The organism is Paeniglutamicibacter sp. ZC-3 (assembly GCF_025847175.2).
Taxonomy (GTDB): domain Bacteria; phylum Actinomycetota; class Actinomycetes; order Actinomycetales; family Micrococcaceae; genus Paeniglutamicibacter; species Paeniglutamicibacter sulfureus.
Genome location: NZ_JAOYTG010000009.1, coordinates 1 through 56632 on the forward strand (window position 1 = coordinate 1; position 56632 = coordinate 56632).

The following is a 56632-nucleotide window of genomic DNA, read 5'->3' on the forward strand; positions in this document are numbered from 1 at the left end:
CGACACCGTCCCCGATCGCCAAGTCCTCCGCCGCCACCTCCAAGACCGCCCCTGCAGCATAGCGGCCGCCGCCTTTTGGTCTCTGGCGACTATGCGGTCGGCTGGGCCGTCGGCCAGGCCCGCGCCTTGTCGAAGCGTGCGCCTGCCGGGTTGGACGGCAGCAGCATCAGAACGATGATGGCCAGCGCGCCGAGGATCGGGATGAGGATGAGCAGGTACAGCCACCCGCTGAAGTTGCCGTCGTGGAGTCGGCGGACCGAGACGGCGATGCTCGGAACCAGGGTGGCAAGGCCGTAGAGGATCACGACAATCAGTCCTGGCAGTATGCCCGCGCCCGGTTCGCCGGTGATTGGATCCATGGTGGCGGTGCCGCCTGCGGTCATGGCGACCTGTCCGACCGTCGAGACCAGGAAGCTCAGCAGGGCGACCCACCAGTATTCGCTGCGGCTGGCGCGGCCGCTGAAGGTCGCGTACTTCTTGAAGAACCGCTTGATGGACTCGCCAAAGCTTGCACCATAGACGGGCATCTCCAGGCTGTTCTCGGTTGGGGTGGCGTAGGGGTTCTCGGTGGGGTAACCAGGGTATGACATGATTCGTTTTCCTCCATTGAAGTGATCAGTTCGAGCTTACGTGACACGCGGTACGTTGCCCAGCTGGACGCGCCCCTGTTGCAGGGCCCGCCGCGCCGGCGCCGATGGCCTGCACCGAGCACCAGCCGTCGTATTCGGTGGCGGCTCGAGCGGCCGAGCCGCTCGCGAAATCGGTGCGCGGCCGGCCGTGCTTGCGCGGCCGGGGTGCAAGTCCCCGGAGGGCTGGGCTCGGAGAATCCAAGGTCCGCTCGTGGACCTCGCGTGCCGCCCCCGCCTCTCACTCGCAGCCGGGCACATGCCCGGCCGACGAGGGTATGGCAAAAGTCGATACAAACGAAACGCCGTCGAATTGAGGGGTGTTCAAGAATTGGGTGTACGGTATTCCGGAAATCACTGAACAGTGTTCAGGGCTCGTCTCGGGGCGCCGTGCACCGAGTTCGAGTGCCCGGTGCACGCCGCCAAGTTCTGCCTCATGTCCGGCGCGGCGCTGTGCCTGCCGGCGACCGTGGGCGCCCACACCCACAAGATGAGGTCAAGGACGGGGAGCTGCTGCTGTACCCAGAAACCCGAGCCGTCTGACCAACGCCCGGACGAGAATAGACGGCGGCCGCGGCGGCGACGCAGGTGATGTTCGCCGATGGGCGATCAGGTGGTCCTAGCCAGGTGGTTGGCCTAATGCTGTCGCCCATGCGGCGATCTGGGAGCGGGTGCTGAAGCCGAGCTTGGCCAGGATGCGTTCGACGTGGCCGTCAACGGTGCGCGGGGAAATGACCAGCTGCTGTGCAATAAGGCGGTTGGTCAGCCCCTGGGCGACAAAACCCGCGACCTGCATTTCCTTCTTGGTCAGGGGGTTTCGCATGGTTCCATTCTTCGCCGGCCCGGCGGTCACGCCGAGCGCACAATCGATGGCCTGGGTCTTCGACATCCGGGGAGCTTCGCTGGCCGGGGAAGCGCCGCGCCGGCCAAGGGCCCGGCGCATGCGCGCGTTGCTTGACTCGGATGCCTCGTGCATGTGCGGACCGAACGATGCGACGGTGATTCCAAGCTCGGACCAAACCGATGCAACGGCATGGGCCAGTTCGGCGGCCCGCACATGGTTGCCCGTGGACACGGTGATCCAGTGCAGCGCCTCGAGGCTCAGCGCCACGCACACCCCGTCCTGGAAGTTGTCGCGCTGGATGCGCAGTGCTTCGGTGACAGCATCGGTGGCCAAGGCAAACTCGCCCAGCCTCCAGTAACTGATCCCGCGGATCCAGTAGGCGTAGGCCCGGTTCCAGAGTTCGCCGTGGGAGGAGGCGATTTCGATGACCTGTTGGCAGGTTTCCAGCGCCGCTTCGAGGCGATTGTCCAGGGCCTGGGCCATGCCCAGTTGAAAGAGCGCCGTCAACCTGGCCGCGGAGTCGCCACGGGCTGAATGTGCTGCACTGACCTTTTGGTACAGTTCGATGGCACCGGCCAGGTCCCCGCTGAACAGGCGGTGCAGTGCGAGCCAGTGTTCGGCGTGCGCCTCGAGCGACGGATCGTCCAGCTCCCGGGCCATCCGAAGGCATTGGCGCGCGTAGCCTGCCCCCGTGTCGTGGTCGCCCTGGATCAGGCTGACCCAGGCGGCAACCCACATGGCCGACGCGTAGTCGAGATGGTTCGCATCCGGGCGCTCGGCCAGGACCCGATCCAGCAGCGCACGACCTTCCGGGATGAAATTCCCCGAGACCCACTGGTAGCGCAGCAGGGATGCCATCCGGGCGGCGGTTGCGTGTTCGCCCGGGGCCTCCAGCGCCCATTCCATGGCGGCGGTCAGGTTGGCCCTGTCCACTCGCGCGTCTTGCAGAAAGCGGCTCTGGTGCGGACCGCACCAGTTTCGGACCATCGTGTCGCAGCGTTCCTCATAGTGCCGGAGGTGTCGCGTGCGCAAGACCTTCACATCCTCCGGGTTGGACAGCAGCTCCTGCCCGTACTCGCGGATGGTGACCAGCTGGTGGTACCGCAGCACCTCTCCGTCGCGGCGGACCGAGAGGATTGACTTGGCGACCAGCGCGTCCAGCAGGTCGAGCACGTCGCCGGCGGGAAGTTCACCGAATCCGCACACCGCTTCGGCCGCCTCCATGTCGAAGCTGCCGGGGAACACCGAGAGCCTGCGCCAAAAAAGCTGCTCGGATTCGGAGCACAACTCGTAGCTCCAGTCGACGAGCGCCCGCAGCGTCTGCTGCCGCGGTAGGGCGGCACGGTCGCCGCGGTTGAGCAGCTGGAAACGCCGGTCAACGCGCTCCAGCAGTTGGGTCGCCGACAGGGAACGCAGGCGGGTGGTGGCCAGCTCGATGGCCAGCGGCATGCCATCGAGCTGGGTGCACAGCTGGGCCACGACGGGCGCGTTGTCCGCATCCAGGGCAAAGCCCGGCACAACGTTGCGTGCCCGGGCCACGAACAATGCGACGGCCTCGAAGCTTTCCAGCTGCTCGACCCGCACCGGTTCATCGGCTGCCGGGGTCGACATGGGGGGAATGGCATACAGGGTTTCTCCCGTGATGCCCACCGGTTCGCGGCTGGTGGCAAGGATGCGCACGCCGGGCGCCTGTCCCAGGATCCTGTTGACCAGCACGCTGACTTCATCGAGCAGGTGTTCGCAGTTGTCCAGCACCAGCAGCATTTCCTTGTCCCGCAGATGATCGGCCAGCCGGTCCAGGGCGGGACGCTGCGACTGGTTCGAAACGTCCAGTGCCGCCGCCACCACGGGGGCGATGGATGCCGTCTTGGTCAGCGAGGCCAGCTCGACGACCCCGACCCCGTCCCGGTAGGCCCGGCGGGCTTGCTGGGTAATTTCCCCCGCCATCCGCGACTTGCCCACGCCTCCCGCGCCCGTCAGGGTGACCAGGCGGGACGTGGACATCAATGCCTTGACCTGTGCCATTTCGTGCCGACGGCCGATGAAGGAAGTCACCGAAAGTCTGCCCGTGGTGAATCGGGAATCGATGGGTTGCCTAGTCATCAGCTGTTTTTCTCCAGTCTGCTGCCACGGGTTTCCACCGTGCGCGGTGGGCTTCGGGAAGGTTCCAAGCATGCCGAAGCCGTTTCGTTCGGCTCCAAGTCTCTCACCACGGGCCCGATGTTCTATGACGCAGGACACAATACGGGTATCGGAGGGGGTGGTTCTACCCATGTGCCGGTCAACGATCCGGTCCAAGCTGGTGTGCATCGACCAAACCGAAACCACGGAACCAAGGAGCGAGCCATGAGCCAGCAACCAGCCCCGACCGGCCAGCTGCCGGACATCGATCCGCGCCAGCTGCGCAATGCCTTCGGCAAGTTCGCCACCGGCGTCACCGTGGTCACCTGCCGCACCCCGGACGGCGTCCCGCACGGGGCCACGGTCAACGCGTTCACCGCCGTGTCACTGGATCCGCCGCTGGCCCAGGTCACCTTGATTCGCGGGAACAAGATCTCCGGGCTCCTCGAGGACTCCCCGTTCGCCATCAACATCATGTCCTCGGGCCAATTGGACACCTGCTTGAACTTCGCCGGCAAACCGATGAAGGGAGAGGTGGCCTGGCGGCCGGATGCCGAGGGCATCCCGGTGCTCGAGGGCAACAGCGCGACCCTGGAATGCGAGCCCTGGGCCATCTACGACGGCGGGGACCACCTGATCGTCATCGGCAGGGTGATCGCCCTGCGCAGCGACGATGAACTGGAACCGTTGTGTTTCTTCTCGGGCAAGTTCCGGGAGATCGGCGAGCACGTGGGCGGTGCTCCCTGGGCCCTGTGCGGAGACAGCATGGCCTCCGGATGGTTCGAGGGCAGCACCGACTTCAACGCCTTCTGAGAATTCCTTCCTCCTACCCACACCCAGCAAAGGAGCTGAGCAGCATGACCCAGGCACCAGACACCGAAAAGGCCGTTGCGGACATGTCCGAGCGGACCACCCCCGCCAACCCCAAGTTGCCGATGACCGGCGACGAATACATCGAGTCGTTGCGCGACGGCCGCGAGGTCTACATTCACGGCGAGCGCGTCGATGACGTGACCACCCATCCGGCCTTCCGCAACTCGGTCCGCATGGCTGCCCGCCTGTACGACGGGTTCCACGACCCGGCCACCTCCGGCAAGCTCCTTTCCCCGACCGACACTGGTTCCGGCGGCATGACCCACCCGTTCTTCAAGGTGCCGAAGTCCGTGGAGGACCTTAAGGAATCGCGCACCGCCATCGAAACCTGGGCCCGGATGAGCTACGGCTGGCTCGGGCGCTCGCCGGACTACAAGGCTGCCTTCCTGGGGACCCTGGGTTCCATGCCGGAGTTCTACTCGCCGTACCAGGAGAATGCGCTGCGCTGGTACAAGGAATCGCAGGAGAAGGTCCTGTACTGGAACCACGCGATCATCAACCCGCCGGTGGACCGACACCTGCCGCCGGACGAAGTGGCCGACGTCTTCATGAAGGTGGAGAAGGAGACCGACAATGGCGTGATCGTTTCCGGCGCAAAGGTCGTGGCCACCGGTTCAGCCATCACCAACTTCAACTTCATCTCGCACTACGGGCTGCCGATCAAGAAGAAGGAATACGCGCTGATCTGCACCGTGCCAATGGATGCCCCGGGCGTGAAGCTGATTTCGCGCACCTCCTATGCGCAAAACGCCGCGGTGACCGGCACCCCGTTCGACTACCCGCTGTCCTCGCGAATGGACGAGAACGACGCGGTGTTCGTGTTCGACAAGGTGTTGGTGCCGTGGGAGAATATCTTCGCCTATGGGGACCCGGAGCAGATCAACGGCTTCATGCCGCAGACCGGCTTTATTCAGCGCTTTACTTTCCAGGGCTGCATCCGCCTGGCTGTGAAGCTGGACTTCATTGCCGGACTGTTGCTCAAGGCCCTGGAGATCACCGGCACCCAGGATTTCCGCGGCGTGCAGGCGCGGGCCGGCGAGGTCATCGGCTGGCGCAACCTGTTCTGGGGACTGGTCGACGGGATGATGCTCAATCCGGACAAGGGGCCGAACGGCTCGGTGCTGCCGAAGATGGAATACGGCATGGCCTACCGCATGTTCATGGCCCAGGGTTATGCGCGCATCAAGGAGATCATCGAGCAGGACGTGGCCTCGGGCCTGATTTACCTGCCCAGCGGCGCGCTGGACTTCCAGAACCTGGAAATCCGCCCGTACCTGGACAAGTACGTGCGCGGGTCCAACGGGGTGCAGGCGGTGGACCGCGTGAAGCTGATGAAGCTGCTCTGGGACGCGATCGGCTCCGAGTTCGGCGGCCGCCACGAGCTGTACGAACGCAACTACTCGGGCAACCATGAGAACGTGCGCGTCGAGATGCTCATGCACGCCAAGCAGACGGGCACCGCAGGCATGATGAACGGCATGGTCGAACAGTGCATGGGCGAGTACAACTTGGATGGCTGGACAGTTCCGGACCTGTTCAACAGCGACGATGTGAACGCCTACATGAAGCGCGGTCGCTAACACGGTAACCGGCTGGGCCCGATTCTCGGGGACTTGGGGCGGGGCTGGACCGTGCGGTCTGGCCCCGCCCGGTCCCGCGGAAGGAACGGAGTCCTTGGTGGGACCTCGCCGAACGATTTTCTCCAGGAGACTTCCATGAACCACACATCGGCCAACAGCGCGTCTGGGGATCCGACCGGCGAGCAGTAGCAACGCGTGGAGGAGGACCTCAGCGCGCGGGTGCTGGCCTCCTTCGACGGATGCACTGACGAGCGACTCAAACACCTGATGCAATCGCTGACCCGCCTCCTGCACACCTTCATCCGCGACGTGCGGCTCACCGAGGCCGAATGGGAAGCCGCCATCGCGTTCCTCACCGCCGCCGGGCACCTCACCGACGACAAGCGCCAGGAATTCGTGCTGCTCTCCGACGTGCTCGGCGCCTCGATGCAGACCATCGCGGTGAATAACGAGGCCGGCGGCAACGCGACGGAGGCCACGGTTTTCGGGCCCTTCTTCGTCGAAGACGCCCCCCGAAATCCCTATCGGCGGGGACATCGCAGGCGGAGCGGCCGGCCAGCCCTGCTGGATCGAGGGCACCGACACCGTCGGCACCCCCGTCGCCAACGCGCGGATCGAGATCTGGGATGCGGACGAGGACGGGTTCTACGACGTCCAATACGCCGACGCCCGAATCGCCGGGCGCGCGCACCTCCATTCCGACGCCGACGGCAAATACGCCTTCTGGGGCCTCACCCCCACCCCCCCTACTCGATCCCGCACGACGGGCCGGTCGCCCAGATGCTCGCATCCGTCGGCCGCTCTCCGGTCCGCGCGGCGCACCTGCACTTCATGGTCACCGCCCCGGGCCTGCGCACCCTGGTCACCCACATCTTCGTGGACGGGGACCCGCAGCTGGGGATCGGGGACTCCGTCTTCGGCGTCAAGGATTCGCTCATCAAGGAGTTCACCGAACAGCCCGCCGGAACCCCCGCGCCCGACGGCCGCGACCTCGGCACCGCGGCCTAGGCGCGCACCCGCTTCGACATCGTCCTCGCGCCCGGAGAGGCGTAGGGGCGCAGGCGTCCACCGCGCCCCGTGTCTCGGCCGGCTCCGGCCTGCCAGCCGCCGGGTCCCGGCCCAACCGCGCTTGGCCAAGTCGGCCAGGCGCAGGCATCCCAGAACCAGGCCGCGAGAAGCCCCCAAGGTGCCACTCGCGGCGACATCGAAAGGAAGGATCTCCATGTGCGAAATCATGGGCAAGGCCGCAGCCGCCGGCGTTGCACGACGAACAATGTTGGCCAGTTTCGGGCTCGGGGCCGCGGCCCTGGGCATCGGCGCCGTGTCGGGCCAAGCGCAGGCCGCCGAACCCGGACCCGGCGGGGCCCGGAAATTCGGGCCTGCGCCGGTCGGCAACCACCGGACCCGGTTGGTATTGCTGGGAACCTCCGGCGGGCCTCCATACTGGCCCGGTGGAACCCGCGAGGGTATTTCCTCGGCACTCGTCGTGGGTGATCGGTACTACATCATTGACGCGGGCCACGGCGTCATGGGCCAGTTGCGGAAAGCAAAGCTCGGCCCTAACTTCGATTCCGACATGGACGGGCCGCTGGACGTGCTGGGCGGGATCTTCCTGACCCACTTGCACTCCGACCACGTGGTGGACCTGAACAACATCCTCAGCGAAGGAATCTTCAACGGGCTGCAGAATGTGGGCAGCAAGGTGCCGATCTGGGGTCCGGGCAACCGCGGCGAAGTGCCCGAGCTATTCGGCGAAGGAAAGGCGCCCCAGCCGATCAATCCCAAGAACCCCACCCCGGGCACGAAGGAGATGACCGATCTGCTGGTCCAGGCCTTCGCCACCGACTTCAATGACCGGCTTTTCGACAACCGCAAGCCGCGTCCGGAGGAACTCTGGGAAGCCTTCGATGTGCCGGTTCCGAAGAAGTACCTGAAGAACCCGAACACTGAACCGTGTCCAGTCATGGAGCCATTCGTGTTCTTCCAGGACGAGTACGTCACGGTGTCGGCGATTCTGGTCAATCATGCGCCGGTTTTCCCCGCGTTGGCCTATCGCTTCGATACGGCCGACGGCTCGGTGGTCTTCTCCGGAGACACCGGGCTGACACCGAACATCATTACCCTTGCCCGGGGTGCCGATGTGCTGGTGCACGAGGTCATCGACAAGTCCTGGCCCGAATCGCTCTTCCCACAGCCGCGCAACGACGCGCAGGAAGGCCTATACCAGCATCTGATCCGGTCGCACACGCTGATCGAGGACGTGGGCGCGGTTGCCCAGGATGCCGGAGTCGGAACTCTGGTGCTCTCGCACTTGGTTCCCGGAAATCGTCCGGACGAGGTCTGGGCGCGGTGCGGGGAAGGCTTTGACGGGGGCCTGGTCATTGGCCACGACCTTGACGTCATCGGAGTGGGCCAGCCGACATAACCTGCGGCCGGCGCTGCACAGCGGCGGGGCGGAACCGATGACCGGTTCCGCCCCGCTTCCGTGTTTCCGGATTCACGCAAGAAGCGGTGTGCACGCCTGGCAGAAATTGAACACTGTTCAAGATATGGGTTACGGTATGTTCCGAAGCTATTGAACAGTGTTCAGTTGATCGTTGCGGGGTGCCTTTCATCCGCGCACCGGCAATGGAACCGCGCACAGCGCCATACCGGAAGGCCCCCCGCCATGACCGTGACCCAGACAATCGGCAACTCCCACCAGCCCGGCAACGAAGCCGCAGGGTTCGCAGGCCTCGCGGCTCGCGTGGCCACCGGCCACCGGCTCACCGCAGCCGAGGCCCTGGAGATCCTCGGAACCCCGGATGCCCAGACCCTGGAGCTGGTGGCTGCCGCAGGCACCCTGCGCCGGGCGCACTTCGCCAACACCGTCAAGGTCAACTACCTGGTGAACCTCAAGTCGGGACTCTGCCCCGAGGACTGCACCTACTGCTCCCAGCGTCTGGGTTCCAAGGCCGAAATCCTCAAATACACCTGGCTCAAGCCCGACGAAGCGGTGCGACAGGCAGGGCACGGAATCGCCGGCGGCGCATCCCGCGTCTGCATGGTCGCCTCCGGCAAGGGCCCCAGCAACAGGGACGTGGACCGGGTGGCAACCATGATCGAACAGATCAAGGAGGAGCATCCGCAGGTGGAGGTCTGTGCCTGCCTGGGCATTCTCAAGGAGGGACAAGCCCAAAGGCTGCGCGAGGCCGGCACCGATGCCTACAACCACAACCTGAACACCGCCGAGTCCCTCTACCCGGAGATTTGCTCGACCCACACCTACCAGGAGCGAGTGGATACCGTCGGGGCTGCCAAGGGCGCCGGACTCTCGCCGTGCTCGGGACTCATCGTGGGGATGGGGGAGAGCCCGGAACAGGTTGTCGAGGCCGTCTTCGCCCTGCGCGAGCTGGATGCCGACTCGATCCCTGTCAACTTCCTGATGCCCTTCGGCGGCACACCGCTGGCAGGCACCTGGCACCTGACCCCGATGACCTGCCTGCGCATCCTGGCGCTGGTCCGCATGGCCTGCCCCGCGACCGAGCTGCGAATGGCCGGCGGGCGCGAAATGCACCTGCGCTCCCTGCAGTCCACCGCGCTGGCCGTCGCCAACTCACTTTTCCTCGGCGACTACCTCACCTCCGAGGGCCAGGACGCGCGGCGCGATTTGGAAATGATCTCCGACGCCGGATACGTGGTGCTGGGCCAGGAAGACATCGATCCGGCCGAACTGGCGGCCAGCTTGCGCCACCGCTCCGATGCCGCACCGGCACCCGTTGAAGCCACGGCCTGCGGCACCGGGTGCGGCAGTGGCTGTGGCAGCGCCGCTCAGGGTTGCGGCCCGATGGGTGGTCCGGGCGAACCGGTGCTGCGCCGCCGCGGCGCCGGCACGCCGGAAAGCCCGAACGCATGAGTGCCGCAGCTCCCCGGCTCACCCGGGAGGACGGATTGCTCGCACGGGATTCCGGGCTGCTCTGGCACCCCTATGCCTCCCTGGACGCCGGGGCGCACTACGCGGTCACCGGTGCCGATGGCGTGCGGCTGACGCTGGCCGACAAATCGGGCACCCACGAGGTCATCGACGGCATGGCCTCCTGGTGGTCAATGGTGCACGGCTACCGGAACCCCGCGCTCGATGCCGCAGCCCACGCGCAGATCGACCGGTTCAGCCACGTCATGTTCGGCGGGCTCACCCACGCCCCTGCCGTCGAGCTGGCCGAACGACTCGTGGCCATGGCGCCGGGCGAACTGGCCCACGTGTTCCTGGCCGACTCCGGGTCCATCTCCGTGGAAGTGGCGCTCAAGCTCGCCCTGCAATACCAGCACGCACGTGGGCACGACACCCGCCGGCGCTTCGCGGCCCTGCGCGGCGGCTACCACGGCGACACCTTCGCGGCGATGGGCGTGTGCGACCCCGTGGACGGGATGCACGCGGCATTCGCCCAGCCGGGACGCGAACAGGTGTTCCTGCCGCGCCCGCCGGCTGCCCGGCTCATCGCCGAGGGGCAGTGGGAAACCGACGCCGCGGAGCTGGCCGAGTGGGAAGTCGCGGCACGGAAGATCGCCGCCGCCCACGCGGATGAACTTGCAGGCATCATTTGCGAGCCCATCCTCCAGGGCGCAGGGGGCATGTTCACCTACGCCCCGAAGGCGCTGCGGATCCTGCGCGAGATCGCCGACGAACACGATCTGCTGCTGATTCTCGACGAGATCGCCACCGGGTTCGGGCGCACCGGTGCGCTCTTCGCCTCCGAATGGGCGCAGGTCGCTCCGGACGTGATGTGCGTGGGCAAGGCCCTGACCGGCGGCTACCTTTCGCTGGCCGCGATGCTGTGCACCCCCAAGGTGGCCCGGGCACTGGGCGGCCCCGGCCCCGGGTCCGCGCTGCTGCACGGACCCACGTTCATGGGCAACCCGCTGGCCTGCGCCGTGGCCAATGCCTCGCTGGAACTGCTCACCGGCTCCGCGGATCCGCGCTCGGCCTCCGCCCCCTGGCGTGGGCAGGTCTCCGCGCTGGAGGCCGCACTGCGCGAAGCGCTGGCCCCGGCACGCGTGCTGTCCTGTGTGAAAGAGGTGCGCGTGCTCGGCGGCGTCGGAGTGATCCAGCTGCACGATCCGGTGCGCGTGGCCGAGGTGACCAAGGCAGCGGTGCGCCGCGGGGCCTGGGTGCGTCCCTTCCGCGACCTGCTCTACGTCATGCCGCCCTATGTCTGCACCCCCGGGGACCTGCAGGTCCTGGGCGACGCGCTGGTCCTGGCGGTGGCCGAAGTCCATGGAAACTAGCCTCGAATCCGCCCGTGAACCGGCACCGGCGGCACCCGCCCAACCGTGGGGACGGTGGCTGGGGGACCGGGCCCGGGTGCGCGCGGCCCGCGGACTGCACCGCACCGAGAGCTCCCGCGAGACGCTCATGGACCTTGCCTCCAACGACTACCTGGGGCTCAGCGGGCACCCCGAGGTGCGCCGGGCCGCCGCGGACGCCGTGCACAGATACGGGGCCGGGGCTTCCGCCAGCCGCGTGGCCACCGGCACCCTGGGGGTGCACCGGGAGCTGGAGGCTGCCCTGTGCCGCTACACGCGCCGTGCCGAGGCGCTGGTGTATTCCAGCGGGTACACCGCGAACCTCGGGTTGCTCCAAGCCCTCGGCGGACCGGGCAGCCTCTTCATCCTCGATGCGCACGCCCACGCCAGCCTGATCGACGGCGCCCGGCTCTCCGGTGCCCGCGTGGAGACGAGCGCGCACAACGACCTCGCGGATGTCGCGCGGCTGCTGGAGGCGAACCGCGACTGCACCACGCCGGCGACGCGCGTGGCGCTCATCGTCGAATCGGTCTATTCGGTGCTCGGGGATGCCTCCGACCTGGCTGCGGCAGCGGAGCTCTGCGAGACCCACCAGGCATTGTTGGTGGTCGATGAGGCCCATTCGCTGGCGGCCACGCACCAGGGGTCGGCGTTGCGCGCGGCCGGGCTGGCCGACTCTTCCCACGTGCTGGCCACGTGCACGCTTTCCAAGGCCCTGGGTGCCCAGGGCGGCGCGGTGCTGCTCGGCGGCGGGCAGGCCGAAGCGCTGCGCGAGCACCTGGTCAACACCTCGCGCACCTTCCTCTTCGACACGGCCCTGGCCCCGGCCTCCGCCGGCGCCGCGGTTCGCGCCCTGGGACTGGCCGACGCCGGGACCCTGGCCAGGCTGGGGCGCAACGCCAAGCTGGTCCACGACACCCTGGCGGCCGATCCGCGTCTGGCCTTGCGCATCGAAAAGGGGGCCGGAGCGGTGCATTCGGTCACGATGCCCGATTCCGCCTCGGCCGTGGGGGCCGCCGCCTCCCTGCGCGGCCGCGGCATAGCCGTGGCCTGCTTCCGGCCGCCGAGTGTTCCCGACGGGGTGTCGCGGCTGCGGATCACCGCGCACGCCGACCACGATCCCGATGCCCTGCTCGAGACCCTGCACGCCATTGCCCGGACCATCCTGGAGGAAGAATCATGAGTTGCCCCTTTGCCTCCCCAGCCGCCACGCTCGGGGAGCTGGCGCCCCTGGCCGGACCGCTGCCCGATGCCTACCCCGTGGAAGTCAACCGCCGCTACCGCAGCATCGAGGACCCCGCCCTGGTGCGCCGGATCCTGCTGCGCCCCGAGGTGTTCACCCCGGACAACGCGCTGGACACCGCCATCGACCTGGAGCCGGCGGCGCTGCGCATCCTGGCATCGGCGAGGTTCTCCCTGCCGCCGGTGCTGGCCAGTGCAAGCGGGTCCGACCACCTGGCGGTGCGCCGGGTGGTGGCCAGGTTCTTCAGCCCCGCGAAGGCCGCCGCGCAGGTAGGTCCCATCAAGGAACGCGTGGCGGCGATCTGCGCCGGGCTTGCCCAGGAGTACCGCGGCGGTGCCAGCATCGACCTGGCACAGCGACTGGCGGCCGTGATTCCGCCCGAGGTCATGCACCGGCTCACCGGGGTGCCTATACCGCCGGCCGAGGACCTCAAGGCCTGGAGCCAGGACTCGCTGGAACTCTTCTGGGGTTGGCCCGATGCCAAGCGCCAGCTGGAGCTGGCTGCCAGCGCCGCCGGGTTTCATGCCTGGCTCGAGACCTCCGTGGCCGAGGCCGTGACCCGCAATGACGGAAACCTCTACGCGGCGCTGCACCATTCAGGGGTCGACTCGGCACGGATCCGCTCGCTGGGCTACTTCCTGACCATTGCCGGGCAGGAAACCACCGCCATGCTCATCGCCACCGCGTTGCGCACCGCCCTGCACGAGGACCGCTGGGATCAGTGCGCCCAATCGGAGCAAGTCACATCGGATCTGGTGAGCCACGTTTTGGCGCAGGCCTCCTCCGTGCCGACCTGGCGCCGCCGCGTCGCGGCGGACATCGAACTTGACGGGCAACGCTTTGCCGCCGGGGAGCAGGTGGTGCTCAGGCTCTCCGGCGGGGCCCTGGGCGAAGCCAACGACGACTCGCTGGCGTTCGGATTCGGGATCCACCGCTGCCTAGGCGCCGGGCTGGCACGGATGGAAACCGAGGTGGTGCTGGCCGCCGCGGCACGGGCGTTGCCGGACCTGACACCGGCCGGCGAGGAACCGAACTGGATGCACCTGCTCTCCTTCCAGGCACCGCGGACGGTATGGACTGCGCTGGGCCCGAGGGAGGCGATGGCATGATTTTCGTGGTCACCGGGACCGACACCGATGTCGGAAAGACGGTCGTCACCGCCGCCCTGGCCGCCTGCGCCCTGGATGCGGGGCAGCGGGTAGCCATTTACAAGCCGACACAAACCGGTGTGGCTCCCGGGCAGGGAGGCGACGTCCAGTCGATCGGCGACTGGCTCGGGAACCCGCCGTCGCTGGGACTCGAAGAAGGCGTCAGGTTGGCGGACCCCATGGCACCGGTGGACGCGGCCCGGCACGCCGGGGGCGCCCTGGCGGCCGAAGCGCTTCCCGTTCTTGCCGACCACCTTCGGCGCGTGCATGAACTGGCCGAGGAGAACGACGTCGTCATCGTCGAGGGGGCCGGCGGACTTCTGGTGTCCCTGACCCTGGCCGGGGACACCATCGCCGATGTTGCCGGCGCGCTCGGGGCACGGTTGGTGGTGGTCACCCGGCCGGACCTCGGGACGCTGAACCACACGGCGCTGACCCTGGAAGCGGCTCTCGCCCGCGGCTTTGCCGACGGTGTGTTGGTGCTCGGCAGCTTCCCCGACGAGCCCACAGCCCTGCAGGAAATCAACCGAAGGAATCTGCGCGCGCTGGCCGAAGGCCATGGGTGGACATGGGTACCCGGTCCACCCGCGGGGGTTGTGGGCTCGGAAGACCCGGGGGAGCGGACCCGGATCCTGCACGGGGCAGGCCGTCCGCTGGCCATGGTCCTTGAACCCTGAAAGCCGCCGCTGCCCCACGCCGCAGGTGTAGCTGCACGGTAGGAAACCAGACTGATACCGTCCCCCCACCCGGTCAACGGGAGCAGAGACGGTACCTGTCGTTGTTCGTTGTCGCTTGCCGGGCCGGCTCCCCCCTATGCCGCCAGGGCGGAGGCCGGCGGCTTGGCAGGGGCATGATCGGCTGCACTTCCCATGGAATCAAGGATGGCCTGCAACGTGGCGGGCCCGTGCTGGTGCAGGCAGGCTCCGGCGACGAAGCGGTCCGGGCGAAGGAAGATCATCGGGGTCGGGCGCTCGTCGAACCACTTTTTCAGCGCGCCGGTGTGGTCTCCCAGCACCAACACGTCCTCGCTCATGTGTTCCTGGGCCCATTCACGCTGGGTTTCGGGAACCAGGGCCACGAGCTTGGCACCGAGGGCCTTGAGAGCCTTGATGGAGTGGGCGGGGAGCACGTCCTTGGGGTCGTTGCCCCACACCAGCACGGTCCACCAGTTGCCGATGACGTCATCGAGCAGCAGGTTCTGACCGAGCTGCGAGTTCACGCGCGGCTGCGGGAACTGGACGCCGACCGGCGAAACCTTGTTGTTGGCGGTGAGCACCGGGATCAGCTTGCTGGTGAGCTTCGCGGCGGCCGTGCCGGAGGCCTGTGTGGTGGGGTCCGCCAGCACGCCGGAGGTGTAGCGGGGCATCGGCTTGAAGCGCATGTCGGAGAAGTAGCTCTTGGCCGAGGGGAAGAGGTTGAGCACCGAGGAAGCGGCGTCGCGGGCGGCGACGGCCAGCGGGTTGGTGATCTTGATGACCGAGCCCAGGGTCATGGACAAATCGACCATGGCCTTGGCGTGGTCCTTGCGTTCGGAGGTGTAGGTGTCCAGGATGTCCTCGCCGGCGGTTCCGGTCAGCACGCTGGTGAGCTTCCAGCCCAGGTTGGTGGCATCGCGCATTCCCGAGTTCCAACCCTGGCCCATCCACACGGGCATCAGGTGCGCCGCATCCCCGGCAATCAGCTGGCGGCCCTTGCGGAAGGAACCGGCAACGCGGCCGTGGTGGGTGAAGACGCGGCGGCGGATGTAGGAAAGGTTGTGCGGGTCAGGGACGTGGTCCTTGAGCATCTCGGCGACCCATTCCTTGGAGGTGACCACCGATTCGTCCTCGTGGTCGTGGAGCATGAACTCCCAGCGGCGGACCGCATGGGGCAGGCCGATCGAAACGTAGGGGCGCTTGGGGTCGGCGCCCAGGAACACGTTCGGGGTCCCCAGCGGGTCGTTGTCGACATCGACAACCAGCCAGCGGGTGGAGGGGGAGTCGCCCTCGAAGCTCACTCCCATGCGCTTGCGGGTCGGGGACTTGCCGCCCTCGCAGCCCACCAGATACTGCGCGGAAAAGCGGCGTTCTGTTTCGGTGCCGTCGGCGCCGGTGACGCGGGCAATGGCAGTGACGCCGGCGGCGTCCTCGATGACGTCCTCGACCAGGTGGCCGAAGTGCACGCTGACGTTGGCGTGACGCGATAGCCCGGCATGCAGTGCCTTGTCGACTTCCGGCTGGATAAAGGCGTGCTTGCGGTCCCAGCCGAATTCCCGGGTCTGCGGGTTGTTGATCATGATGGTCTTGCCCGAGCCGTTGACCAGTCGCATGATGTGCTGCGGGGCGGTGTGCGGGAGCACCGTGTCCACCAGACCCACGGTCTGGATGGTGCGCAGCGACTCGTCGTCCAGCCCCACGCCGCGCGGGTAGTCGATGAGTTCGTCGCGGGCCTCGAGCACCGTGACGCTGCGGCCGTACATCCCCAGGATGTTGGCGAGCATGAGGCCGGCGGGACCGGCTCCGATGATCAGGACGTCGCTGGAGGGGATGCTGTTCATGGCCACATCAACTTTCCGTGTGTAAATAGTGCACAACCGATTCGGTATCTGCACAACTAGTGAGAACCAGTTCACCAGCCCTTGTGATGCACGTCAAACACAGCGTGCCATCTGTTGGCACGGTTTTGGCGCGATCGGCGCGGCGCCAAGCGCGCGGGGGAACGGACCTAGGCCAATGAGCCCTCGAGCGCACGGGCGGCCCGCTGCAGCACCGCGATGGCGGTGGTGGCTTGCTCCTCGCGCACGGTGATCAGGTTCAGGCAGGCAGGGACGCCGCTGATGCTGCGGTCAAGCGGCACGGCCAGGCCGTGCATGCCCGGCTCCACCTCGCCGAAGGTCTGTGCATATCCCTTGGAACGGGCGGCGGTGACGCGTGGATCCTCTCCGGGGCTCGCCGGCTCACTGGCCAGTATCGCGTGCCCCGCGGCGCCGAGGTCCAGCGGATGCCGCGAGGCCTCGGCGAAGGACACATGGTAGGTGCCGGAGGTCGGGGCGGTGACCCGCAGCGCGATGGCCTCGTCACCTTCGCGCACGATCAGGGCCAGGGTGGCTCCGAGCTCATCGGCATAGCGGCGTAGCACCGGCTCGGCGGCCGCCAGCAGCGAGTGGTAGGCCGAGGCCGAGAGGGAAAGCAGTCCCGCGGCACCGCGGTAGCGCCCGTCCGCACCGCGGTGAAGCAGCTGGGCGTCGCAGAGCGTGTTGAGCAGTCGGTAGGCACCGGTGCGGTGGATGCCGGCGTGCTCGGCGACCTCGTTGATACCCAGCCCCGCCGGGGTGCCCGCCACCAGGCGCAACACCTCGAGCCCTCGGGCCAGGGTCTGGGATCCGGCGGTTCGGGACGCGGAGGGGGAGGGCGCGGTTGTTGGCTCGTTCACGTTCTTGATCATGGCACAGTGCCCGGGACTCAGGCGACGGTGATGACGATCTTGCCGTTGGTTTCCCCGGCCATCATGGCCGCGAAGCCTTCGTGGATGCGCTCCAGGGGCAACACCCTGTCGATGCGCGGACGCAGGCCCGTGGTGGCCAGCATGCGGAGCATCGCGACCATTTCGTGGCGGGTGGATCCGGTGGAACCGAGCACGCGCAGTTGCTGGTAGAAGATGCGGCCCAAGTCCGCCTCCGGGCTGGTGCCGGAAGTCGTTCCTGCGATCACGATGGCCCCGCCCGGGCGCAGGCAGCGCAGCGAATGTCCCCAGGTGGCCTCCCCGACCGTCTCGATGACCAGGTCCACGCGCTCGTGCAGCCGGGCCCCCGATTCGAAAGCCGCGTGAGCGCCGAGCTCCAAGGCCAGCGCGCGCTTCTCGGCGGTGCGGCTGGTGGCATACACCGTGGCACCCGCGGCCGCGGCCAACGCGATGGCAGCGGAGGCGACGCCGCCGCCGGCCCCTTGGACCAACACCCGGTCCCCTGCCTTGAGCCGGCCCTGGGTGAAGAGCATCCGGTAGGCGGTCGACCAGGCTACGGGCAGGCAGGCGGCCTCCTCAAAGGAGAGCTGTTCGGGCATGGGGATCACGCAGCGATCGGGCACCACGATGTACTCGGCGAAGCCGCCGTCGTGGCTTTCGGAGAGCAGTGCCCGGTTCGGGTCCAGGGTCTCGTCACCGTTCCCGGCATCCGGGTCGGCAATCACCGGGTAGATGACCACCTCGCGCCCGTCGTCGGTGACACCGGCGACGTCGCAACCAAGGATGATGGGGATGTTCTTGGGATCGTGCCCCACCCCGCGCAAGGTCCAAACGTCGTGCATGTTCAGTGACGAGGCCTTGACCTTCACTCGGGTCCAGCCTGCCGGGGGAACCGGTGTGGGGACCTCGCGCAGTTCGAGGCAGGAAAGCGGGTCGTTCGGGTTCTGGGCGTGGGCGACGGCTGCAAGCATGGCGGTTGGATCTCCGGGAACGATAGGGGGGTGTTCGGGCTGGTGGGGGGACTTAGCGCATGCCCAGGCGCAGTGCACCGTCGAGGCGGACGACCTCGCCGTTGAGCATGGGGTTGGATATCAGCGAATGCATCAGTTGGGCGAACTCGCCGGCGTGCCCGAGACGTTGCGGGAAGGGCACGGCGGCACCGATGCCCGACTTGGCCTCGTCGCTGAGGACATCCATGAACGGGGTGTCGAAGACGCCCGGGGCCACGCCGAGGACACGGATTCCGTGACGCGCCAAATCGCGGGCGGCGGGAAGGACCATGGCGTTGACTCCGCCCTTGGAGGCGGCGTAGGCCAGCTGGCCCATTTGTCCCTCGTAGGCGGCGACCGAACTGGTCAGCGCAATGACCCCGCGGGATCCGTCAGCTTCGGGTGCGTTGCCGGACATGGCTTCTGCCGCCATGGTCAACAGGGTGAAGGATCCGACCAGGTTGGTCTCGAGCTGGTCGGTGAAGGACGCACGCGAGTGCGCGCCGCTGCGGCCCAGGGTCTTTTCGATGATGGCCGAGCCCGCTGCGGACACGGCGACCCGAAGCCCGCGGGGTGCCCGGGCACCAAGATCCAAGGCTGTCCCCATCGAGTCTTCGTCGCGCACATCGACGTGCACAAACACTCCGCCGATTTCTTCGGCCAGTGCAGTGCCCTTGACTTCGTTGCGGCCGCACACCACAACCTGCGCTCTGTGGGAGGCAAAGAGACGTGCAGTCGCGGCACCGAGTCCGGAGGTCGCGCCGGTGACCACGACGCCGGCACCGGTGAAATCGATGACTGACAAGGAAGATGGGGAAGCCATGCATCCATGATTGCCGACGTTCGGTGGCAGGAGACAGGATGCGTGCCGGGTGGCGGCACGGTGCCCGCGGGGATCGGTCGGTTGATAGGGGAATCGACGAAATTGCTCCAAAAAAACGTCGAAGTAAGCGGTTGGCCCACTTCGTCCACCGTGAATTTTCCCATGGATGGCGCTCGCCCCTGCGCGCCTAAAGTATGCTGAACTTCTCGCGTCCGAACGCCATCAGTTCGTCGATTTTTCGGGTGGGGCCGAGTCCCGCTGGGTAGGCCAGGCCGAAGGCGTTCTCCGGCACGGGCTCGAAAATGTCCTTGAGCACTGCCCCGGTCATGCGTGTTGCGGATCGCGCCGGATTATTTACTGTGAAGGTCTTGGATGAAGTCTTCGGCCCGGCGAAGGTTCAGCGCCAACTTCGCGCGCTTCTGTTCGGCCTGCGCGATGAACTCCGACAGCCTGGCCCGGGCGGCGGCATTGTTCTTGTCGAGGCCCAAGGCATCAACGGTGTCCAGCAGTTCCCCCATTTCTTCCAGGGTGAATCCCAGCGGCTTCATGGAACGAATCACCAGCATGCGCTGGAGGTCGGAGTCTGTGTAGATCCGAAAGCCGCCCTCACTGCGCGTTGTTGCCGGGAGTAGGCCCACCTCGTCGTAGTGGCGGATGGTTCGCTGGGACAGGCCCGTGGCCTCGGCCAGGTCCCCGATGTGCATGGTCCGCTCATCGGCGGCTGGGGTTGGGGTGTCAGTCATGGGTTCTCCTGTTTCCTCGACTTCCAACTCTACCCTCACGTTAGGGTAGAGTTGGTTTCGTTCGGTGCGTCGCCGCGGCCATTCCTCGCCGCAGCCAACCAGCGCAAAACAAGGACGCGCCGATCCCACATCATTTCATGTACCCGAGCACGCAAGAGCGCCAATTTCCCCTGAACGGAGCCATCAATGGCCACGAAAACCACGGCAGGACACCCGATCCTGACCCCGGAAGAACGGCAATCCGTTCTCCGCACCCTTAAATCCCCGCGCCTGCTCAAGACCGAGGTCCTGGCCGGGTTGGTCGTGGCGCTGGCACTGATCCCCGAGGCCATCGCCTTCTCCATCATCGCCGGGGTCGACCCGCGCCTGGGGCTCTTCGCCTCCTTCACGATGGCCGTCTCCATCGCCTTCCTCGGCGGGCGTCCGGCCATGATCTCCGCGGCAACGGGAGCCATCGCCTTGGTCATCGCCCCGCTGGTGAAAAGCCACGGCGTTGACTACTTCATCGCCGCCGTCATCCTGGCCGGCATTTTCCAGGTCATCCTGGCCCTGCTGGGCGTGGCCAAGTTGATGAGGTTCATTCCCCGCCAAGTCATGGTCGGATTCGTCAATGCCCTGGCTATCCTGATCTTCATGTCCCAGGTCCCCGAGCTCCTTGGCGTCCCCTGGATGGTCTACCCACTCACCGCCCTGGGCCTGATGATTGTCTTCGGCCTGCCCAAACTCACCACCGTGGTCCCCGCGCCCCTGGTTGCCATCGTCGTTCTGACCCTTATTGCCGTTGTCGCATCCCTGGCGGTCCCCACCGTCGGGGACAAGGGTGAGATGCCCGAGAGCCTGCCGGCCCTGTTCCTGCCGAACGTTCCACTGAATTTCGAAACCCTGCAGATCCTGTTCCCCTACGCGCTGGCCATGGCCTTCGTGGGCCTGCTTGAATCCCTGATGACCGCCAAGCTTGTCGATGACGTTACCGACACCCGTTCCAACAAGACCCGAGAATCCTGGGGCCAGGGGGCGGCGAACATCATCACCGGATTCTTCGGCGGCATGGGCGGTTGCGCGATGATCGGGCAGACCATGATCAACGTCAAGGCCTCCGGCGCCAGGACCCGCATCTCCACCTTCCTGGCCGGAGTTTTCCTGCTCATCCTGGTCGTCGCGCTCGGCGGCATCGTGGCGCTGATCCCGATGGCCGCGCTGGTGGCCGTGATGATCTTCGTGTCCGTGGCCACCTTCGACTGGCACAGCATCAAGCCCTCCACCCTGCGCATGATGCCCAAGAGTGAAACTACCGTCATGGTCATCACCGTCATCTTCACCGTAGCCACGCACAACCTGGCCATTGGCGTCGGCGTCGGGGTGCTCACTGCCATGGTCCTGTTCGCCAACCGGGTGGCCCACCTGGTCACCGTGGAAAGGCGCATCGAGGAACACTTCGGGGTAAAGATCGCCAAGTACGAAGTCAACGGCGAGCTCTTTTTCGCCTCGTCCAACGACCTCTACACCCAGTTCGACTATGTCGAAGACCCCGACCGCGTCGTCATCGACATGTACAACTCGCACTTGTGGGACGCCTCCACCATCGCCTCCCTGGATGCCATCACTGCAAAATACGAGAAGTACGGCAAAACAGTCGAAATCGAGGGCCTGAACGCGGCCAGCCTCATGATGCGCGAGCGCATGGCGGGCAAGCTGGGGCCCGGGCACTGACCCTATGCCGTAGGGTTGTAGTCAGGTGCGCCGGGAAGTCTGGTCGGCAATGTCAATTGTCGAACCCACTTTAAGGACTCAACCCCATGGGCATGAACCCACCGTCCAAACGCCCCCTGATCGGGTACGGAAGCTACCCCGAAGCCTTGCGCATCGGTGCAATCCTCCGCAAGGAGACCGTCGGCGGAGCCCTGTTGGTCGTCGCCGCGGTCGTGGCGCTGATCTGGGCCAACTCCCCGGCCTCCGAAAGCTACTTCGCCCTGCGCGACCTGAAGATCGGCTACGAGCCCTGGCACCTGGAACTGAGCCTGGGCGCCTGGGCCGCGGACGGCCTGCTGGCGGTCTTCTTCTTCCTGGTCGGCCTTGAACTCAAACGGGAAATCGTTGCGGGGGACCTGCGCCAGATCAGCAAGGCGATCGTCCCGGTCGCCGCGGCGGTGGGCGGCGTCGTCGTCCCCGCCCTGATCTACGCGGCCATCAACTGGGGAAACCCCGAGACCATCTCCGGCTGGGCCATTCCCACGGCCACCGACATCGCCTTCGCCGTTGCAGTCTTGGCGGTCATCGGTTCACACCTGCCCACCCCGCTGCGCATCTTCCTGCTGACCCTGGCCGTGGTCGACGACCTCATGGCGATCACCATCATCGCGATCTTCTACACCAGCGAAATCAACACCGGCGCCCTGCTGCTCACCCTCGTCCCGTTGGCGCTCTACGGTTTTCTTGCCCAGAAGTACCGGCGTTTCTTCGGATTGAATCCCTCGGCGGCTTGGTTCATCCTGCTGCCGATCGGCTTTGCCGCCTGGGCGCTGCTCCATGCCTCCGGCATCCACGCCACGGTCGCCGGTGTTGCCCTGGCCTTCACGATTCCGGTCCTGCACAGTACCAAGCACGGCAAGCACGCCGAGGGACCGGGGCTGGCCGAGGTCTTCGAGCACCGTTTCCGCCCGCTCTCGGCCGGTTTCGCCGTTCCCGTCTTCGCCTTCTTCTCCGCCGGCGTCGCCGTGGGCGGATTCCAGGGCCTGGCCTCGGCCTTGAGCGACCCAGTCGCCATCGGCATCATCGTGGCACTCGTGGCCGGAAAACCGATCGGGATCCTGGCGGCAACCTGGCTGACAGCCAGGTTCACCAAGGCGACGCTGGACCCGGCGCTCAAATGGGTGGACCTTGCGGGCGTCAGCCTCCTGGCAGGCATCGGCTTCACCGTCTCGTTGCTCGTCGGCGAACTCAGCTTCGGGCTGGGCAGCCCCGCCAACGACCATGCGAAGGTCGCCATCCTGGGCGCCTCCATCCTGGCCGCAGTCCTCGCTTCCATCCTGCTCGGCAGCAGGAACCGGCAATACCGGAAACTGCAGGCCCAAGAGAACATCGACGCGGACGACGACGGAATCCCCGACGTCTACCAGTCGGAGCAGTAACACCACCCCGATTGAATGGCACCTGGGGCATTTGGGCGCCTCGCTTGCGGGGACCCGATCCGGAAGCGGGCCTTCACCCTTTGCCGTGAGCCGTGGCGTCCGCGGACCGGGCCGAGCCACAGCGACGGCCGGGCAGCAGAAAGGTCCGCCCCGCGGAATTCCACCAATGGTGGCATCCCGCGGGGCGGACCCGTGCGTTTAGGTAGCGCTTAGCGGGCGGCTGCCAGCTGCACCGCGACGTCGACGATCATGTCTTCCTGGCCGCCGACGTAGCCGGCCTTGCCGATCTCCTCGAGGATGCGGTAGGCCGGGACGCCGTAGCGTTCGGCCGCGCGCTCCGCGTGGATCAGGAAGGAGGAGTAGACCCCGGCGTAGCCCTGCATGATGGAGGCGCGGTCCATGACCGGCATGCGGGTGATGAACGGCTTGACGACGTCCTCGGCCGCGGCCATGACGCCCTGGATGTCGACGCCGGTCTTGATGTCCAGGCGGTCGAAGGCGGCGGCGAGGACCTCGGTGGGCGAGTTGCCCGCACCGGCGCCCAACGCCATCAGGGTGCCATCGATTTGCTTGGCCCCGGCGCGCACGGCGAACACCGAGTTGGCGACGCCGAAGCTCATGTTCTGGTGGCCGTGGAAGCCGACCTGGGCGTCGTCGCCGAGCTCGGCTACCAGGGCCGAAACGCGATCCGAGACATCGTCCAGGATCAGGGCGCCGGCCGAGTCGACCACGTAGACGCACTGACATCCGGCGTCGGCCATGATGCGGGCCTGCTTGGCCAGCTCCGCCGGGGAGACACGGTGGGAAAGCATCAGGAAGCCAACGGTTTCCATGCCGAGCTTGCGGGCGTGCTGGAAGTGCTGGATGGAGACATCGGCCTCGGTGCAGTGGGTGGCGATGCGGGCGACGGAGGCCCCGGCGTCGTACGCCTGGTTCAGGTCGTGGATGGTGCCCAGGCCCGGGAGCATCAGCACGGCGATCTTCGCGGCCTTGGCCTCGTCGACCGCTGCCTTGATCAGGTCAAGTTCCGGGGTCTTGGAGAAGCCGTAGTTGAAGGAGGATCCGCCCAGGCCGTCGCCGTGGGTGACCTCGATGACCTCGACGCGGGAGTCATCCAGCGCGCGGACCACGGAGCGCACATGTTCCTCGGTGAACTGGTGGCTCATGGCGTGGGAGCCGTCGCGCAGCGTGGTGTCGGACAGACGGATGTCAAAGGTGGTGTTCATGGGTGCAGTCATGGTGTGCTTCCCCGTCCTTGCTAGTTGGCCAGCGCGGCGGTGCGCGCGGCGTCGATTTTGTCGGAGAGCAGATCCGCGGTGCGGGTGGCTGCCGCGGTGATGATGTCCAGGTTCCCGGCGTACTCGGGCAGGTAGTCGGCGGCGCCGGCGACCTGGACCCAGATGCCCACGCGACCAAAGCCGCCCCAGTCCTCGCGGGCTTCCTCGAACTGCGGTTCCAGGCGCAGTGCGTAGCCCGGGACGTAGTCGCGGATGGAGGCTGCTGCCTCATCGATGGCCGTGCGGATCGCATCCTGGGTGGCGCCGGGGGCTGCGGCCTCGGCCGGGATCATGCAGTAGATGGTGTTGCGCATCATCATCGGCGGTTCCACCGGGTTGATGATGATGATCGCCTTGCCGCGCTTGGCGCCTCCCACGACCTCCAGGGCCTTGGCGGTGGTCTCGGTGAACTCGTCCACATTGGCGCGGGTGCCCGGGCCGGCGGACTTCGAGGCAATCGAGGCGACGATCTCGGCGTATTCGACCGGGACCACGGAGGAGACCGCTGCGACGATCGGGGTGGTGGCCTGCCCGGCGCAGGTGATCATGTTGACGTTCATGGTGTCGGTGAGCGAATCAAGGTTCACCACCGGGGCGAGGTACGGACCCACGGCGGCGGGGGTCAGGTCGATCGCGTGGATGCCGGCGGCCTTGTACTTCGGGGCGTTGGCCTCGTGGGCCTTGGCGGAGGTGCACTCGAAAACGAAGTCGGGGAGCTCGTCCTGGGCCAGGAGCCAGTCCACGCCCTCGGCGGAGGTGGTGATGCCGAGCCGGGCTGCGCGGGCCAGCCCGTCGGAGTTGGGATCGACGCCGATCATGTACTTGACCTCGACGTTGGTGGAACGGCGCATGATCTTGAACATCAGATCCGATCCGATGTTGCCGGAGCCGACGATGGCGGCTGTTTTCTTGGCCATGGGTTTGCTACTTCCTGAGAAAAGGTAACGAAGAATAAGGAGAGGGGGTTAGACGAAGTTGATGCTCAGCGAGCCCAGCGAACCGAAGTCGGCGGTGGCCGACTGCCCGGCGATGACCGGCAGGGCGCCGGTGAAGGAACCGGGCAGGATGAGCTGGCCGGCCTCCAGGGACACGCCCTGTTCTCCCAGCACGTTGGCCAGCCAGGCCAGTGGAGCGACGGGATCGCCCATGACGTCGGCGCCGGTGCCCGTGGCCTGCTTTTCGCCGTCGATGAGCAGCGAGCACTGAACCGAGTTGAGGTCCTCGACCGCAACGTTCAGCGGTGTGGTTCCCACGGCGATGGCGCCGCAGGAGGCGTTGTCGGCCACGGTGTCAACCAGGCAGATGTCCCAGTTGGCGACGCGCGAGTCGATGATCTCGATGGCTGCGTAGACCTCGCCGATGGCAGCGGCGGCCTGTTCGCGGGTGATGCCGGGGCCGGTGAGGGTTTCCTTCAGCACGAAGCCGAATTCGGGTTCGACCTTGGGGGAGATGAAGGAACCGGCGGCGATCTGCGCGTCCTCGTGATGCACCATGTCGGTGAAGAAGAAGCCGAAGTCGGGGGAGTCCACGCCGAGCTGCTTCTGCATGGCCAGCGAGGTCAGTCCGACCTTGCGCCCGGCCAGCACGCGGCCTGCGGCAACGTGGGCGCGCAATTGCGTGTCCTGGATGCGGTAGGCGTCGTTGACGTCCATGCCTTCCACGCGGTCGCGCAACGGGGCGATCGGTTCGAGGGTCTCGGTGGCGGCCAGCAGGTCCGCGGCCAGGGAATCCAGGAGTTGCGTGCGTTCGGTGCTCATAATGGTTTCGCTCATTTCTTCAGTACCGCGGTGGTGACGCCAAAGCCGGCAATGTATTCCTTGATCGGCTTGTAGAACTCGTAGTTGACCTCGTATTCGCCGCAGGCGCGCAGCGCAGAGTAGGCGGCTACCCAGGTACGGACCTCGTGCGAGGAGTGCCCTGCGACCGCATCCATCTCATCCGCGGTGTAGGCGTCGAAGCCCTCGACGTTCCCGGACCTGCAGACATCCAGGAAAGCCCGGTCCCATTCGGGGTTCAAGTCCATGATGTCGGCCTCGCCCGCAGCGAACTTGATGGCCGTGTTGATGGTGTTGGCCTGTCGGGCCGCGCGGGCCTCCGGGGTGGGGTTGCGGCCGTTGGTCAGCATGGCGCGCTGTGCTTCAGTGGCCGTGGCGATCTGCGGGACCGGCGGGTCGTGGGACAGTCCGCCGGAACCGATGAACAGGACCTTCTTGTCCGAGTCCTTGAAATATTCGCCCACTGCCTGGCCGAACTTGCGCACGCGCGAGACCTTGGTGAAGGGACGGGCCACGGAATTGACGAAAATCGGGATTACCGGAACGGTGTCCAGGCCGCCGAAGATGATTTCCATCGGCTGCACGGCTCCGTGGTCGACCTCCATCTTGCGGGAGATCGCGGTGTCGATGTCCTGGTCGATGATGTACTGGGCCAGTTTTTCGGCTTCGGTGGTCGGGACGTTGATCGGTCCGGCCCAGGAATCGTAGTCGCCCGTGCCATGGGCTTCGTAGCCCACGCAGAACGGAGGCATCAGGTCGTAGAAGAACCCGTTGTAGTGGTCGGGTCCGAAGTTGACGACCAGATCCGGGTTGAATTCCTTGGCAAACGCACGAACCTGCTCGAAGGCGGCGTCGACAGCTGCCTTGACGTCCTCCGGCGGGTTGGTGTGCTCCAGCAGGGGAGAGTGCGACATGGCGATCAGTGCTTGTTGCATTCCTGGCGCTCCATTCGATTGGCGACTTGAAGATTTTGCTTGCTTTCATTCCATCCCACGCGCCGAACGAAGACACGCTGTTGTTCCATACAGCGGCACGAATCATTCAACGTTTTTAGGGGCAGCCCCGTGGTTGCCGGGTAAACAGCGAACCGACTGATGGTAGCTAAACGTGCACTAGTGCATAATTTAGGCATGGACGAGACAAACGAGGGCGCACGCACGGCCCGTCGGAACCGCCATTGGACGCAAATCCACGAGGCGGCGGTGGCATTGGTGCTTGAAAAGGGCTTGGCGGCGACCACCGTCGATGCCGTTGCCTCGGCTGCGGGGGTCTCGCGGCGCAGCTTCTTCAACTACTTCCCCACCAAGGAGGACGCGGTGCTGGGCACCCGCGAGCCCTGGTTGCCGGAGGCCGACTGGGAGGATTTTGTTTCCTCGAGGCTGGAGGTGCTGCCGCGCACCGCCAAGCTCCTTGCCGCGGTGCTGAACACGAGCACCCACGCCGGAGAGGGATTCCGGAGGCGGCGTGAAATGGTGCGGGCTTTCCCCGAGCTCCGCCGACGCACCCACGTCCACGTGCAGGCGGCCGAGCAGCTGGTGGCCACCGCACTGATCGAACGACTCAAGCCGCACCAGGCGGCGCTGCTCGCCCACGAATTGCCGAGGGATCCCGGCGCCCAGCACGCCCTGGTGCTACTGGCCGGGACCATCACCCGTTACGCGTTCACCGAGGACCCGGAGGAATTCGCGCGCGACTGGCCATCCGCGGTGGCGCGGGCCAGCGCGATATTCGGCTCGCTGCTGCACCCGGTTTCCCGCTGACGGCTTCGGTGGAGGCTACTTGCCCAGGCGGCGTTCCTTGAGCACGTACGTGAAGGTGGTGTGCACCAGCACCTTGGCGTCCGCATCGGCGACCTGCACCTCGGCCACGACCACCGAGGACCCGCCACGCAGGATGCGTGCGGTGGCAACCGCCGGTCCGGACTTGGAGTTGGACATGAAGTTCACGTTCGACTGCACGGCCAAGGGGAACTGTCCGGCGTTCGCGTAGGCGTTCATGGCCAAGTAGGTCCCGGCGATGTCGGCGGCGCCAAAGAGCGATGCGGCGGCAAACATGCCATTGGCCTGGGCCAGCTCGTCGCACAACGGCATCGAGAAACTCATCGAGTCCTCGGTGACGGCATGCGGGGACAGGCGCAGCGTGAAGGTGATGTCCTCGAAACCAAGTGATTCGCGGAACTTGTCCCAGCGTGCGGTGAACTCGGACAGGGTTGCAGGTAGTGCCATGATCTTTGTGTCTCCAGTAGTCAGGGGGAAATGGGGAGTTGGCTCCCACCTTAACGGCGATGGCACCCGATCGGGACAACCGGGTGCCATCTGGCAGCACAACCGCCGGATGGCGGGATGCCGTGTGGTGGATTACTTGCGCTTCAGGGTTTCCTTGGACATCAGCACACACGCGGCGCCGACGGCAATCAGGAAGATGAAGTACCAGGCGATGTTGTTCGTTCCACCGCCGTTACCCAGATTGACCAGCCACTGGCTCATCAGTGGGGCCAGGCCGGCGCCAAGCACCGAACCAACCTGGAAGGTCAGCGATACGCCGGTGTAGCGGGATTCGGTGTCGAACTTCTCGGCCAGGAAGGCTCCGATCGGGCCATACATGGAAGCCTGGATGATCGGGTTGCCGACCATGAAGCCCAGGGCGATCATCCAGAAGACTCCGGAGTTGAACAGCGCGAACATCGGGAAGACCAAGACGATGGAAATCAGCGCACCGGTTAGCATGACCGGGCGGCGGCCGTAGCGGTCCGAGAGCCAGGCGAAGAACGGGATCGCGAAGATGTGCACGAGGGACGAAGCGGTGAGCATCATCAACGCGGTCTGCCGGTCCACCGCGCCGGAGGCAACGACGTAGGGGACCATGAAGATCGCAAGCATGGCCTGCATGAACAGCGGGCCGGCCACGGCCAGGGTGCCCAGGATGGTTTCCTTCGGGTAGTCACGCAGCACACGGGCCAACGGCATCCCGGTGTGGGTTGCTCCGGTGGCCTTGGCCTTGAGGAAGTCGGGAGACTCGGTCACGCGGTAACGCATGTACAGGCCGATGATCACCAGCACCGCGGAAAGCAGGAACGGGATGCGCCAGCCCCAGGCCAGGAATGCTTCCTCGGGGAGCCCCGCGAAGAGGCCAAGGATCAGGGTAGCCAGCACGGATCCGGTCGGACCGCCGGTCACGGCGATGGAGGCAGCGAAGCCGCGGTTCTTTTCCTTCACGTGTTCGGCGGCCATCAGCGTGGCGCCTGCCCATTCGCCGCCCACCGCCAGGCCCTGGATGACGCGCAGCAGAACCAGGAGCAGCGGGGCCGCGATGCCGATGGTCTGGTACGTCGGCATCAGGCCGATGACGACCGAGACCAGGCCCATCATCATCAGCGTGATGAACAGGATGTTCTTGCGGCCAAACTTGTCACCGAAGTGACCGAAGAGCACGCCGCCCACGGGGCGGGCGATGTAGCCGGCCAGCAGGATCACGAACGACAGCGCGGTGCCAAGGCCCTTGTCCATGCTCTCCGGGAAGAACAGGTGGGGGAAGACCAGTCCGGCGGCAGCGCCGTAGAGCAGGAAGTCATAGTATTCGACCGTCGAGCCCAGGAAGCTGGATATCAGTGCCCGGCGGGTTTCCTTGGGCGTTGCCTCAGGGTGTTGCTGTACTGCGTCCAGCCCGGTGTGGGAATGGGTTGCCATGGTGACTCCGTGGTGTGATTGCGAGTTGTGTCACATGGAAGCATGGCTGGAGTCCTCAGCGAATACCCAGACCGCGTGCCGCGGTGCGGAACGCGGAAAGTGACGGGTGTCATTTTCGGTCCGTGCCGGGCCGGAGAAATGCGTAGGCGCCCGGAAGCCGGCAGAACCGGTCCGCGGGCGCCGCCGCCAGAGGTGCGGTCAGTGGCTAATCGCGTCCGGCCCGCCGGGTTTCCTTGGACAGGTACACGCATACCGCGGCAACAAGGATCAGGAAAATGAAGTACCACGCGATGTTGTCGGTGCCGCCGCCGTTGTCCAGGGCGATCAGCCACTGGGCCATCAGCGGTGCGGTTCCGGCACCGAGGACCGAACCGACCTGGTAGGTCAGCGAGACGCCGGTGTAGCGGGCATTGGTGTCGAACTTCTCGGCCAGGAAAGCGCCGACCGGCCCGTACATGGAGGCCTGGATGATCGGGTTGCCGACCATGAATCCCAGTGCGATCAGCCAGAAGCTGCCCGAATTGAACAGGGCAAACATCGGGAAGACCAGCGCCACCGAGATCGCGGCACCGGCCAGCATCACCGGGCGGCGGCCGAAGCGGTCCGAGAGCCAGGCGAAGAACGGAATGGTGAAGATGTGCAAGAAATTCGAGGCCGTCAGCATCATCAGCGCCTCTTGCTGGGTCAGGGCCCCCGAAGCCACCACGTGCGGCACCATGAACACTCCCATCAGCGCCTGCATGAACAGCGGCCCGGCAATGCCCAGGATGCCCAAGACGGTTTCCTTCGGGTACTCGCGCAGCACGCGAAGGATCGGGGCGCCGGTGGGTCCGGTGTTCTCGGCCTGGGCTTTGAGGAAGTCGGGGGACTCGGTCACCCGGTAACGCATGTACAGGCCGATGATGACCAGCACCGCGGAGAACAGGAAGGGCAGTCGCCAGCCCCAGGCCAGGAACTCCTCGCGCGGCAAACCGGCAAAGAGTCCGAGAATCAGTGTGGCCAGCACCGCGCCGGCCGGTCCGCCGGAGACGGCGACGGAAGCGGCGATCCCGCGGTTCTTTTCCCCGACGTGTTCGGCGGCCATCAAGGTGGCCCCCGCCCATTCCCCGCCCACGGCCAGGCCCTGGATGACGCGCAGCAGGACCAGGAGGATGGGTGCGGCCATGCCGATGGCCCCGAAGGTGGGCATCAAGCCGATCGCCACGGACACCAGCCCCATCATCATCAGAGTGATGAACAGGATGTTCTTGCGGCCGAACTTGTCGCCAAAGTGGCCGAAGAGCACGCCGCCGACGGGCCTGGCGATGTAGCCGGCCAGCAGGATCACGAAGGACAATGCAGTGCCCACGGCGGGGTCCATTGTTTCGGGGAAAAAGAGATAGGGGAAGACCAGCCCGGCGGCGGAGCCGTAGAGCAGGAAATCGTAGTACTCGACCGTGGAACCAAGGAAGCTGGAGACCAGGGCGCGGCGGGAACCCTTGCCGGAGGTTCCGGCTGCGGCCGGTGCGGGGGCGGGATGTGTGGTCTGGGTCAAGGTGTCTCCGAAAAAAGAATATGGACTGAGGTATTGACATAACCATTGCCGATGTGATCGGGCACACCAAAACGGTGTTCCGTTAGACGGAACACGGCGGCTGGCTCCCGGCCATTCCCACATCGGACCGATGGCCGCCCGTGTTGACAGGATTGGGTGTGCTGGGGTTCGGCACGGCCGTTGGCACTTTGCCCGCGTCTCCGGTGTGATTGAGGTCAAGAGAACACACCCCATCATCCGTCGGGCGGCGAGCGCCCAGGAGGAAACGATCCACATGAGCACCACGGACAGCTGCCCCTCTGAGGCGAATGCCGCCATCGGCAAGATGCGCGGCTCCGAACACGGCCCGAAGAACATCGACGTCTCCGCGCTGGTGGACGCCGAAGACGGGCTCATCGATCGGTCCATCTACACGGACCCAGGGATCTACGACCAGGAAATGCGCCGGATCTTCGCCCGCAGTTGGCTCTTCCTGGCCCATGCCAGCCAGTTCAAGAAGCCCGGCGACTTCTTCACCACCTTCATGGGGCAGGACCCGGTGATCGTCACCATGGACAAGACCAAGACGATCCGCGCCTACCTGAACTCCTGCCGCCACCGCGGGATGAGGTTGTGCCGCGCCGACGCCGGCGCCACCAAGATGTTCACCTGTACCTACCACGGATGGTCCTTCGACCTGGCCGGCGCCCTGCAGACGGTGCCCAACGAGAAGGCCTACCCCGAGGACTTCGACAAGAAGCAGTGGGGCCTGATCGAGGTCCCCCGCGTGGCCGAATACAAGGGCCTGATCTTCGGCAACTGGGACAAGGACGCCGCGGACCTCGAAGAAACCTTGGGCGACATGCGCTACTACCTGGACGCCATGCTCGACCGCGACCCGGAAGGGACCGAGGTCATCGGCGGGGTGATGAAGTGGGAGCTGGAGGGCAACTGGAAGCTGGCCGCGGAACAGTTCGCCACCGACTGGTACCACGTGAACATGTCACACGCCTCCGCGCTGATGGTCATGTCGCCGACCGGCAAGGGCCCCAAGGCCGAGATCGTTGCGACGCCCGGGCGCCAGTTCCTCTCGCCGAATGGACACGGCGCGGGTTTCCCCACGCACCCCAAGTCCCGCTTCGACGCCCAAGCGGTGCACGAGCACTACGACTACGACGCCCTGCGGGAGCGCCTGGGCGACGCCGCGGTGGAGGGCCCGATGACAACCGGCCACGCCACGGTCTTCCCGTCGTTTTCCTACTTGCCGGTCAACGGCTCGATCCGCATCTGGCACCCCAAGGGACCGAACAAGATCGAGGTCTGGGCCTGGATTCTGGTGGACAAGTCGATGCCGGAGGACGTCAAGGACGCCCAGCGACTCTACAACCTGCGCACCTTCGGGCCCTCGGGCATCTTCGAGGCCGACGACGGGGAAAATTGGTCGGAGATCCAAGCGGTTTCCGGCGGCTTCGTCACCAACTCGGTGCCGTTGAACTTCCAGATGGGCATCGGCTCGGAGCGCGAGGACGGGGTGTATCCCGGGCAAACCTCGGAACTCTACTCGGACGCCGCGGGCCGCAGCTTTTACAGGCACTGGGCCGAACTGATGAACACCCCGGCCTGGCACGAACGGCCCGCGCCGGCACCCGCGGGCGAATCGGCCTGATCCCCGGCAGCAGCTGCCACCACCCACACGGATTTTTAGCAGGAGGACGCCATGAGCGAAGCAATCAATATCGGAACCATCGATGACATCGACGAGGGAGAGGCGAAGGTCATCCCCGCCGAGGAGAACGGCACGGGCGAGGACATCGCGGTGTTCCACGCCGAGGACGGCAACTTCTATGCGCTGGACGACACCTGCACGCATGAGACCGCGTCCCTTGCCGACGGCTGGATCGAGGGCACCGAGGTCGAATGCCCGGTGCACTCGGCCAAGTTCTGCCTGAAATCGGGCACCGCCTTGTGCATGCCGGCTACCATCGCAGCGCGCACCCACAAGGTCGAGGTCTCCGGCAACGATGTGCTGCTTTACCCGGCCGTGAGCGTCGTCGACGCCTAGCCGCAATCGTCCACTTTCTTCCACCCGTCTGAAACCCAAGGAAAAATCGATGAGCGTCGAATCTGTTGTGATCATTGGTGGTGGCCTCTCCGGCTTCACCGCCGCCAAGGAACTGCGGGGACGCGGTTTCGCCGGGACGCTGTCCATCATCGACCCGGAGGGCCTGCCCTACGACCGTCCACCGTTGAGCAAGGACTACCTGGCCGGTTCCAAGGACGCAGCAGGAATCGCCCTGGCGTCGGCAACCTGGTACGTGGAAAACAACGTCACCGTCATCACCGGCACCGCCACCGCGCTGGACCCGGACGCCGGCACGGCAACGCTGGATGACGGCAGGGTGCTGGTCGCGGACCGCTTCGTGCTGGCCACCGGCGGGCGGGCCCGCCGCCTGTCCATCCCCGGCGGGGACCTTCCCGGGGTCCTGGAACTTCGCACCAAGAATGATGCCGACACGCTGCGTGGGCTCCTGGCTCCGGGCGTCCGCCTCGCGATTGTCGGTGCCGGGCTGATCGGTGCGGAAACAGCTTCCTCCGCCCGCGGCTTTGGGGCCGAGGTCACCCTCATCGATCCCGTGGAAATCCCGCTGGTCCCGGCTATCGGCGAGGGGCTGGCCACCCGACTGCACAACATGCATGCGCAGCACCAGGTGCGCACCGTCACCGGCATCCCGGAGGAAATCACCCAAGGCGCCGAGGGCTACGGCATTCTTCTGTCTACCGGTGAAACCATCGCGGCCGACGTGGTGCTGGTGGGCATCGGCATCATCGCCGCCACCGAACTGGCCGAGGCCGCCGGCCTGGATACAGACAATGGGGTGCTGGTCGATGAACGCGGCGCCACGTCCCACCCGCGCGTATACGCGGTGGGCGACTCCGCCCGTACCCGGCTGGACGACGGCACGCTGCTGCGCCGCGCCGAGCACTGGGAACACGCCATGAACGCCGGAGCCACGGCGGCCGCCGCGATCCTGAACCAGGAACCGCCGGTGCACGGCGCATCCTGGTTCTGGTCGGACCGGCACGGGGTGCACGTAGAGGGCGTGGGGTCGATGCACGGGGATGGCGAGCACGTGGTGCGGATGCTTGACGGCGTGCCGATCGCGGCCTTCCGCCTCGACGCCGAGGGCCTGATGCTAGGGGCCGCGGCTATCGACGGAGGGCTGACGGTGCGGGCGGCACGCCGCATCATCGACCGCAACATCAAGGTCGACGCGCTCGCCCTGGCCGACCCGGCCACCGAACTGAAGAAATTGGCGCGCTAGCGGCGCCCGGCAACGATCCAAAGAAACGGAAACACCATGACCCAGGAAACCGGCACGCAGTTCCAGATGCGTCTGGCCGACGCCGAACTGACCCACGCCGTGGCGCAGTTTTATTTCCACGAGGCCGAGCTGCTCGACGACGGGCGTTTCGCCGACTGGCTGGACATCTTCGACGAGGACCTTTTCTACTTTGCCCCGCTGCGCACCAACAGGCTGCGCCGCCAGGCCGCCCTGTCCATTGGGCAACCGGGGGAGGCAGCCTACTTCGACGAGACCAAGGAGTCGTTGGCCTGGCGCATCCGCCGCTACGACTCGGGCATGGCCTGGGCCGAAGACCCGCCCTCGCGCACCCGCCACCTGATCTCCAACGTGATGGTGCGGCACACCGGGGACTCCGAGCTCACGGTTCGCTGCGCCTTCCTGGTCTACCGCAACCGGCTGCACACCGAGACCGACATCTACGCCGGTGGACGCACCGACGTAGTCCGCGTCCAGCCCGACGGAGGCTTCAAAGTCGCCGAGCGCGAGATCCTTTTCGATGCGAATGTTTTGCAGGCCAAGAACCTGTCGACCTTCTTCTAGACCTGCAGGCAGGGGCACCGTCCCTCCAGTCCCCACACATCAATGGAATAACATGAGAGTGAGCAGATCATGAGCACCACGGCACCAGGCTGGCTCGAGGGCAGCGTCGCCCTGATCACCGGAGGAGGCTCCGGCATCGGACGCGCAGTGGCCGATCGCTACCTCGCCGAGGGGGCGAGCGTGGCGATCTTCGGCCGGGATGCCGCCAAGCTGCAGACCGTCGTCGATGCCTCGGCCGATCCCTCGCGGATGATGGCCATCGCCGGGGACGTGCGCGATGCCGACTCCCTGGCCTCCGCGGTCACCGACGTCGTCTCCCGCTTCGGCAAGCTCGACACCGTGGTGCCCAACGCGGGGATCTGGGACTTCAACCGTTCCCTGACCCGGCTCTCGGCCAAGGAACTAGGGGAAAGCTTTGACGAGCTCTTCGAGATCAACGTCAAGGGCTACCTGCTCACCGTCCAGGCCGCCTGGAAGGAACTGGTCGCAGCCAACGGTTCGGTCGTCATGACCCTGTCCAACGCCTCCTTCCACCCGGCCGGCGGCGGCCCGGTCTACACCGCCGCAAAGTTCGCCGCCCGCGGCCTGGTCACCCAGCTCGCCTACGAACTCTCACCCAAGGTGCGGGTCAATGGCGTGGCGGTGGGCGGGATGGACACAGACTTGAGCGGACCGAGTGCCACCGGCCTGGAAAACCGCACCATCGCCGCGTCGTTCGCGCGCTCGGAGATCACCGGGAACAACCCGCTGATCCCGCTGCACCACGCCTCGGTCGACCCGGTGGACTTCACCGGGTCCTACGTCCTGCTGGCCTCGAAAGCCAATGCGGGTAACATCACCGGTGCCATCATTCCCGCGGACGGCGGCATTGCCGTGCGCGGGTTCGGCGCCCAGGCAGCTGGAGGAGACCACCTGTGAACTTCATCGACCGCAATCCCGTGGTGGGACTCGAACGCCAAACCATCTACTTCCCCCACCAGCTCCTGTTCACCTACGAGGAGCGCACCTGGGACTACGCCGCGTTCTTCGCCGAGGTCCGCGAGCAGGCCACGGCGCTCCACGCGGCCGGTGTGGCGCCGGGGGAGCGCGTTGCCTACCTGGGGCTGAACTCGGTCTCCTTCATGCGCACCATGTTTGCCTGCTGGTGGCTCGGGGCCGTGTTCGTCCCGCTGAACTTCCGCCTGGCGCCGCGCGAGATCGCCGGGCTGCTGGATCAGTGCAACCCGCGGGTGCTCTTCGTCGAGCCCGGGCACCGGGAGACCCTCGAGACCATGCTCGGCTACGCGGACGTCGAGACCGGCGGCATGGCCCTGCTGCTCATCGACGACGACCCCGCCGTTCCCGCACCCGCGACCATCGCCGCACCCTGGACGCCGGCATCGGCGTGGGTGCGCGAGGGCGTCTCCGGTGCCGCGGAACCGGCCATCCAAGGCGCCGACGAGGACGATCTGGCGATCCTCATGTTCACCTCCGGCACCACCGGGCAGCCCAAGGGCGTGGAACTGTCCTACGGCAACATCTGGTGGAACTCGGTCAACGTCGACTCGCTGGTGGACACCCGCCGCGGGGACACCAACCTGGCCGTGGCCCCGCTCTTCCACATCGGCGGGCTGAACGCGCTGACCATCCGGGTCATCGTGCGCGGCGGCCACGTGGTGGTACGGCGCACCTTCGACCCCCGGCAGGCCCTGAAGGACATCCATGAGTACAAGGTCAACCAGGCGTTCCTGGTGCCGGCCATGCTGTCGGCGATGGCCCAGGCCGACGAATTCGCCGACGCGAAACTTGAATCTCTGCGCGCGCTGATCTGCGCCGGTGCCCCGGTGCCTACGATCCTGCTGCGCCAGTACCAGGCCAAGGGCGTGGAGGTGCAGCAGGCGTGGGGACTGACTGAGACCGCTCCCTTCGCCACCTACCTTCCGGCGGAACTGACCCACCAGCGTCCGGGCTCCTGCGGGGTGCCCATGCCGTTCACCCAGATCAAGGTCGTTGACCCGCTGACCGGGGTCGAGGTGGAGGAAGCCGGGCAAACCGGTGAGTTGTGGGTCAAGGGACCGAATGTCACCCGGCGCTACTGGAACAATCCGGAGGCGACCGAGTCGGCCTTCTCCGATGGCTGGTTCCGCTCCGGGGACATCGGCTACCGGGACGCCGATGGGTTCCTGTACGTGGTCGACCGGCTCAAGGACATGATCATCACCGGCGGGGAGAACGTCTACCCGGCCGAGGTCGAGCGTGCGCTGATGGAATATCCAGGCGTCCTGGACGTCGCGGTGGTTGGTGTGGCCGATGAACAGTGGGGAGAGACCGTGGTCGCAGTCATCAGCTGCGCCGACGGAACCGTCCCGAGCATCGAGGAAGTGCGCGAATTCTCCGCCTCGCTGCTGGCCCGCTACAAGCTTCCCAAGCGGCTCATCATCACGGGAGCGGTCCCGCGCAACGGATCGGGCAAGCTCGACAAGCCGGCCGTACGCCTGCTGGCCAACAACACCCTGGAGGCCAAGTAATGTCCGGGCACGACCACGACCACGACCACGACGACGTCGACCTGCTCAGGTGGCCCGACGCACTGGGTCCCGAATGGACCTGCGAGGCCGCGGCGGCCGCGCCGGGCCACGAATCCACGCTGATCATCCGCCGAGCCGGAAGCCAGGTGGCCACGGTGGACGTGATGCGGATCGTGGATTCCGAATTCGCCGCCACCTACCCCTCGGGGCTGCGCGACAGGCTGCTGCTTCCCCATGCGGGTGCGCCAGCCGAGGCAATCCAGCTGGCCTCGGAATCCGTGATGGACGCCGACCCCGCCTGCCGCCGCCTGGTCATGGCCTGTGCGGAGGACGACCTGGAGACCATTGGCATCGCAGAGACGGCCGGGTACCGGTTCGTGGTGGAGGTGGACCTGCATCGCGGGTCGTTCGCGCTGCTGACCGCCGAACCGGCTTGGGTGCTCGAGGAGTCGCGGAACATCGACGAGGTTCCCACCGTCTAGCCCGTGCTCCAAGACCGGCGGATGTCGCCGACGCGTTCGTCCGCGCCGGCGACATCCGCCGCTTCCTTCTTGCCCCGATCCCTACGCGGTTTGCGCATGGCGTAGCTGCTGCCGCTGGCGTGCGCTGACTGCGGCGACGGCGCGCGAGGCCGCATAGCAGACCTTGCGCAGGACCTCGGATTGCGAGTCGGGAATGAACTTGCCGGTGGGACCGGAAATCGACAAGGCCGCCACTGGCTTGCCTCCCGGACCCATCACGGGAGCGGCGATGCAATTGAGGCCCATCAGGATTTCCTCCCGATCGAAGCCAACATGCTCCTTGCGGATAGTGGCCAGTTCTATCCGGAGCACCTCCGGATCGGTGATGGTGTGTGGGGTCCAGGCCGACATTTCACTACGCAGCGCCTCGTCGGCACTCGCGGGGTCGAAGGCCAGCAGGACCTTGCCCACCGCGGTGCAATAGGCGGGTGCCATGCCGCCGATCCGCGAGGGGCTGCGAACCTGCAGATGCCCGTAGAGCTTGTTGAGGTAAATAACGTCGGTGCCCTGCAGCACTGCCAGGTGCACGGTTTGCTTGGTTAGTTCATAAAGGTCGGCGAGATAGGGCGTCAGCACATCGCGCATCCGCCCGTGCGCTGCCGATTCCTGGGTATCGCCGAGGTTCAGGATCATCTTGCCCAAGCGGTAGGCGTTGCCCGCCCGCTCCACCGCCCCGTTGCGCTGCAACATCCCCAACAGGCGGAAAGCGGTTGACTTGGAAAGATCGGCCCGGCGCGCCAATTCGCTGACACCGACGCCGCCCACTGAATCCTGACCGAAGGCGTTAAGCAGCGACATGGCCTTGTCCACTGCGGTGCGGTCATCGCGTTGCTGAACTGGGCTCAGGGACATCTCGGGAAACCTCCAACGTTGCCACCCGAGAGATACTGGGGAGTTTTCGGGCGTGTTACAAGTGTCGTGGGGAAAGTGACGCATGTCAAACATGACAAATTGTCATCTATAAGTGACGATAGATGTATGGCGATGAACAACGTGGTCTCACGGAACATCCAGCGCATCCGGACCGAACGGGAGCTGTCCCTCGGCGAGCTGGCCCGCCGCGCGGGTGTGTCAAAGCAGACTCTGTCCAAGATCGAACAAGGCCTTGGCAATCCCACCATCGGCACGCTCGAGGAAGTGGCGCGTGCGTTGAGCGTCCGGATCGGCGGCCTGCTGACGGAGTGGGGCTCTCCCGTCCTCATGCGGCGCAAGGCCGAAGGGGAGTGGAGTGCCAAGGCGCAGGGTCCAACCCGGGATCTGGACCAGATCTATGGATCGGGCTATGTGCGCACCCAGTTGCTGGCTATCACGGCGGCGCTGGAGGACGCCAACGGAACCACGTTGAGCACAGGATCGCTCCACCAGGTCTATGTGATCGAGGGCCTGGTCGAAATCCGCTATGGCACCGAGCTGGTGCAATTGTCCGAAGGGGACTTCCTGCGTTTCCCGGCCGATGTCGAGCATGTCTTCGGAGCGCCCGACGGCAAGGCCCTGCTGCACATCACCACCACCGCGCCGCACGTGGCGCAGTTCGCGTCCGAAGGCTAACCAGGCGCCGGCCTCGGACGCGCGTCAGGCCTTTGTCCGCTCCTCGGCCCGCGCGTACTGGCCGGGTGTTTCCAGCACAGCCAGCGTGCAGCGTGAAATACACACAAGCTTGCCGACTTCGTTGCTGATCCTGATTTCCCAGACCTGGGTCTTGCGGCCCACGTGGATGGGGCTTGCGACCCCGTAGACCCATTGCCCGGCAATGCCGGCGCGAAGGTGGTTGGCGTTGATTTCCTGGCCGACCACGTGGAAGCGTGCCGCGTCAACGGTCAGCGATCCGGCCCAGGATGCCAGCGTCTCGGCCAGCGACACCGAAGCCCCGCCATGCAGCACCCCTGCCGGCTGGATCGTGTGTTCGTTGACCGGCATGCGCCCCGTGAGCGTGGTCTCGGTGAACGAGGTGATTTCAATGCCCAGGACTGCGTTCAACGTGCCCTTGGCCTTGTCGTTGAGTTCTTGGATGTCGAATTCTTGTGCCCAAAGCTTCATGTTCGTTGGCTCCCGGGATGGTTCTCGCAGTGGCGCGGCAACATTGTTTAGGCCGCAGGTTCTTCACGAGCCTATTGGGGTGGTGCCCAGATGGGGCAGGGTTCATGCCGGTGGCCGGAACGACGGAAGCCCCGCCGGTCTTGATTCGGACGGGCGGGGCTTGCGGGCGGCTGCCTGGCGAAACTACTTGGCCATGTGCAGTGCGAGGTACTGCTTGATGACCTGGTTGAACTCGTTGGCGCGCTCAACCTGTGACCAGTGGCCGCACTGGTTGAAGATGTGGGAATCGGCGGTGGGGATGACGGCCTGCAGTTCGTGGGTGCGGCTGACCGGGATGACGACGTCCTGCATGCCGTGGACCAGCAGCACCGGAATCTCGAGCTTGCCCAGGACCTCGAAGTCCAGCGGCAGAGCGTCGCGGTCGCGGTCCCGCGCCGTGACGACGTCGACGAGGCGGTCCGAGGCGGTGTCGTTCAGTGCCGAGGCGTAGCGCAGCGAGACGAGTTCGTCGGTGACCAGGGACTTGTCGACGACGAACTGCTCCAGGGTTCGGCGAATGCCGGCCTCGGAGAGTTCCGGCTTGGCGTGGCCGGAGAGTGCCGCGGTCTTCTTGGCGCCGCCGGTGCCCATGGAGACGATGCCCAGCAGGCGCTCGGGGAAGTCGATGGCGAACTGCATGGCCACCCAGCCGCCGATCGAGTTGCCGACGATCCAGGTCTTCTCGATGCCCAGGGCGTCCAGGACGCGCACGGCGTGGCGGACCCATTCCTTGATGCCGTATTCGATGCCCTCGGGCACCACGGTCTGGCCGTAGCCGACGGAGTCGATGGCGATGCAGCGGCCGGACTCGGCGAGCTCGGGCAGGTTCAGCCACCAGTTGGCGGCGGCGGTGACGCCGGTGCCTGAGCCGTGCAGGAAGAGGATCGGGGTGCCCTCGCCGAGCTCGTGGTAGTGGGTGATTTCGCCTTCGGCGGTTTCCAGCCACTTGTCTTCGAGGCCGAAGAAGGCGTCGGTCGTGTAATCGGGAATCTGGGTGACGGTCATCGTGAAACTCCTGCGTAATTCGGTGAGCCGGAAGGTGGTTTAGCTCAACCCTAGACGCGTGCCCGGGTGCCGGGGGATGAATCGTGCCAACCTGCGGCACGAAATCGACGGACGCAGGATTCAAAGTCGCCATCAACCGTGAAGACCGCTTGGCAGGCATTGCACTGGTGCAAGTAATTTATGCGGGCCCGGTGCCCTCCGGGGCGGCGCCGCTTTGTGCGCGGCGGCGCACACGCGCGATGATGGGAGAAGGGAAGTGCCGGACCGGGATTCCCGCCACACCCCTCGACCACATCGACAGATCGGCAACATCCATGAACATTGATTCCATCCTGATCGTTGGAGGCGGCCTGGCCGGATTCACCGTGGCGCAGAACCTGCGCGTCCGCGGATACGCCGGAACGTTGCAGATCATCGATCCGGCAGGGATCCCCTATGACCGTCCGCCCCTGAGCAAGGGCTACCTGCTGGGGGACAAGGACGCCGCGGGCATCGAGCTGGCCCCCGCTTCATGGTTCGCCGAACAGCGGGTGGACCTTCTTCCGGGCACGGTGCGCGCCCTGGAACTCGAGCCCCTGGGGGTTGAATTGGAGGACGGTCGGACGCTGCATGCCGACCGCCTGGTCCTGGCCACCGGCGGCTCCGCACGCCCGCTCCCGATCCCGGGCGGGGACCTGGACTCCGTGTTGGTGCTGCGCGACCGCGCGGATGCAGACAGGCTGCGGGCCAAGATCGTCCCCGGGACGCGGCTGGCCATCGTCGGGGCCGGGCTCATCGGTGCCGAGGTCGCCTCCTCGGCCCGGCAGCTGGGCGCCGAGGTCACGCTCGTTGACCCCATGGACCCGCCCCTGGTTCCCGCGGTCGGCCCCGAGCTGGCCAGGCGGCTGCACGCCATGCATGCAGACGCCGGGATCACCGTCATCCACGGCGCCCCCGTGGGCATCGCGCGCACTGCCGACGGCCACCGGCTGGAGTTGGCTGACGGCCGGGTCGTTGAGTGCGACGAGGTGCTGGTGGGCATCGGCATCATCCCCAACACCGAGCTGGCGCAGGCCGCGGGACTTGAAACCGACAACGGGGTGCTGGTCGATGAAAACCAGCGCACCTCGCACCCTGGCGTTTTCGCCGTGGGGGACATGGCCCGTACCCGGAAGCCCGATGGAACGTTGCTGCGCCGCGGTGAGCATTGGGAGTACGCCATGAACACCGGGGCCACCGCCGCCGCGGCGATCCTGGAGCAGGACCTGCCGGTGCACGGCGCCTCCTGGTTCTGGTCCGACCGGCACGGCACCCACGTGGAGGGAGTCGGGGACATGAACGCCGAGGGCACCACGATCCTGCGGATCAGCGAGGGGGAACCTGTGGCCGCCTTCCGCATCGCGGCCGACGGGCGGATGCTGGGGGCGGCGGCCATCGATGGGGGACTGACCATCAAGGCGGCGCGGCGCATCATCGACAAGGGCATCATCGTCAAGGCCGCGGCGCTCGCCGATCCGGGAATTCAACTGAAGAAGCTGGCACGTTAGGCACGGTCACCAGGATCCGGGCGAGGAGGCGGGGCATTCGCCGACCGCGGCCGGACCCGTGGCCTAGCCTTTCGGCTCGTACCGCATGGCCACCGCCCCCGAGGCGAACTCCAGCCGGCTCACGAGCCTCAAATCGATATGCCGGGACAGCCCCTCGAACAACTTTGGCCCGTGGCCCGTCAACCGGGGATGCACCACGAACTCGTACTCATCGATCAACCCCAACTCCGCCAGCGCCAACGGAAGCTTCATGCCGCCCACGAAAATTCCCTGGCCGGTCTCTGCCTTGAGCTGTCGGACGGCTTTTTCCAGGTCCCCGCGCACGAGCTCTGCGTTCCAATCGACGCTTTCCAGGGTGCTCGAGACGACGTACTTCCTCGCCGCGTCGATCGTTCGGGCGAAGGGCTCCATCCAAGCGGGCCTCGCCTCCGCAGCCCCCGCAGCCCCCGGCGACCGCCAGGCTTCCTCCATCATCTGGTAGGTCACCCGGCCAAAGAGAAGGGCGTCGGCCCGGACGAGGTTCTCAACAGCATGTCGATGCAGGTCCTCGTCGACGACTCCCGCACGATGATCGCAGCACCCATCCAAGGTGACGTTGATGGAGTACCGAAGGGGTCTCATGGCGCAAGAGTACCCACTGGGCGCTGGGCATGGAATACGTGATCAGCTGTTCCCCGTCGGCATACTTCGGTTCTTCCTTGCCCCCGTCCCGCGGCGGGGCCAGACTGGAGGCGGGACAACGGCAGGACGCTGTTTGCCCCCCGGCCAGCAGGAAGGCAGATCCAGGATGGACACCGAACCCACCGGAGACAGTCAGCGCGCGGTCGATCTGGGAGAGGTGGACATGCTGGAACCGGGCACCGCCGTGCTGGTTTCGGGCGAGACCAGCGGGTATCCGGTTGACATCGGCCTCTTTCGCACCGAGGCGGGGGATTACTACGCCCTGGACGACGAGTGCCCGCACGAGGTTGCTTCCCTGTCCGAGGGGTGGATCGAGGGGGACGAGATCGAATGCCCGCTGCATTCCTCGCGCTTCGACCTGCGGGACGGCAAGGTGCTTTGCCTGCCGGCGCTCAACGATGCCCGCACCCACAAGGTCGAGGTCAGGGACGGACGTGTGCTCCTGTTCCCGGGAACCGACGCCCCGTGACCCCCCCTGCTAGGGAGTCGGACGCAAGGTTGCCACGCGCACCAGGGCCGCCCCGGTGCCCAGCTCGGCCCGGTCTCCGGGATTGGCCCAGTAATGCTCCAAGGTGCGCAGGAGCTGGTCCGGGTTGGCCGTGAGTTCATGGACCAGGATGACCACCTTTCCTGCCCGTGCCTGTTCCCCTGCCTCCTGGCGTACCACGATCCAGGCCGGGCCGCGCTTGCCCAGGGGCTTGTGCCGTGCGGGATCGGCCGCCTCGATGCCGGCGACATCGTTCCAATAGATTTCCCTGGCGCCGCGCGATCCATGGACCACAATGCGGCTGCGGGTGAGGTAGACACCGGGTTCCTGGGACGCTGCCGCAATGCGGGCCAACCGGATTCCGCGGTTCAGCACGTACACGCCGGTGGCCAACAGAAAAATCGCCAGCAAGATGATCAGGACCAGCGGGTTGTAGTCCTGGAGGATCAGCAGCCGGGCGCTCAGCGCCACGGTGGCCACCAAAATCACCACCGCCAGACCCATCACCACGGCTGCCCATTGGGCCGAGGTCCGGAACATCGGGAACCACGTGGCGGCGCGCGGCCCCGTACTGGTCAGAACGGCCTCGGTGCCCGCGGCGTGATCCTCCGTGGGGCGCCGGTAGGCGGATGCCACGCCGAGCAATACCGCCAGGGCACTGGCGATCAGTGCCGTGGACAACACGGGACTGGCATGCAGTGCGGCATAGATTCCGGTGCCGGCCAGAAAGGCGAACAACACAAAAGATGGCAGAAGATGGTGCGCCATTTTCCAGCCGCTGTGGCGCGGTGCCCACAGGGGTGCCTCGGAACCGGTTTTGCTCATGTCACCAGCCTAAGCCGCCGATTGGATGAAAGACGTTACACACTGCGCCATGGCGTCTTCTCCAACGGGACATTCGCTGTGTATCTCGCCTACGATAAACGCACTATGGAATCGATTCGCAAACGCGTAAAAGTAATCACTTGGCTGCTGATTGCCGCCCTGGTCGTCGGCACCGGCGCCGGCCTGCTTTCTGGCGTGCTCTAAATGCCGCATAACCCCAACGATCCCGCGACGCTTCCCGGAGGAGGCGAGGCGGAACTTCCCGAGGCCCTGCGCACACCAACGGTAAACGTCAAGCGCAGCTGGGTGGCCTCGGTTGTCGCCATCAACATCGGCATCAACATTGTCTTCTTTGCCCCAATTAACGTGTTGCTCGGGTTGCAGGCCACGGCCATCGACGCCGGGTCCAAGGAAGCGATCCTGTCGCTCGTCACCGCCTGCGGCGCATCCGTGGCGCTGGTGGCCAACCCGCTGTTCGGGGCGCTCTCGGATCGCACCGTCTCCAAGATGGGGCGTCGCTCGCCCTGGATTCTCGCCGGGGCCATCCTGGGTGCCGCCTCGCTGTTGATGCTTTCCGGGGCCACCACCGTCGGGTTGATGTTGTTGGGTTGGTGCGGCCTGCAGGCAGGTGCCAACTCCGCCTATGCCGCGGTCACCGCCACGATCCCGGACCGCGTGCCGGAACGCCGGCGCGGCGGAATCGGCGGGCTGGCGGCCATGGGGCAAACCGTGGGCATCCTGCTGGGTGCCGTGGTGGGCTTCATGATCACCGGGAATATCGCCGTTGGCTACATCATCTGCGCCGTAGCCCTGGTCGTCTCCGTCATTCCCTACGTGCTGCGTGCCAACGACCCTGCCCTGCCGCGCGAGTTCCGCCCCGCCTTCAAATTGCTGGACTTCGCCAAGGGCTTCTGGATCAACCCGATGACCCATCGGGACTTCGGATGGGCCTGGCTGACCCGGTTCATGATGAACACCGGCAACCAGATGACCATCGTGTACCTGCTCTTCTTCCTCACCGACGTCGTCAAGTACCCCGACCCCGCCGGAGGAGTGCTGATCCTGACAGGCATCTACGCGATCATGGTCATCATCAGCGCCGTGCTCCTGGGTCCGATCAGCGACAGGTCGGGCAAGCGCAAGATCTTCGTGATCGTCTCCTCGATCGTCGTGGCCTCCTCCGCCCTGATCATCGCGGTGTCGCAGAACTTCGCAGGCGCGCTCATCGGTGCCGCCGTTCTCGGGCTTGGTTTTGGCGCCTACCTTGCTGTCGATTTTGCGCTGTTGACCCAGGTCCTGCCCTCGGCAAAATCCCGTGGCAAGGACATGGGCGTGATCAATGTGGCCAATTCGCTGCCGCAGGTCATCGCCCCGGCGTTGGCTTTCTTCGCCGTGAAGGTGCTGGGCGGTTACACGGCCTTGTTCATCGTTGCGGCGGTCATTGGCATCTTCGGCGCCCTGCTGGTGCGCAACATCCGCTCGGTACCCTAGGCGTCGCACGGCCCGCGCCGGCCGGTGTCTGGTGGCTCACCAAAACCGCACAACGGGCGACAGCACCGATAGGCTGGGACCCATGGCATGGTTACGCGACGCACCGTTTGGCTGGGCCTTCGCGTTCCTCTTTTTGCTGTCCATGGCGCGGGCCAACACCACTTACTGGATTGGCCGAGGCATCGCCGCCGGGGTTGAGCACACCCGCTTCCAGCATGTGCTGACCGGCCCGATCTACCGGCGAGCCGAACGCTTCATCCAGCGTTGGGGCGTGTTTGCCATTCCGCTGTCCTTCATGACAGTGGGCATCCAGACCGCCGTCAATGCCAGCGCCGGCGTCGCCCGGATGCCGGTGCTACGCTACCTTCCGGCCGTCATTGTCGGGTGCTTGATCTGGGCCACGATCTATTCCACCGTTGGCATGGCGGTGATCTACGCGTGGCTGGCCTTGGGATGGCAGTGGATCGTTGCAGGGGCGCTGGTCCTTCTCATCGCGACCTTGGCCTGGATCCGCTACCGCCGGCGCAACAGCTGAGGCGAATATCCGTCGATCAGTGGCGCGAGCAGTACATAACAATTCCGCCATCGTTCCGGGTTCACTCTGCCTTCCCGTGCCACCCCCTGACTGGTCTGTGGAAAAAGTTGTTCGACGTGTGAGTCTCTTGGGGAGCTTGGCAATGGCGATTGGTAATAAGAACCTACGGTCCGCATCGAGAATCTTGACGGCCGTGTTTCTGGGGGTTTCGCTCAGCGCCTGCGTCATGATTGATGCCTCACCCGAGCCGACGGACACTTCTCCCGCCGTCCCTTCGCAGGTATCATCCCCGGTAACCACCAGCCCTGTCGAGAACCCGACTCCGAGCTCAGAGGCGCCGTCCGCCCCCGCATCGAGCGCGGAACCGGTCGCCGAATGGACGGACGTCATCAAGGACGCACGCTCCGGGGTGGCACACCTGCTGGTCACGCGATGCGAGAACGAGGGTGCGGGCAGTGGATTCCTCATCGATGACGATTTGGTGGTGACAGCGGCACACGTAGTGAAGGACGCCGCCGAAATCACGTTGCGAGTCGACGACGAGCTGGTGAGCGGCCAGGTCTTGGGAACCAACGACAGGTCGGATATTGCATTGGTCCGTCTTGCCCGGACCAGTGAAGGGCACCAATTTTCATTCATTGACGGTGACCCGGAAATCGGCACCGAGATACAGGCACTGGGGTTCCCGCAGAACCTGACAGTGAAGGACGAAAGGGAATCCAACAGCGGATTCACTGCCACCATCGGTTCCGTGTCGGCCGGGGACCAGACCGCACGCTATGAATCGGGCCCCATTGAGAACATGATCAGGATCGACGCATCCGTGGATTCGGGAAATTCCGGTGGCCCCTTGATTACGAAGGACGGGAAAGTTGTCGGGCTTGTCAGCGGGGTACGGATGACGGCGGATGGATCGCCGGTCAACGGATGGGGCTATGCCGTGATCGCTCCGCGTATTTCTGTTGCAGTAACGGAGTGGAAAGAACGCAGCACAATGGTGGCATTAAAATCCTGCGAGAATGCACCGGCTCCGGACGGCACCGCCGTCTACTCGGAAGTCCTTTCGTCCCACGACCAGGCTCCGGGCATTGCACAGAGCCTGGTGGCGCACGGCCAAGCCATTAACAACGGCAATTACGAATCCGCCTACTCGATCTTCACGGGCAACATCCTGGGCAGGATTGGAAGCCTTCCGGAATGGTCGGATGGGATCTCAACCTCGTATTGGCTTGGATTGCTGGTTGATGACGTGAAGGGGGCCGATGACACCGTGACAGCTCGCGCCAGGCTGGTGACGGCCCAGGATCCGGTTCTCCACAGTCCTGCCGGAACCATGGACCAAGCATGTTCGATCTGGACCATGGACTACACGATGGAGTGGGACGGTACCCGATGGCTCATGGAAGATGTTGAAAGCATTGGTCTCCCCGAGGACTGCACCACGGAAATGGAAGACCGCGACAACACCGACCCCAACGACGACATTGGTGACTAGTCTTGGGCTTCCTGCAGCGTGTTGAGGTCTTTGGCAAATATTCGTCGGTAGGATTCAGGAAACCGACGAAACATTGCGAAAGCTGGGTACAGACGTGGCCATCACGACAAGGAACCCCCGCGAGGCCGGCCCCGTGGAGCTCGATGACATCGACCGCGGGTTGCTGCGCATGCTCACGGAGAACGCCCGCCGCACCAACAACTCGCTCGCCGAGGAACTGGGCATCGCGCCATCGACCTGCCTGGCCCGGCTCAACGCCCTGCGCTCTGCCGGGGTCATCCGCCGCTTCACCCTGGAAATCGATCCAGAGGTCCTGGGTCACGCGCTCGAGGCGTTGATCTTCGTGAAGATCCGCCCGGGCGCCCGCCACCTGATGTCGAGCTTTGCCGAGGAAATGCGCGCCAAGCCCGGGGTCACCCAGCTCTTCTTCCTGGGCGGTGCCGACGACTTTCTGATCCACGTCGCGGTGCGCGACTCAAAGGACGTGCGCCAGTTCGTGCTCGACAACCTCTCGGCAAACCCAGCGGTTGCCACCACCCAGACGTCGCTGGTCTTCGAGCACAGCCAGGGCGCGGTGCCCTGGCTGTAACCCGGCTTTACCAGGAGACCTCGCGCGGACGCCCCTCCTCATAGCCGGCGGCGGACTGCACCCCGACAATGGCGCGCTCGCGGAACTCGGCAATCGAGTCCGCCCCGGCGTAGCTGAAGGATGAGCGGACCCCGGATACGATCGAATCGATGAGGTCTTCCACGCCCGGCCGGTGCTGGTCCAGGTACATGCGGGAGTGTGAGATCCCTTCCTCAAAGAGCGCCGCACGGGCCCGCTCAAACGCCGACTGGTGCTTGGTGCGCTGCTGCACCGCGCGGGCCGAGGCCATGCCGAAGCTTTCCTTGTAGAGCCGCCCTTCGCCGTCGGAGACCAGGTCCCCTGCCGATTCGTAGGTCCCCGCGAACCAGGATCCGACCATCACGCTGGCGGCGCCTGCCGCCAGCGCCAGGGCCACGTCGCGCGGGTATTTGACGCCGCCGTCGGCCCACACCTCGACGCTGGCCTCGCGCGCCGCGGCCGCGCATTCCAGGACGGCGGAGAACTGCGGGCGTCCCACCCCGGTCATCATCCGGGTGGTGCACATGGCGCCGGGCCCCACCCCGACCTTCAGGATGTCTGCGCCGGCCTCGGCCAGGTCCCGGGTGCCGGCAGCGGAGACCACGTTTCCCGCCGCGATCTGGATCCGGCGCCCGGTGCGTTGGGCAAAGTCGTCGCGGGCCGCAACCGCCAGGGGCAGGGCCTCGATCATCCGCTCCTGGTGGCCGTGGGCGGTGTCCAGCACGATGACGTCCACGCCGGCCTCGAGCAGTTCGCGGGTCTTGGCGCCCACATCGCCGTTGATTCCCACGGCTGCACCGACCATCAGGTTCCCCGCGGGATCCACTGCCGGGGTGTAAAGCGCGGACCGCAGAACGCCCTTGCGGGTCAACACCCCGGCGAGGTGCTCGCCGTCGAGCACCGGGACCATGCCCAGGTGTCGGGTGCTGAGTGTCTCGAACACCGAGTCGAGGTGCGTGTCCTTGTCCACGGTGACGATTTCGGAGGTCATGACTTGGTGGATCGGGGTGAAGCGGTCGACTTCCAGGCAGTCCTTTTCCGCGACGATGCCCACCGGGCGGTGGCCCTCCAGCACCACCGCCGCACCGTGCGAGCGCTTGCCCAGCAGCGCCAGGGCGGTGGAGACCGAGTCGTTGACGTCCACGGTGATGGGGGTTTCGAAGACCGGGTGGGCGCGCTTGATCTTCTCGACCATGTCCTGCAGGGCGGCCAGGGAGATGTCCTGGGGCAGGATCGTGATCCCGCCGCGGCGGGCCACCGTTTCGGCCATGCGCTTGCCGGCCACCGCCGTCATGTTCGAAACGACCAGCGGGATGGAGGTGCCCACCGAATCCGGCGTGGTGAGGTCCACCCCGGACCGGGACACCACCGCCGAGCGCGAGGGAACCATGAAGATGTCGTTGTAGGTCAGGTCGTGGGCTGGTTGCAGATCATTGAGAAACTTCACTTGCTCAGGCTACAGCCGCGGTGACATCGCGCGCGTGGCGCGCGTCACGGCGGGCGTGGTGTGGGATCGGGATTTGGGCATGTTCCGCGCGCGGAATTGCGCGCCCGGAATCCTGTACCCGTGGGTAGCAAGCCGCCGGATTAGGGCCCATAAACATCACTAATTTCCGGGCGCGGTTTGGGGTTACCGTGGTATCCAGAGCGGTTCGAAATCCGCGAGACCGCCGGTTCGAGGAGTGCATCATGACAGTCACTGTGCCCGTTACCGAATGTTCCGTATCCAATTGCTCGTTCAACGACCACACCCATTGCGGGGCCTCCGGCATCACCATCGGCGGAAATGCCGACCACGCGCAATGCGCGACGTTCATCGACACCGGCGTGCACGGCGGCCTGCCCAAGATCCTAGCCTCGGTGGGTGCCTGCCAGCGCATGGAATGCACCCACAATGACCACCTGATGTGTGCAGCGGACTCGGTGCGCGTGGGGCCCGGCGCGGACAATGCGGACTGTCTCACGTACGAACACGGCGCCTGAGCCGCGACTGTTTGGGCCCTTCCCGGCGCTGGTGAACCACGGCGCCGGGGAGGGCCTTGTCGTGCGCGGGGCGGGGGTCCATTCCGCGGATTGCCTCCGGCGTCGGGGGAGGGGGGCCGAAATAAATTGTTGAACAACCTCTTGTCAAGATTGTTCAACAACCTGTAGTGTACTTCTCATCGCTCCCACTTGTGACAGCAGTCACCCGCAACCCGATGGATGGAATCATGGCCACTCCTAGCACGAAACCGAAGCTCAGCACTTCAGCCAGGCGCACCGCAATGCTGGGCGCCATGTTCCTCATGGCAACCAGCGCCATCGGGCCCGGCTTCATCACCCAGACCACGGAATTCACGGTCCAGATCGGCGCCTCGTTCGCCTTCGCGATCGTCGTCTCCATCCTGGTGGACATCGCCGTCCAGCTGAACGTGTGGCGCATCATCGGCGTTTCGGGCCTGCGTGCCCAGGAACTCGGCAACAAGGTCCTCCCCGGCATCGGCTGGGTCCTGGCGGGTCTGGTCTTCATCGGCGGCATGGTCTTCAATATCGGCAACATTGCCGGAACCGGCCTGGGCTTCAACGCCATGATGGGGCTTGACCCCAAGGTCGGCGGCATCATTTCCGCCGCCGTGGCGATCCTGATCTTCCTCTCCAAGCGCGCGGGCATGGCCCTGGACAAGATCGTGGTGCTGCTCGGCGCCATCATGATCCTGTTGATGCTGTATGTGGCAATCGTCGCCGCACCTCCGGTGGGCGAGGCCCTGAAGAACGCGGTGCTTCCGGAGAACATCAGCTTCCTGATCATCACCACCCTGATCGGCGGCACCGTGGGCGGCTACATTACCTACGCCGGTGCCCACCGCATGCTCGACTCCGGCGCCGCCGGCATCGAGAACGTCAAGGACATCACCAAGACCTCCATCTTGAGCATCATCGTCACCGGCATCATGCGGGTTCTCCTCTTCCTGGCTATCCTCGGCGTCGTCGCCGGCGGAGCCGTGCTGACCACGAACAACAAGGCCGCCGAGGCCTTCGGCATTGCCGCCGGCGACATCGGCATGCGGTCCTTCGGCGTAATCCTCTGGGCCGCAGCCCTGACCTCCGTGATTGGCGCCGCCTACACCTCGGTTTCCTTCATCACCAAGTCCACCACCCCCGAACGCACCCGCAACCTGCTCACCGTCGCCTTCATCGCCGTGTGTGCGGTCATCTACATGTTCCTGGGCCAGGCGCCGCAGACGCTGCTGATCTTCGCCGGGGCCTTCAACGGCCTGATCCTGCCCGTCGGCTTCGCGGTCCTGCTCTATGCCGCCTGGCGCCGCCGCGACTTGCTGCAGGGCTACGCGTACCCCAAGTGGCTGTTGATCGTCGGTGTCGTGACCTGGTTGCTGACGCTCTTCCTCGGCTGGAACTCCCTGGCCGGCCTGTCCAAGCTCTGGGCCTAGAACGCCCACCCCTCCGCCCCGGCAACACCTTGCCCACCAGGTCCGCCCCTTCGAAAGGACGCCAGCAGAAATGACACCCGCCAATTCTCCAAAGACCGGAGCAGGGGAGCGCGCAACGCTGTCCCCGGCCCAGGCACGCGAACTGTTCCGCAACGGATTGACGGTTCCGACCGCCGGCTTCTCCCTCGGCTACGCCCAGGCCAACCTGATCATCGTGCCCAGGGACCAGGCTTTCGACGTGTTGCTCTTCGCCCAGCGCAACCCCAAGTCCTGCCCGATCCTGGGCGTGCTGGACGCGGGGGAGACCAGCGGGGACCTGCTGAAGGGCGGGGACATCCGCACCGACGTGCCGAAGTACATGGTCTATGAAAACGGCGTGAAGATCGCCGAGCCCACGGACCTGGCCGAGTACTGGCGCGATGACCTGGTGACGTTCATCGTCGGCTGCTCGTTCACCTTCGAGACCGCCCTGATGGAGGGCGGCATCAAGATCGCCCACATCGACCAGGGCGTGAATGTGCCGATGTTCAAGACGAACATCCGCAGCGCCTCGGCCGGCTCCATGTCAGGGCCCATGGTGGTGTCGATGCGCCCCATCCCCGCCTCACAGGTCGCCGATGCCGTGCGCATCACCTCGCGCTACCCGGCGGTGCACGGGGCCCCGGTGCACATCGGCAACCCGGAGGAGCTGGGCATCACGGACCTCTCGAAGCCGGACTTCGGCGACGCCGTCGAAATCCCGGCCGGGCACATCCCGGTGTTCTGGGCCTGCGGGGTCACGCCGCAGGCGGCGGTCATGGAATCCAAGCCCGCGCTGGCCATCGGCCACGCGCCGGGACACATGCTCATCACCGACACCCGCGACAGCAACTACCTGGTTCCCTAGGAACCCTTTCCCCCTCCGCGAACGGGGTCCCGCGGGACCCCGTTCGCGGACCCCGATCCGCCAGGGAATTTCCTGCTCCCCCATGCAGGGGACTTCCCTGGTGCCCAAAAAGGGCCGTCGCCGGGAGCACCATCCCCTTGTCGACGCCCGTGAGAATCGCGTCCTGGTTCCCCCGGAATCCCGGCGCGATCCTCCGCCAAGGAAGTGCCCGTTCCCCCCAAAACGGGCGCTTCCTTGGCTCCATTAACGGCTGCCTACCTGTCCCGGCCCACGGCCGACAGCCAGAAGTCCACCTCGGCGCACAGGCGGGACTTCGCCGGCTCCTCGAGGAAGGACGACTCGATCGAATTCCGTGCCAGTGTCGCCCGCTCGGCGTTCGTCAGGCCCAGCTCCCGGTCCACCGCCTCGAAGTTGGCGTCAAGGTAGCCGCCGAAATAGGCGGGGTCATCCGAATGGATGGAAACATTCAATCCCCGTGCCAGCATCTCTTTCAGCGGATGGTCGGCCAGGGTATCGACGGTGCGCAGCCGCACGTTGGAGAGCGGGCACACGGTCAGCGGCATGCGCTCTGCGACCAACCGCCGGACCAGGCCCTCGTCCTCGAGGCAGCGGATGCCGTGGTCGATGCGTTCAACCTTGAGCAGGTCAAGGGCCTGGACAATGTATTCCGGCGGCCCCTCCTCCCCGGCGTGCGCCACCACATGCAGCCCATGGTCTCGCGCATAATCAAAGACCTCCCGGAACAGCGCCGGCGGATAGCCCAACTCCGAGGAATCCAGCCCGATGCCGTCGATCTGGTGCCCTTCGGCAAGAAGCGTGCGCAGGATTTCCATGGCCGAGGCCGCCGGGGCATGCCGCCAGAAGCAGGCGATGAGCTTGTGCGTGATGCCGAAGCGTTCCTCGCCCTCGCGCAGCGCCTCGCGGATGCCCCCGATGACCTCGCCCAGCCCGATCCCGCGTTCCAGGTGCGCCTGCGGGTCGAAGAACAACTCGACATGCCGCACTCCGGAGGCCTCGGCCCGGCGCAGGTAGGCCAGGGTGATCTCGTGGAAGTCGGCACGGGTCCGCAACACCGCAAGGTTGGTGTAGAACAGGTCAAGGAACGACTGAAGATTGCTGAAGTCGTACTGGTCCCTCAGCTGTTCCAGGGACGGCCACGGCAGCGTGACGCCGTTCTGCTTGGCCAGGCGCAGGATGGCCTCGGGTTCGAGCGTTCCTTCGAGGTGGATGTGCAATTCGGCAACGGGCAACTTCATGGTCTTGGCTCCTGTCGGTGGTCGACCAAGAATAGTCTCCCGGGTCCCTGCTTCCCCGCGTGCACGCCGGGGTGGCTGCCGCCGTGAGTGGCAAGTCACGGATCGGCTACCCCCTCCGCTGCCGTGGCAGACTGGTCGGTGAAGCGCTCGCGATCGAGCGCCGGAGACCTGCGCGAGACGCAGCCCGTGAGTGATGAGAAGGACAGGAACGTGAGCGTCACAACCGACCGGCGGAAGCATTGGTTCCCCGCTGCCCTGAGCCTGATGATGGTGGGCTGGGGCGCCAACCAATTCGTTTCCCTGCTGGTGTTCTACCGCCAGGAACACGGCTTCTCCGAGGTCATGGTTACCTCGATGCTCGGCATCTACGTCGTGGGCCTGGTTCCGGCGCTGCTGTGGGGCGGCCGGCACTCGGACCGGATCGGCCGCAAGCCCGTCACGCTCTTTGCAGTCGCCCTGTCCATGGCGGCCAACGTGGCCATGATGGGGTCGGTCATTGGCACCGCACCGCTGTTCGCCGGAAGGTTCATGGCAGGAATTGCCACGGGGCTGGCCATGGCGGCGGCCACCAGCTGGGTCAAGGAACTCTCCCAGGCGCCGTGGGACTTGCACTCCGCTGCGGGATCGGGCGCACGACGCGCCTCACTGCTCACCAGCGCCGGCTTCTGGCTTGGGCCCGTCGTGGGGGGCTTGCTGGCCAGCTTCGCCCCCGCTCCGGCGATCATGCCCTACGCGCTGCACATCGCCTTGTGCATCCCGTTGCTTTTCATCGTGGCCAGGCTGCCCGAGACACGCTCTAGCGGTACCACCGGGGGCACGCCGGGCTCCCATCCGGCCCCGCACCCCGGGGCACGCAAGCGATTCAGGCTGGTGGTGGCGCCGGCCGCACCATGGGTGTTCGCGGCGGGCACCACAGGCTTTGCCGTTGTGCCGGCGGTTATCCCCGGGTTGGGAGAGGGACGGCTCGCGTACGCCACTGCAGCAGTGGCCATCACCCTGGGCTTCAGCGTGCTGATTCAGCCGCTGGCTCGCAGGCTGGACACTGTCCGAAATGCGCGCTCGCTGCTGACCGGAACGACCACCGCCTTCCTGGGACTGGCCGCCGTGCTCGCCGCGATCCTTCTCGCCAGCCCTGCATTGGGACTGGTCGCCTCCGCGGTCCTCGGATCGGCCAACGGGCTGCTCATGGTCGGCGGGCTCCTGGAGATCCAGCGCCTGGCGGCCGCCCACGAATTGGGCAAGCTCACGGGCTTCTTCTACACGCTGGCGTATGTGGGGTTCCTGGCCCCCACGGTGGTGGCCTTCGCCGCGCAGTGGATCCAGACCGCCTGGATCATGGCAGGGATGCTGGCCTTGTGCCTGGTGTCGCTGGCCATCATCGTGATGAACTCACGCAAGTATCTGCCGCCGCTGCTCGAGCGGGTCGACGCGGATCCGGCCGTTAAGGTCCGCAAGCACAAAACCAGCTAACCCGGGTAGGCAGTTGCGACCGACCTGAAGGTGGATGCCAGGCAGGAGATATGCCTGCTTGGGCCCACTGGTTCCGGAAAATCCACTTTCCTGCGCTACATCAACCACCTTGAACGCTTCGACGGCGGTCGAATCAAGTTCGACGGCGAACCTATCGGCTACGGCCAGCGCAACGGCAAGCTCCACGAAACGAAGCCGCGCGAGGTAGCGCAGCAACGCCGGGGCATCGGGATGGTGTTCCAGCACTTAAACCTTTTCCCGCACCTCACCGCGTTGGTAAATATCATCGCCGCACCCATCGGAATCAGGAAGATCCCCAAGTCCCAGGTGATCGTCCGGGCCCACTGACTCCTGGAGCAGGTCGGGCTAGGCGACAAGGCGGGGCTGCATCGGGTTCGCCCGCAACGTAGCGGATGAGGTGGTGCTCATGGACGGCGGCGGCGTGATCGAAACGGGCGCACCCGCCGAGGTGCTGGGCAACCCCAGCAGCGCACGAACCGGGGCCTTTCTGGAGTACGTAAACTATAGGAACCCACTCCCGGGACGGCGCACCGTCCATGCGGTCGTGATCGCCGACTGGCGTTCAGCGGCCGTTCGGTTTCGCCTGTTAGGGTTCCAAGGGTTGTTCGAAACGCTGGGAGTTTATGTTGCAGAAGAAATGGGTTATTTCCATGTCCCTGATCGCCTCGTTGGCGTTCATGACCGGGTGCAGTGCCGCGGAGGAACCGGGAGCCGCCCCCGAGGCCAGCGCCCCGGCCCCTGAAGCGGCGCCATCGGACGCCGCGGCACCGAAGCCGGATGTTTCCGGAATCCCGGAGGTCATTGCCGAAGTCAACGG

Annotated in this window: 53 protein-coding genes and 1 pseudogene (1 of these 54 cut by a window edge); 32 read left to right on the forward strand and 22 right to left on the reverse strand. The window is 65.9% G+C overall.

Annotation, left to right across the window (positions count from 1 at the left end; genetic code table 11):
• Positions 1–89 precede the first annotated feature (89 nt).
• Both OIU93_RS10930 and OIU93_RS10935 read right to left on the reverse strand, forming a co-directional pair.
• Positions 90–590 (reverse strand): DUF805 domain-containing protein, encoded by a 501-nt coding sequence (locus OIU93_RS10930; protein WP_264270110.1) that lies wholly within the window; start codon positions 588–590, stop codon positions 90–92.
• Between the two features lie 655 nt (positions 591–1245).
• Positions 1246–3573, reverse strand: a complete 2328-nt coding sequence (locus OIU93_RS10935) for a LuxR C-terminal-related transcriptional regulator (RefSeq protein ID WP_264270111.1) — start codon at positions 3571–3573, stop codon at positions 1246–1248.
• A gap of 243 nt (positions 3574–3816) precedes the next feature.
• On the opposite strand from OIU93_RS10935, the gene OIU93_RS10940 reads away from it, so the two are divergent.
• The 9 genes and pseudogenes from OIU93_RS10940 to bioD all read left to right on the forward strand — a co-directional run bounded on the left by OIU93_RS10940 (position 3817) and on the right by bioD (position 14395).
• Positions 3817–4404, forward strand: coding sequence for a flavin reductase family protein (locus OIU93_RS10940; RefSeq protein ID WP_264270112.1), 588 nt, complete (start codon positions 3817–3819; stop codon positions 4402–4404).
• Positions 4405–4448: 44 nt separating this feature from the next.
• On the forward strand, positions 4449–6044 hold the full coding sequence (locus OIU93_RS10945) for a 4-hydroxyphenylacetate 3-hydroxylase family protein (protein ID WP_264270113.1): 1596 nt from the start codon (positions 4449–4451) through the stop codon (positions 6042–6044).
• A 195-nt stretch (positions 6045–6239) separates the two neighbouring features.
• Positions 6240–7052, forward strand: a pseudogene (locus tag OIU93_RS10950) (dioxygenase).
• Between the two features lie 214 nt (positions 7053–7266).
• On the forward strand, positions 7267–8469 hold the full coding sequence (locus OIU93_RS10955; RefSeq protein WP_264270114.1) for an MBL fold metallo-hydrolase: 1203 nt from the start codon (positions 7267–7269) through the stop codon (positions 8467–8469).
• A 243-nt stretch (positions 8470–8712) separates the two neighbouring features.
• Positions 8713–9939 carry a biotin synthase BioB gene (bioB, locus tag OIU93_RS10960; protein WP_264270115.1) on the forward strand — a complete coding sequence of 409 codons (1227 nt, stop codon included), beginning with the start codon at positions 8713–8715 and terminating at the stop codon, positions 9937–9939.
• A complete protein-coding gene (gene bioA / locus OIU93_RS10965; protein WP_264270116.1) occupies positions 9936–11309 on the forward strand; it encodes an adenosylmethionine--8-amino-7-oxononanoate transaminase in 1374 nt (457 codons plus the stop codon). Before bioB ends, bioA begins: the two co-directional genes overlap by 4 nt.
• Positions 11299–12510: an aminotransferase class I/II-fold pyridoxal phosphate-dependent enzyme gene (locus tag OIU93_RS10970; RefSeq protein ID WP_264270117.1), complete on the forward strand. Its 1212-nt coding sequence runs from the start codon at positions 11299–11301 to the stop codon at positions 12508–12510. Before bioA ends, OIU93_RS10970 begins: the two co-directional genes overlap by 11 nt.
• The gene (locus OIU93_RS10975) at positions 12507–13679 is read left to right on the forward strand and encodes a cytochrome P450 (RefSeq protein ID WP_264270118.1); all 1173 of its coding nucleotides are present in this window, start codon (positions 12507–12509) and stop codon (positions 13677–13679) included. Before OIU93_RS10970 ends, OIU93_RS10975 begins: the two co-directional genes overlap by 4 nt.
• Positions 13676–14395 (forward strand): dethiobiotin synthase, encoded by a 720-nt coding sequence (gene bioD, locus OIU93_RS10980; RefSeq protein ID WP_264270119.1) that lies wholly within the window; start codon positions 13676–13678, stop codon positions 14393–14395. The genes OIU93_RS10975 and bioD overlap by 4 nt, the downstream gene beginning before the upstream one ends.
• 134 nt (positions 14396–14529) lie before the next feature.
• Here bioD and OIU93_RS10985 read toward each other — a convergent pair whose 3' ends face one another.
• The 6 genes from OIU93_RS10985 to OIU93_RS11010 all read right to left on the reverse strand — a co-directional run bounded on the left by OIU93_RS10985 (position 14530) and on the right by OIU93_RS11010 (position 19714).
• Positions 14530–16254, reverse strand: a complete 1725-nt coding sequence (locus OIU93_RS10985) for a bifunctional 3-(3-hydroxy-phenyl)propionate/3-hydroxycinnamic acid hydroxylase (RefSeq protein ID WP_264270120.1) — start codon at positions 16252–16254, stop codon at positions 14530–14532.
• A gap of 167 nt (positions 16255–16421) precedes the next feature.
• Positions 16422–17129 (reverse strand): IclR family transcriptional regulator, encoded by a 708-nt coding sequence (locus tag OIU93_RS10990; protein WP_264270121.1) that lies wholly within the window; start codon positions 17127–17129, stop codon positions 16422–16424.
• A 29-nt stretch (positions 17130–17158) separates the two neighbouring features.
• A complete protein-coding gene (locus OIU93_RS10995; RefSeq protein ID WP_264270122.1) occupies positions 17159–18130 on the reverse strand; it encodes a zinc-binding dehydrogenase in 972 nt (323 codons plus the stop codon).
• Positions 18131–18182: 52 nt separating this feature from the next.
• The gene (locus tag OIU93_RS11000; RefSeq protein WP_264270123.1) at positions 18183–18971 is read right to left on the reverse strand and encodes an SDR family NAD(P)-dependent oxidoreductase; all 789 of its coding nucleotides are present in this window, start codon (positions 18969–18971) and stop codon (positions 18183–18185) included.
• Between the two features lie 187 nt (positions 18972–19158).
• Complete coding sequence (locus OIU93_RS11005) at positions 19159–19299, reverse strand: hypothetical protein (RefSeq protein ID WP_264270124.1); 141 nt, start codon at positions 19297–19299, stop codon at positions 19159–19161.
• Between the two features lie 22 nt (positions 19300–19321).
• Positions 19322–19714 carry a MerR family transcriptional regulator gene (locus tag OIU93_RS11010; RefSeq protein WP_264270125.1) on the reverse strand — a complete coding sequence of 131 codons (393 nt, stop codon included), beginning with the start codon at positions 19712–19714 and terminating at the stop codon, positions 19322–19324.
• A gap of 186 nt (positions 19715–19900) precedes the next feature.
• Between OIU93_RS11010 and OIU93_RS11015 the strand changes: the two genes are divergently transcribed.
• Together OIU93_RS11015 and nhaA are read left to right on the forward strand one after the other, a co-directional pair.
• Complete coding sequence (locus OIU93_RS11015; protein ID WP_264270126.1) at positions 19901–21424, forward strand: SulP family inorganic anion transporter; 1524 nt, start codon at positions 19901–19903, stop codon at positions 21422–21424.
• Positions 21425–21510: 86 nt separating this feature from the next.
• A complete protein-coding gene (gene nhaA / locus OIU93_RS11020; RefSeq protein WP_264270127.1) occupies positions 21511–22842 on the forward strand; it encodes a Na+/H+ antiporter NhaA in 1332 nt (443 codons plus the stop codon).
• A 209-nt stretch (positions 22843–23051) separates the two neighbouring features.
• Here nhaA and dmpG read toward each other — a convergent pair whose 3' ends face one another.
• From dmpG to OIU93_RS11040, 4 genes are read right to left on the reverse strand one after another with little or no spacing between them, the layout of a single operon-like run.
• Positions 23052–24068: a 4-hydroxy-2-oxovalerate aldolase gene (gene dmpG, locus OIU93_RS11025; RefSeq protein WP_264270128.1), complete on the reverse strand. Its 1017-nt coding sequence runs from the start codon at positions 24066–24068 to the stop codon at positions 23052–23054.
• 32 nt (positions 24069–24100) lie between these two features.
• A complete protein-coding gene (locus tag OIU93_RS11030; RefSeq protein WP_264270129.1) occupies positions 24101–25036 on the reverse strand; it encodes an acetaldehyde dehydrogenase (acetylating) in 936 nt (311 codons plus the stop codon).
• 48 nt (positions 25037–25084) lie between these two features.
• The gene (locus tag OIU93_RS11035) at positions 25085–25891 is read right to left on the reverse strand and encodes a 2-keto-4-pentenoate hydratase (protein ID WP_264270130.1); all 807 of its coding nucleotides are present in this window, start codon (positions 25889–25891) and stop codon (positions 25085–25087) included.
• Complete coding sequence (locus OIU93_RS11040) at positions 25888–26829, reverse strand: 3-carboxyethylcatechol 2,3-dioxygenase (RefSeq protein WP_264270131.1); 942 nt, start codon at positions 26827–26829, stop codon at positions 25888–25890. The genes OIU93_RS11035 and OIU93_RS11040 overlap by 4 nt, the downstream gene beginning before the upstream one ends.
• A gap of 195 nt (positions 26830–27024) precedes the next feature.
• Between OIU93_RS11040 and OIU93_RS11045 the strand changes: the two genes are divergently transcribed.
• The gene (locus OIU93_RS11045; protein ID WP_264270132.1) at positions 27025–27654 is read left to right on the forward strand and encodes a TetR/AcrR family transcriptional regulator; all 630 of its coding nucleotides are present in this window, start codon (positions 27025–27027) and stop codon (positions 27652–27654) included.
• Between the two features lie 15 nt (positions 27655–27669).
• On the opposite strand, the gene OIU93_RS11050 is transcribed toward OIU93_RS11045, so the two are convergent.
• The 3 genes from OIU93_RS11050 to OIU93_RS11060 all read right to left on the reverse strand — a co-directional run bounded on the left by OIU93_RS11050 (position 27670) and on the right by OIU93_RS11060 (position 31114).
• The gene (locus OIU93_RS11050; protein WP_264270133.1) at positions 27670–28119 is read right to left on the reverse strand and encodes a PaaI family thioesterase; all 450 of its coding nucleotides are present in this window, start codon (positions 28117–28119) and stop codon (positions 27670–27672) included.
• Between the two features lie 132 nt (positions 28120–28251).
• Positions 28252–29580 (reverse strand): MFS transporter, encoded by a 1329-nt coding sequence (locus OIU93_RS11055; protein ID WP_264270134.1) that lies wholly within the window; start codon positions 29578–29580, stop codon positions 28252–28254.
• A 205-nt stretch (positions 29581–29785) separates the two neighbouring features.
• Complete coding sequence (locus OIU93_RS11060) at positions 29786–31114, reverse strand: MFS transporter (protein WP_264270135.1); 1329 nt, start codon at positions 31112–31114, stop codon at positions 29786–29788.
• A 274-nt stretch (positions 31115–31388) separates the two neighbouring features.
• Here OIU93_RS11060 and OIU93_RS11065 point away from each other — a divergent pair, with 274 nt between their 5' ends.
• The 7 genes from OIU93_RS11065 (at position 31389) to OIU93_RS11095 (ending at position 37987) form a co-directional block, all read left to right on the forward strand.
• Positions 31389–32759, forward strand: coding sequence for an aromatic ring-hydroxylating dioxygenase subunit alpha (locus tag OIU93_RS11065; RefSeq protein WP_264270136.1), 1371 nt, complete (start codon positions 31389–31391; stop codon positions 32757–32759).
• Between the two features lie 51 nt (positions 32760–32810).
• Complete coding sequence (locus OIU93_RS11070; protein ID WP_264270137.1) at positions 32811–33155, forward strand: bifunctional 3-phenylpropionate/cinnamic acid dioxygenase ferredoxin subunit; 345 nt, start codon at positions 32811–32813, stop codon at positions 33153–33155.
• 49 nt (positions 33156–33204) lie between these two features.
• Positions 33205–34416, forward strand: coding sequence for an NAD(P)/FAD-dependent oxidoreductase (locus OIU93_RS11075; RefSeq protein WP_264270138.1), 1212 nt, complete (start codon positions 33205–33207; stop codon positions 34414–34416).
• Positions 34417–34452: 36 nt separating this feature from the next.
• A complete protein-coding gene (locus tag OIU93_RS11080) occupies positions 34453–34998 on the forward strand; it encodes a 3-phenylpropionate/cinnamic acid dioxygenase subunit beta (protein WP_264270139.1) in 546 nt (181 codons plus the stop codon).
• Positions 34999–35067: 69 nt separating this feature from the next.
• Positions 35068–35916: an SDR family NAD(P)-dependent oxidoreductase gene (locus OIU93_RS11085; RefSeq protein WP_264270140.1), complete on the forward strand. Its 849-nt coding sequence runs from the start codon at positions 35068–35070 to the stop codon at positions 35914–35916.
• On the forward strand, positions 35913–37505 hold the full coding sequence (locus tag OIU93_RS11090) for a long-chain fatty acid--CoA ligase (protein ID WP_264270141.1): 1593 nt from the start codon (positions 35913–35915) through the stop codon (positions 37503–37505). The genes OIU93_RS11085 and OIU93_RS11090 overlap by 4 nt, the downstream gene beginning before the upstream one ends.
• Complete coding sequence (locus OIU93_RS11095) at positions 37505–37987, forward strand: hypothetical protein (RefSeq protein WP_264270142.1); 483 nt, start codon at positions 37505–37507, stop codon at positions 37985–37987. The genes OIU93_RS11090 and OIU93_RS11095 overlap by 1 nt, the downstream gene beginning before the upstream one ends.
• Before the next feature lie 81 nt (positions 37988–38068).
• Here OIU93_RS11095 and OIU93_RS11100 read toward each other — a convergent pair whose 3' ends face one another.
• The gene (locus OIU93_RS11100; protein WP_264270143.1) at positions 38069–38878 is read right to left on the reverse strand and encodes an IclR family transcriptional regulator; all 810 of its coding nucleotides are present in this window, start codon (positions 38876–38878) and stop codon (positions 38069–38071) included.
• A gap of 126 nt (positions 38879–39004) precedes the next feature.
• Between OIU93_RS11100 and OIU93_RS11105 the strand changes: the two genes are divergently transcribed.
• On the forward strand, positions 39005–39574 hold the full coding sequence (locus OIU93_RS11105; RefSeq protein WP_264270144.1) for a helix-turn-helix domain-containing protein: 570 nt from the start codon (positions 39005–39007) through the stop codon (positions 39572–39574).
• Between the two features lie 24 nt (positions 39575–39598).
• Here the strand turns inward: OIU93_RS11105 and OIU93_RS11110 are convergent, their stop codons facing one another.
• Positions 39599–40063, reverse strand: a complete 465-nt coding sequence (locus tag OIU93_RS11110; RefSeq protein ID WP_264270145.1) for a PaaI family thioesterase — start codon at positions 40061–40063, stop codon at positions 39599–39601.
• Between the two features lie 183 nt (positions 40064–40246).
• Complete coding sequence (locus OIU93_RS11115) at positions 40247–41107, reverse strand: alpha/beta fold hydrolase (protein WP_264270146.1); 861 nt, start codon at positions 41105–41107, stop codon at positions 40247–40249.
• A gap of 314 nt (positions 41108–41421) precedes the next feature.
• Between OIU93_RS11115 and OIU93_RS11120 the strand changes: the two genes are divergently transcribed.
• A complete protein-coding gene (locus OIU93_RS11120) occupies positions 41422–42633 on the forward strand; it encodes an NAD(P)/FAD-dependent oxidoreductase (RefSeq protein WP_264270147.1) in 1212 nt (403 codons plus the stop codon).
• 63 nt (positions 42634–42696) lie between these two features.
• Here the strand turns inward: OIU93_RS11120 and OIU93_RS11125 are convergent, their stop codons facing one another.
• On the reverse strand, positions 42697–43254 hold the full coding sequence (locus tag OIU93_RS11125) for a dihydrofolate reductase family protein (protein WP_264270148.1): 558 nt from the start codon (positions 43252–43254) through the stop codon (positions 42697–42699).
• A 166-nt stretch (positions 43255–43420) separates the two neighbouring features.
• Between OIU93_RS11125 and OIU93_RS11130 the strand changes: the two genes are divergently transcribed.
• Complete coding sequence (locus OIU93_RS11130) at positions 43421–43783, forward strand: non-heme iron oxygenase ferredoxin subunit (protein WP_264270149.1); 363 nt, start codon at positions 43421–43423, stop codon at positions 43781–43783.
• Positions 43784–43792: 9 nt separating this feature from the next.
• Here OIU93_RS11130 and OIU93_RS11135 read toward each other — a convergent pair whose 3' ends face one another.
• Positions 43793–44626 (reverse strand): hypothetical protein, encoded by an 834-nt coding sequence (locus OIU93_RS11135; RefSeq protein ID WP_264270150.1) that lies wholly within the window; start codon positions 44624–44626, stop codon positions 43793–43795.
• 204 nt (positions 44627–44830) lie between these two features.
• On the opposite strand from OIU93_RS11135, the gene OIU93_RS11140 reads away from it, so the two are divergent.
• The 4 genes from OIU93_RS11140 to OIU93_RS11155 all read left to right on the forward strand — a co-directional run bounded on the left by OIU93_RS11140 (position 44831) and on the right by OIU93_RS11155 (position 48736).
• Positions 44831–46117, forward strand: a complete 1287-nt coding sequence (locus OIU93_RS11140) for an MFS transporter (protein ID WP_264270151.1) — start codon at positions 44831–44833, stop codon at positions 46115–46117.
• Positions 46118–46199: 82 nt separating this feature from the next.
• Complete coding sequence (locus OIU93_RS11145; protein WP_264270152.1) at positions 46200–46652, forward strand: DedA family protein; 453 nt, start codon at positions 46200–46202, stop codon at positions 46650–46652.
• 226 nt (positions 46653–46878) lie between these two features.
• Positions 46879–48147: a S1C family serine protease gene (locus tag OIU93_RS11150; RefSeq protein ID WP_264270153.1), complete on the forward strand. Its 1269-nt coding sequence runs from the start codon at positions 46879–46881 to the stop codon at positions 48145–48147.
• A 94-nt stretch (positions 48148–48241) separates the two neighbouring features.
• Entirely contained in the window at positions 48242–48736 is a 495-nt protein-coding gene (locus OIU93_RS11155) for an Lrp/AsnC family transcriptional regulator (protein WP_264270154.1), read from the forward strand.
• A 7-nt stretch (positions 48737–48743) separates the two neighbouring features.
• Here OIU93_RS11155 and OIU93_RS11160 read toward each other — a convergent pair whose 3' ends face one another.
• Positions 48744–50201, reverse strand: coding sequence for a GuaB1 family IMP dehydrogenase-related protein (locus OIU93_RS11160; protein ID WP_264270155.1), 1458 nt, complete (start codon positions 50199–50201; stop codon positions 48744–48746).
• 242 nt (positions 50202–50443) lie between these two features.
• On the opposite strand from OIU93_RS11160, the gene OIU93_RS11165 reads away from it, so the two are divergent.
• From OIU93_RS11165 to OIU93_RS11175, 3 genes are all read left to right on the forward strand, one after another.
• A complete protein-coding gene (locus OIU93_RS11165) occupies positions 50444–50737 on the forward strand; it encodes a DUF1540 domain-containing protein (protein ID WP_217387504.1) in 294 nt (97 codons plus the stop codon).
• Between the two features lie 227 nt (positions 50738–50964).
• Positions 50965–52182, forward strand: a complete 1218-nt coding sequence (locus OIU93_RS11170; protein WP_264270156.1) for an NRAMP family divalent metal transporter — start codon at positions 50965–50967, stop codon at positions 52180–52182.
• Positions 52183–52252: 70 nt separating this feature from the next.
• Positions 52253–53068, forward strand: a complete 816-nt coding sequence (locus OIU93_RS11175) for a putative hydro-lyase (protein WP_264270157.1) — start codon at positions 52253–52255, stop codon at positions 53066–53068.
• A gap of 254 nt (positions 53069–53322) precedes the next feature.
• Here OIU93_RS11175 and OIU93_RS11180 read toward each other — a convergent pair whose 3' ends face one another.
• On the reverse strand, positions 53323–54324 hold the full coding sequence (locus OIU93_RS11180) for an adenosine deaminase (protein WP_264270158.1): 1002 nt from the start codon (positions 54322–54324) through the stop codon (positions 53323–53325).
• 138 nt (positions 54325–54462) lie between these two features.
• Here OIU93_RS11180 and OIU93_RS11185 point away from each other — a divergent pair, with 138 nt between their 5' ends.
• The 3 genes from OIU93_RS11185 to OIU93_RS11195 all read left to right on the forward strand — a co-directional run.
• Positions 54463–55794 (forward strand): MFS transporter, encoded by a 1332-nt coding sequence (locus tag OIU93_RS11185; RefSeq protein WP_372342912.1) that lies wholly within the window; start codon positions 54463–54465, stop codon positions 55792–55794.
• 30 nt (positions 55795–55824) lie between these two features.
• Entirely contained in the window at positions 55825–56142 is a 318-nt protein-coding gene (locus tag OIU93_RS11190; protein ID WP_264270160.1) for an ATP-binding cassette domain-containing protein, read from the forward strand.
• A 296-nt stretch (positions 56143–56438) separates the two neighbouring features.
• Positions 56439–56632 carry the start of a SurA N-terminal domain-containing protein gene (locus tag OIU93_RS11195; RefSeq protein WP_264270161.1) on the forward strand. The gene runs 571 nt beyond the window's last position, so 194 of the gene's 765 nt are visible here — the first part of the coding sequence; the start codon lies at positions 56439–56441; its stop codon lies off the right edge, out of view.

Coding starts and splice junctions, on each gene's coding strand:
- OIU93_RS10930 (WP_264270110.1), bottom strand. CDS start 590: ATGTCATACCCTGGTTACCCCACCGAGAACCCCTACGCCACCCCAACC.
- OIU93_RS10935 (WP_264270111.1), bottom strand. CDS start 3,573: ATGACTAGGCAACCCATCGATTCCCGATTCACCACGGGCAGACTTTCG.
- OIU93_RS10940 (WP_264270112.1), top strand. CDS start 3,817: ATGAGCCAGCAACCAGCCCCGACCGGCCAGCTGCCGGACATCGATCCG.
- OIU93_RS10945 (WP_264270113.1), top strand. CDS start 4,449: ATGACCCAGGCACCAGACACCGAAAAGGCCGTTGCGGACATGTCCGAG.
- OIU93_RS10955 (WP_264270114.1), top strand. CDS start 7,267: ATGTGCGAAATCATGGGCAAGGCCGCAGCCGCCGGCGTTGCACGACGA.
- bioB (WP_264270115.1), top strand. CDS start 8,713: ATGACCGTGACCCAGACAATCGGCAACTCCCACCAGCCCGGCAACGAA.
- bioA (WP_264270116.1), top strand. CDS start 9,936: ATGAGTGCCGCAGCTCCCCGGCTCACCCGGGAGGACGGATTGCTCGCA.
- OIU93_RS10970 (WP_264270117.1), top strand. CDS start 11,299: ATGGAAACTAGCCTCGAATCCGCCCGTGAACCGGCACCGGCGGCACCC.
- OIU93_RS10975 (WP_264270118.1), top strand. CDS start 12,507: ATGAGTTGCCCCTTTGCCTCCCCAGCCGCCACGCTCGGGGAGCTGGCG.
- bioD (WP_264270119.1), top strand. CDS start 13,676: ATGATTTTCGTGGTCACCGGGACCGACACCGATGTCGGAAAGACGGTC.
- OIU93_RS10985 (WP_264270120.1), bottom strand. CDS start 16,254: ATGAACAGCATCCCCTCCAGCGACGTCCTGATCATCGGAGCCGGTCCC.
- OIU93_RS10995 (WP_264270122.1), bottom strand. CDS start 18,130: ATGCTTGCAGCCGTCGCCCACGCCCAGAACCCGAACGACCCGCTTTCC.
- OIU93_RS11000 (WP_264270123.1), bottom strand. CDS start 18,971: ATGGCTTCCCCATCTTCCTTGTCAGTCATCGATTTCACCGGTGCCGGC.
- OIU93_RS11005 (WP_264270124.1), bottom strand. CDS start 19,299: ATGACCGGGGCAGTGCTCAAGGACATTTTCGAGCCCGTGCCGGAGAAC.
- OIU93_RS11010 (WP_264270125.1), bottom strand. CDS start 19,714: ATGACTGACACCCCAACCCCAGCCGCCGATGAGCGGACCATGCACATC.
- OIU93_RS11015 (WP_264270126.1), top strand. CDS start 19,901: ATGGCCACGAAAACCACGGCAGGACACCCGATCCTGACCCCGGAAGAA.
- nhaA (WP_264270127.1), top strand. CDS start 21,511: ATGGGCATGAACCCACCGTCCAAACGCCCCCTGATCGGGTACGGAAGC.
- dmpG (WP_264270128.1), bottom strand. CDS start 24,068: ATGAACACCACCTTTGACATCCGTCTGTCCGACACCACGCTGCGCGAC.
- OIU93_RS11030 (WP_264270129.1), bottom strand. CDS start 25,036: ATGGCCAAGAAAACAGCCGCCATCGTCGGCTCCGGCAACATCGGATCG.
- OIU93_RS11035 (WP_264270130.1), bottom strand. CDS start 25,891: ATGAGCGAAACCATTATGAGCACCGAACGCACGCAACTCCTGGATTCC.
- OIU93_RS11040 (WP_264270131.1), bottom strand. CDS start 26,829: ATGCAACAAGCACTGATCGCCATGTCGCACTCTCCCCTGCTGGAGCAC.
- OIU93_RS11045 (WP_264270132.1), top strand. CDS start 27,025: ATGGACGAGACAAACGAGGGCGCACGCACGGCCCGTCGGAACCGCCAT.
- OIU93_RS11050 (WP_264270133.1), bottom strand. CDS start 28,119: ATGGCACTACCTGCAACCCTGTCCGAGTTCACCGCACGCTGGGACAAG.
- OIU93_RS11055 (WP_264270134.1), bottom strand. CDS start 29,580: ATGGCAACCCATTCCCACACCGGGCTGGACGCAGTACAGCAACACCCT.
- OIU93_RS11065 (WP_264270136.1), top strand. CDS start 31,389: ATGAGCACCACGGACAGCTGCCCCTCTGAGGCGAATGCCGCCATCGGC.
- OIU93_RS11070 (WP_264270137.1), top strand. CDS start 32,811: ATGAGCGAAGCAATCAATATCGGAACCATCGATGACATCGACGAGGGA.
- OIU93_RS11075 (WP_264270138.1), top strand. CDS start 33,205: ATGAGCGTCGAATCTGTTGTGATCATTGGTGGTGGCCTCTCCGGCTTC.
- OIU93_RS11080 (WP_264270139.1), top strand. CDS start 34,453: ATGACCCAGGAAACCGGCACGCAGTTCCAGATGCGTCTGGCCGACGCC.
- OIU93_RS11085 (WP_264270140.1), top strand. CDS start 35,068: ATGAGCACCACGGCACCAGGCTGGCTCGAGGGCAGCGTCGCCCTGATC.
- OIU93_RS11095 (WP_264270142.1), top strand. CDS start 37,505: ATGTCCGGGCACGACCACGACCACGACCACGACGACGTCGACCTGCTC.
- OIU93_RS11100 (WP_264270143.1), bottom strand. CDS start 38,878: ATGTCCCTGAGCCCAGTTCAGCAACGCGATGACCGCACCGCAGTGGAC.
- OIU93_RS11105 (WP_264270144.1), top strand. CDS start 39,005: ATGGCGATGAACAACGTGGTCTCACGGAACATCCAGCGCATCCGGACC.
- OIU93_RS11110 (WP_264270145.1), bottom strand. CDS start 40,063: ATGAAGCTTTGGGCACAAGAATTCGACATCCAAGAACTCAACGACAAG.
- OIU93_RS11115 (WP_264270146.1), bottom strand. CDS start 41,107: ATGACCGTCACCCAGATTCCCGATTACACGACCGACGCCTTCTTCGGC.
- OIU93_RS11120 (WP_264270147.1), top strand. CDS start 41,422: ATGAACATTGATTCCATCCTGATCGTTGGAGGCGGCCTGGCCGGATTC.
- OIU93_RS11125 (WP_264270148.1), bottom strand. CDS start 43,254: ATGAGACCCCTTCGGTACTCCATCAACGTCACCTTGGATGGGTGCTGC.
- OIU93_RS11130 (WP_264270149.1), top strand. CDS start 43,421: ATGGACACCGAACCCACCGGAGACAGTCAGCGCGCGGTCGATCTGGGA.
- OIU93_RS11135 (WP_264270150.1), bottom strand. CDS start 44,626: ATGAGCAAAACCGGTTCCGAGGCACCCCTGTGGGCACCGCGCCACAGC.
- OIU93_RS11140 (WP_264270151.1), top strand. CDS start 44,831: ATGCCGCATAACCCCAACGATCCCGCGACGCTTCCCGGAGGAGGCGAG.
- OIU93_RS11145 (WP_264270152.1), top strand. CDS start 46,200: ATGGCATGGTTACGCGACGCACCGTTTGGCTGGGCCTTCGCGTTCCTC.
- OIU93_RS11150 (WP_264270153.1), top strand. CDS start 46,879: ATGATTGATGCCTCACCCGAGCCGACGGACACTTCTCCCGCCGTCCCT.
- OIU93_RS11165 (WP_217387504.1), top strand. CDS start 50,444: ATGACAGTCACTGTGCCCGTTACCGAATGTTCCGTATCCAATTGCTCG.
- OIU93_RS11170 (WP_264270156.1), top strand. CDS start 50,965: ATGGCCACTCCTAGCACGAAACCGAAGCTCAGCACTTCAGCCAGGCGC.
- OIU93_RS11175 (WP_264270157.1), top strand. CDS start 52,253: ATGACACCCGCCAATTCTCCAAAGACCGGAGCAGGGGAGCGCGCAACG.
- OIU93_RS11180 (WP_264270158.1), bottom strand. CDS start 54,324: ATGAAGTTGCCCGTTGCCGAATTGCACATCCACCTCGAAGGAACGCTC.